Raw genomic sequence first — 57,007 nt, 5'->3', positions numbered from 1 at the left:
CCCTCGACCGAGGCGCCGACCCAATGGGCGAAATCGACCACGTTCCTGGTCACCGCGACATTGTAGGCGTAGTCCGCCGGCGTCTTGCCGTCCGCCTTGAGCGAACCGTCCATCATCACGGAGGAGAAGCCGAAACGAATGGCGCTGGCGCAAGTGGCTTCGCTGTTGCCGTGGTCCTGGTGCATCACGATGGGAATGTCGGGATACATGACGACCAGGGCCTCGATCATCTTCGCGAGCATGATGTCGTTGGCGTAGGAGCGGGCGCCGCGGCTCGCCTGAATGATGACCGGCGCATCGACCGAGGAGGCGGCCTCCAGCACCGCGAGCCCCTGCTCCATATTGTTGATGTTGAAAGCGGGCACGCCGTAGTCGTGCTCGGCGGCGTGATCAAGCAGTTGTCGCAAGGTGACGAGCGCCATCTTATCCAATCCTCTCCCGTTCGGCCTGTTGTTAAAGTAGCGCGGCGGCGGCCTGCGCCACAGTCTGCGGCGTTATATTGAAATGCTCATAAAGCGCTTCGGCGGGTCCGCTCGCGCCAAAATCGCTCATCCCGACAAAAACTCCATTTTCGCCCAGCCAGCGGTCCCAGCCGAAACGCACGGCGGCCTCCACGCCGACCCGCGGCGCCGAGCCCAGCACTTGCGCGCGATATTCCGCGGGCTGGGCCGCGAAAAGCTCGAAGCTCGGCATCGACACGACCGCGGCGCGCTTTCCGAGCACGTCCAGCAATCTGGCGGCTTCCAGAGCGATCGCCACCTCGGAGCCGGTGGCGAGCAAAGTGACGTCGCGCCCGCCCGACGGCTCGATCAGGACATAGGCGCCCCGCGCGGAGAGATTTTCGTTCACCGGGCGATCCAGCGTCGGCAGATTCTGGCGAGAAAGGCTGAGCGCGGAAGGCGTCTCTTTGGCGGCGAGCGCCAGTTCCCAGCATTCCGCGGTTTCGATCGCGTCGGCGGGACGGAAGACGTTGAGATTGGGCAGAGCCCGCAGGCTGGCGAGATGCTCGACGGGCTGATGGGTCGGACCGTCCTCGCCGAGACCGATGGAGTCGTGGGTGAGCACATAGATCACCCTCAGCTTCATCAGCGCCGAAAGCCGGATCGCGCCGCGAGCGTAATCCGAGAAGACCAGAAACGTGCCGCCATAGGGCGCAAAGCCGCCATGCAGGGCGATGCCGTTCATCGCCGCCGCCATGCCGAATTCGCGCACGCCGTAATGGATGTAGCGGCCCGAGAAGCTCTCGGGCCCGACCGAGCCCATGCCTTTGGTTATGGTGTAATTGGAATGAGTCAGATCGGCCGAACCGCCGATGGTGGCGCCGGTCGCGCCGTTGATGACGCCGAGCGCCATCTCGGAGGATTTGCGCGTCGCCAGCTTCGGCTTGTCGCGCGCGAGCTCCTCCCGGAAGGTCGCGAGAGGCCCGGCGACATCCGCGGCGACGTCGCCTTTCAGGAATTCCTCGAACTCTCCGCGCCTGCCCGACGCCTCCAGGCGCCGCCTCCAGTCCGCATGCGCCGGAGCCCCGCGCCGGCCGGCCGTGCGCCAGCCTTCCAGGAGCGGGGCGGGGATTTCGAACGGGTGATGGCCCCAGCCCAGCGCCTCGCGCGAGGCCGCGACTTCGGCCGGACCCAGCGGCGCGCCATGCGCGCTCTCCTTGCCCTGCTTGTTGGGCGCGCCGAAGCCGATGATGGTCTTGCAGGCGATCATCGAGGGTCGCGGGTCGGCCTTCGCCGCGGCGATGGCCTGCGTGATCTGGGCGAAATCATGCCCGTCGACCTTCTGGACATGCCAGCCCGACGCCGCAAAGCGCGCGGCCTGATCGGTGGAGGTCGAAAGGCTGGTCGGCCCGTCGATCGAGATTTCGTTGTCGTCCCAGAGCAGGATCAGCTTGCCGAGCCGCAGATGTCCGGCGAGATCGATGGCCTCGTGACTCACGCCCTCCATCAGGCAGCCGTCCCCGGCGAGGACGTAAGTGAAGTGATCGATGAGATCGTCGCCGAAGCGCGCGGCCTGAAGGCGCTCCGCCATGGCCATGCCCACCGCCATCGCCAGGCCCTGCCCCAACGGGCCCGTGGTCGTTTCGATGCCCGGCGCATGGCCGTATTCGGGATGCCCGGCGGTCTTGGAGCCGAGCTGGCGGAAGTTCTTCAGATCCTCGATGTCGAGGCCGGGATAGCCGACGAGATAGCCGAGAGCGTAAATCAGCATCGAGCCGTGCCCGGCCGAAAGGACGAAACGGTCCCGGTCGGGCCAATGCGGATCAGCGGCGTCGAACTTCAGGAATGACCGAAACAGAACGCTGGCCACATCCGCCATGCCCATCGGCATGCCGGGGTGGCCGGATTTGGATTTCTCCACCGCGTCCATCGCCAAGGCGCGAATGGCGTTGGCGTCTTCCCGGCTGGTTTCGAGGGGCTGATTGGACATGGTGCTTCCTTAGCTCAAGCTCTTGCGGCGCTTTACGAGATCGAGGATCCTCGGCGTCAGAATGAGCTGCATTGCGAGGTCCAGCTTGTTTCCTGGAATGACGATGGAATTGGCGCGGGACATCCAGCTGCCGGCGATCATCGTCACGAGATAGGGAAAGTCCACGCCCCGAGGATCGCGAAATCGGATCACGACGATCGACTCGTCGGGCGTGGGTATGGAACGCGCGACGAAAGGATTGGAGGTGTCGACCGTCGGCGCGCGCTGGAAATTTATGTCGGTTTCGGAGAACTGCGGGCAGATGTAATGCACGTAATCGTGCATGCGCCTCAGAATCGTCTCGGTGACCGCCTCGGTGGTGTAGCCGCGCGACTGCCGATCGCGCAGCAGCTTCTGGGTCCACTCCAGATTGATGACCGGCACGACCCCGATCTTGAGATCGGCGTAGCGGGCGACATTCACGTCGTCGGTCACCACTGCGCCGTGAAGTCCTTCATAGAAGAGCAGATCGGTGTTGGGCGGCAGTTCCTGCCAGGGCGTGAAAGAGCCCGGAGGGGCCCCGAAGATCGCCGCCTCGTTCTCGTCGTGAACATAGTGACGAAAGCGGCCGGCGCCGGATTCGCCATACTCCCGGAACATTTCTTCGAGATCGGAGAGAAGATTGGCCTCGGGGCCGAAATGGCTGAAATGGTGATTGCCTCCGGCGTGGGCGTCCTGCATCACCCGCTTCATCTCGTCCCGGTCGAAGCGATGGAACGAGTCCCCCTCGACATAGGCCACCTCGACGCGCTCGCGGCGAAAAATCTGCTCGAACGTCTGCTTCACCGAGCTCGTGCCCGCTCCCGAGGAACCGGTTATCGATATTATTGGGTGCTTGGCTGACATGGCGGGTTGATCGCAAAGCTGGGGTGGGTTGGCTAAAGGCCTCGTGCGTCGCTCGGAAGGCAGGCTCGGGATCGGGGCCCCTGGAGCATGCCGTTTCAACCGGATGCGCCGCAACCTCCAACGCTCTGCCGCACGAACCAGGGAGAGCGCCGAAGCCGCCGCGCCGACCGCCCGAAGGCGGCGCGGATTTCTTGCACGCCGCGCCCTCGGCGCGCAAGGCCCGTCTAGCGCGCTTTCCGCAGGTTCGAGCGCCGCTTCACCCGAATCTGTTGTTCTTTGGAAAGCCGCGAGGCGGCAACCGGCCGGCTTCGGCCCTGTGGCCCAGCCATTCCGCCAGCTCGGCCTCGGGCACGGTGTGGGTGCGCCCGGAAGAATCGGTCCACTGCAGTCCGCCGGCCAGCTTGAACGTCTTGGCGTCGGCGACGCCGCCGTCCTTGTAGCGCTGCATCCGCACGCCCTTGCCGCGGGCCATGCGAGGCGCCTCCTCCAGCGGGAAAATCAACAGCTTGCGATTCTCGCCGATGATCGCCACATGATCTCCCTCCGCGGGGGCGACGATCTTCAGCCGGGCGGGAGCGTCGATATTGAGGGCCGCGCGCCCCTTTCGGGTCGTGGCGATGAGATCGTCCTCGCCTACGACGAAGCCTCGACCGTCATCGCCCACGAGCAGCAGCGACGAGCCCGGCGCATGCGGCATGACGCGGACAATGTCGGCGTCCTCGTCGATATCGGCGAGCAGCCGTATCGGTTCGCCATGCCCGCGACCGCCCGGAAGCTTGGCGGCGTCGAGCGTGAAAACCTTGCCGTTGGAGGCGAAAGCCAGAATCTTCGAGGTGGTCTGGGCGAAGAAGGCCGCGAGCAGTCCGTCGTCGCCCTTGTAGGCCAGGCTCGACACATCGGCGACATGCCCCTTCAGCGAGCGAATCCACCCCTTTTGCGAGACGACGATGGTTACGGGTTCGCGCTCGATCATGGCTTCGATCAGATCCACATCCGCCGGAGCGGGCGCATCCTCGAAGGTCGTGCGCCGGCGACCCAGCGGGGTTTGCGGCCCGAAGGTCTTTTTGAGCTCGCGTATCTGTCCGGTGATGGCGCGCCACTGCTTCGACTCGTCGCCCAGGAGCCCTTCGACCTCGGCGCGCTCCTCGAGCAACTCGGCGCGCTCCTTGCGCAACTCCATTTCTTCGAGCTTGCGCAGGGCGCGCAGGCGCGTATCGAGAATGTAGTCGGCCTGGAGATCGCTGAGCGCGAAGGTGGATTTCAACACGCCTTTGGCGTCGTCTTCCTCGCGAATGATCCTGATCACCTCGTCGAGATTGAGGAAGACGACGATCATGCCTTCGAGCTGCTCCAGCCGCCGCATGATCGCGGCCAGCCGGTGACGCGACCTGCGAAGCAGCACCTCGCGGCGATGGTCGAGCCATTGCCGCAGAGCCTCGTCCAGCGAGACCACCCGCGGCGTCACGCCGTCGACGAGAACGTTCATGTTGACCGAGAAGCGCGTCTCCAGCTCCGAAAGCTTGAAGACCGTCTCCATCATCAGGGCCGGATCGACGTTTCTGGCGCGCGGCTCCAGCACGATGCGGATGTCTTCAGCGGATTCGTCGCGGATGTCTGCGACCAGAGGGAGCTTGCGCTCCATGACGAGGTCCGCCAGCCGCTCGATCAGGCGCGATTTCTGCACCCCGTAGGGGATCTCGGTCACGACCGCGACCCAGCCGCTGCGCGGCAGCTCTTCCTTCGTCCAGCGGGCGCGCAGCCGGAATGAGCCCCGGCCGGTGCGGTAGGTCTCGACGATGTCTTCGCGCTTGTCGACGACGATCCCGCCGGTGGGGAAGTCGGGCCCCTGAACGAATGTGAGCAATTGCTCCGCCGTCGCGTGGCGATGGGCGATCAGATAGAGCGCGGCGTCGCAAAGCTCGGCGAGGTTGTGAGGCGGCACGGAAGTCGCCATGCCGACCGCAATTCCCTGCGAGCCGTTGGCCAGAAGATTAGGGAGCGCCGCCGGGATGACGACAGGCTCTTTTTCCTCACCGGAATAATTGGGCTTGAAGTCGATCGCGTCGTCGTCGATCCCCTCCAGCAGGAGCCGGGCGACAGCGGTCATTCGCGCTTCGGTGTAGCGATAGGCCGCGGCGGAGTCGCCGTCGACATTGCCGAAATTCCCCTGACCGTCGACCAGCGGATAGCGCGAGGAAAATTCCTGGGCCAGGCGGACCAGCGCGTCGTAGATCGCCTGATCCCCGTGAGGATGAAACGAGCCCATGACGTCGCCGACGATTTTCGCGCATTTCTTGAAAGGCGCGGCGGGATCGAGCCGCAGGACGTGCATGCCGTAGAGAATGCGCCGATGCACCGGCTTCAGGCCGTCGCGCGCATCCGGCAGGGCGCGATCGGTTATGGTCGAAAGCGCATAACGCAGGTAGCGCTCCTCGAGCGCCTTGCGCAGTTCGATAGGCGCGACGGCCGTGTCTTCTCCGGAGCCGCCGCCCCGGGATTGAGCGCCCTTTTGCGCCATTTCGCCAACCTCCCTCGCGAAGAGTTCCACGCCCCGCCCGAACCGGCGGGCGCGGAGTCTTTCCTAACAGGGAAAGACTCCAGGCTTTTGTTTCGGCGCGTTTCCCACCGGACGGTGTCGCCCGGCCGTCGAGAAATCACGCCAGTCGAAAAGTCGGAGCGAACGCCCGTCGAAAAATCCGCCGATTTTTCCCCAACCGGTTCCCAAACCGTCCGATTGCAGGAAATCCCGTCTTGAACAAGGAAGGATCAGGGGCTTTTCGCCGGACTGATTCGTTTTCCCGTTCATTCGCCAGTTGTATGGAGCGGAGCGCTCGACGCGCAAGCCGGATATCGTCGCGCCCACATGCGCGCGGCGGCGGCGTTGGGCCGAAAGAACCCCTTGCGCTCGACGGCGGCCCGAAAGTTCTTCCATCGGGATGGCCGGCGCTGGGACGCCCTCCGACCGGAGGGGATCGTCCGGCCGATCGGAAATCGCTCCTGATCACAGAGTTGGGCCGCATTCTTATCGCAAGAGCATGGCTGCGGCTGCGAAAATGCGCTCTAAGCGAGCGGCTCGGCGGCGTTTTTAATTTTTTAGCGAATTTTCGGCTATTTTTCGCTTGTTAACCCCTCGCCGAGTCGCCTAAAAGCCACCGCGCCGCACTACAGCCGCGTATTTAGCGTCGCCCCCAAAAAAATAGAGTCGCAAGACATGAAATTCGGGTTCCCCGCTCTTGTGTTTGTTGTCGCCATAGTCGCCTGCACCGACTTGGCGAGCGCGCTCGACGCCTCGCTCGTCTCCGCGGAATCCCCGACTACCTCCCGCCAGGACGCCAGCCAGATCTCCAACGCGCCGCGCAATGTGGCCGCCAGCGCGTCATGCCGGGAAGTGGATGTGGCTCTGGACGAGGGATACGAGATCAGCAGCCACGAAACCCGCTATCAGTGCGACGAGCGCGTTCCCTGAGCAGAGCGGCTTCTCGCTTCAGCTGCCGACGGTCGCCGATATGATGAAGCGCCCCGACCGTCCCCGTGACGGCGGGGCGCTCGCATTTTGAGAGGTTGAACCGCTGAGGCGAGAGAAGAGGCGAAGTCGGCTAAGCGCTTTGATCTGCTGCGCGGTAGGCGGCGTCGATCCTGGCGGGCGATGATAGGGCTGAGACGGAAACCCGCCGCGCCGAGAGGTAAGAACTCTCTGCCGCCGGCGCGGCGTTTCAGCGCCTGGCGCCTCATGGCGTCTTCGGCTCGCGTCTAAAACCCGCTTATTGTTTAGATGGTGGGCGCGACAGGGATTGAACCTGTGACCCCTTCGATGTCAACGAAGTGCTCTCCCGCTGAGCTACGCGCCCGGGCGCCTTGGCGGCTGCCGGTGTGAAGGGGCGTATAAAGGCTCGCTGCACATTGCGCAAGCGTTTTTAACAAAATCATCTCCTGCCGAAGACAAAAAATCGGCAGGGCGACGCCACGCCGGCGCCATTGTTAAAGAGAAGCTCAAATGACGTCATCTGCATGATAAAAAACCTTCATTCGGCCGCTCGGCTTGGCCTTGCAGGACAAAATAATTCTGTCACACTGCAACGGCTGGACGCTTTCGTCCGGTCTGGCGCGCTTTCCGTTCCCGGGCCTGCGTGCGAGAGAGGAGAGGATCGCGCCTGATTTGTAAGCCGGAGCGCACTCACGCCGCACAGCCTTTCGGCTTCCGTGGCGATGCGTTCGAAGCAGGGAGGTTCCCGATGTCCTTACAAAGCCATATCGTCGAGCTTGAGCGCCGTCATGAGGCGCTGGAAAAGGAAATCACTCAGGAACAACTTCACCGGTCTATGGACGAGCAAAAGATTCACGAGCTGAAACGCAAAAAGCTTCTCATCAAAGACGAGATTTCCAAACTCAAACAGACCGAGACGCTGCATTGACCCAAAACCCGGCGCCGGCGCGCTTACCGCCCGAGCGTTAGAAAATCGAGCCGAGAAAGTCGCAACGCATTCTTGTCGCAAAAAGTGTCGAGCTTTCGACATTGCGCTTTGTCGGCGGCCAGCCAGGGCGGGGAGAGATCTCCGCCTTTTGGCTTCTTTGAAGAGCGCCTTCCACAAATACCCGGCAGGGTTTTGCATTGCTCGCCCGCCGGCTCCCGGCGCTTCTCCCGAGGATCGGACCATCTGTCCGATCTGAAGCCGACCGCCCCCCTTGCCCTCGCTCGACTGGCGCGCGAAATGCTTCTGCGGACGGAGAGCGTGTCGCAGAGGCCGATCGGCCGCCGCAACAAGATCCGTCCCCGTTTTTCCAGCTCCGGCGCGATTTCCTCGCCAGGCCGTCTTCGGCCGAGCAGGCGGCGCCGGGCTCGTTCAGGCTCCCGCTTCATGCCCGTATCCCGGCTCTATCGTCCCGAAACTCTTCACGGCTCCCTCGGCGAGAGCTTTTTCGACGAGGTCGAGCCCGCGGCGTTTCCCCGGCACGTTCTGCGCTTCCGGGACCAGCGCTGGGCGCAGCGGATCGGTCTCGAAACCCTGGACGACGAGGAGTGGATCGCCCATTTCGGCAAATTCGAGCCCCTGCCGGATTCATTCGCGAGGCCGCTTGCGCTCCGCTACCACGGACACCAGTTCCGGACCTACAATCCGGACCTCGGCGATGGGCGAGGCTTTCTTTTCGCCCAGGTCAGGGATCACGAAGACGGCCGACTGCTCGATCTCGGCACGAAGGGCAGCGGCCAGACGCCCTGGTCGAGGCGCGGCGACGGACGCCTGACCCTGAAAGGCGGGGTCCGGGAGATTCTGGCGACGCAGATGCTCGAAGCCATGGGCGTCGATACGTCCAAAAGCCTCAGCCTGATAGAAACCGGCGAGCAGCTGATCCGGGGCGACGAGCCTTCGCCCACCAGGTCGAGCGTCCTGGTGCGGCTCTCCCACTCCCATATCCGGATCGGGACCTTCCAGCGGCTCGCCTACCTCGAAGACAAGGCGGCGATCGAACGTCTGCTGGACCATTCCATCGCCCATTATTTCCCCGAGATCGCCGGCGAGACGCCCGGGCGGCGCGCCGCGTCCTTTCTCGAAAAGGTGACGGAACGGGTAGCCCGCCTCGCCGCGAGCTATATGGCCGCGGGCTTCGTCCATGGCGTGCTCAATTCCGACAACATCAACATAACCGGCGAAAGCTTCGATTATGGGCCCTGGCGCTTCGCCCCGACCTGGGACACCCGCTTCACCGCGGCCTATTTCGACGAATCGGGGCTCTATGCTTTCGGGCGCCAGGCCGGCGCCATAGGCTGGAATCTGGCCCGGCTGGCCGAATGCCTCCTGCCCATGACCGGACTCGCCGCAGCGCAATCGGCCATAGACGCCTATCCGGACCTGTCGCGGCGGGCCTTTCACGAAATGCTGCTGCGCCGGCTGGGGCTCGTCTCGCAAGGCCCCGATCGCGATGCGAATCTGGCCTCCGCTTTCGTCAAATTCCTCATCGCCTCGCAGGCCCCCCTGGAGCAGGCGGTGTTCGATTGGCGCGGCGGACTCGCGAGTTCCTCGCGTGCGCGGCGGAGCCCGGCGGCGCCTCATTATGAGACAACCGACTTCCAGCCTGTGCGCGAGGCGCTGGACGGTTTCGAGCCATGCGCCACGGCCCGTCTCGACCATCCCTATTTTTCGCGGGAACGGCCCTGCTCCATGCTCATCGACGAAGTCGAGACGATATGGACCGCCATATCCGAGCGGGACGATTGGGGGCTCTTCTACTCGAAACTCGGGCAGATCTCGGAAATGCGCGCGGCCTGCAAGGCGGAATGAAGTTCGGGCTTGCTGGCGCGGCATGTCGAACGAGATAATATTATTTACGATTCTGGCGGATTGACGCACATTCGCTCGCATTCGGGCGACGGCGCGGGCGGCGATTGATGAACGATAATCGAAACGAAGCGGAACGAGCTGCAATGCGCGCGGAAGTTGAGCGCCTGCGGCTGGAACACCATGATTTACAGGCGGCTATCGACGCCCTTCTCGCCCTCGGCGGCGTGGATCAGCTTCAAATCCAGAGGCTGAAAAAGCGCAAGCTTCTGCTGCGCGACCGCCTGCAGCGCATCGAAGACGAGATAACGCCCGATATCATCGCATGAAGCTTCCAGAACCGGGCGAAAGAAGCTTTACACCTGAAAACGTCCGAATTCGGGATGGCATGGCGATTGAAGCGTTAGCGGCGGGACGTCGCCGCCGGCTCGTTTTGAGACAGGCAAGCGGGCGTCCGGCCACAGATAAGGACGCTTCAATGCCGCGGATGTTCGTCTCGCTCAACGAATCCTTCGCCTCGTCGCAGGCCTCCGCGACCGGCCGTCGCAAGGTCCGCGGCATCGCCAACGCCGCCGCGCTGCTCGAACAAAACGACGGCGGGCCCGACAAACGGATTTCCCTCTGGTCGATCGGATTGACGGGCTTTTTGATCGCCCTGGCAGGCGGTTGTCTGGTGACGGCCCTGGGGACGGCGATCCACTTCCCGCACTAGCGCTCCATGGGAATAAGCTACGCAAATTCAATGAATTAGAGAGATTCTGCGGTCGTCTTTCCCATAATGTGCGCCGGACCGCGTTGCGCAAGGGCCGACCGGCGTCGGCGGATTTTAGCGTGAGCCGGGTCGAGTGGCGGCTTGCATGACGAAGCCTCTTCGGCTATGGCGCAAGCCTTCATCTTCCAGCCTGCCGGAAACGCCGTGTCCAAGTCCGCAACTCCAGTCGCCGTCATCATGGGGTCGCAATCCGACTGGGCCACGATGCGACATTGCGCCGAGACGCTCGACGCACTGGGCATTGGACATCAGGCGCGCATCGTTTCTGCGCACCGCACTCCAGACCGGCTGGTCGCCTTCGCCAAAAACGCCGAGAGCGAGGGCTTCGAGATCATCATCGCCGGAGCGGGCGGCGCCGCGCATCTGCCCGGCATGACAGCCGCCATGACGCCCCTGCCCGTGCTGGGCGTCCCCGTGGAATCCGCGGCGCTGTCCGGGATGGACTCGCTTCTCTCCATAGTGCAGATGCCTGGCGGCGTCCCGGTCGGCACGCTGGCGATCGGGAAGGCGGGAGCCGTCAACGCCGCTCTCTTCGCAGCCGCCATTCTCGCGCGCAACGACGCCGGGATTGCAGAACGTCTTTTGGAGTATCGTTCGCGGCAGACCGACAATGTGGCGGCGACGCCAAGCAGTGATGGGTGAAGAATGCTCGAGCCAGGCGCGACCATAGGTATCCTGGGCGGCGGTCAGCTGGCGCGGATGCTGGCCATGGCGGGCGCCCGGCTGGGGCTCAAGAGCCACATCTTCTCCCCGGCGGCGAGCGAACCGGCGTTCGACGTCTGCGCAGCCCGCACCATCGCGGCCTATGAGGATCAGGACGCGCTCGGCAAATTCGCCGACAGCGTCGACGTCGTGACCTATGAATTCGAGAATGTCCCGGCGGCGACGGCCGATTTTCTCGCGGCGCGAAAACCGGTGAGGCCCAACCCCCGGGTTCTCGCGCTCACTCAGGACCGCCTGATCGAGAAACGCTTCGTCCAGAGCCTCGGGATAGAAACCGCCGAATTCGCGGATGTCGCCGACGCCGGCGCTCTGGCGCGCGCAGTCGCGAGGCTCGGGCGTCCGTCCATATTGAAGACCCGCCGGCTCGGCTACGACGGCAAGGGCCAGATCATGCTCCAGGGAGGCGCCGATCTCGCGGCCACCTTCCGCGCACTGGGCGGCGTTCCCTGCATTCTCGAGAGCTTCGTCCCCTTTGCGAAAGAAATCTCGATCGTGGCGGCCCGTTCTCTCGACGGCGAATTTCGCGCCTTCGACGTTTGCGAAAATGTGCACGAGCACCATATTCTCGCCACCACGACGGTTCCCGCCGGGCTTGCGCCGGAGACCGCGGCGCAGGCCGCCGATATCGCGCGCAAGATCGCCGAGGCGGCCGATTATGTCGGGATTCTGGCCGTGGAAATGTTCCTGATAGAGCAGCAATCGGCTCCCACAGAGCGGCTGGTCGTCAATGAAATCGCGCCGCGGGTTCATAATTCCGGGCACTGGACCATCGACGGGGCGTCGACCTCGCAGTTCGAGCAGCATATGCGGGCGATCGCCGGATGGCCGCTCGGCGAAACCCGGCGCCACGGGCGGGCTGTCATGAAGAACCTGATCGGCGAAGACGCCTCCAGGTGGCGCGAGATTTTGAGGGAAAAAGGCGCCTGCCTTCACCTATATGGAAAAACGGAGATCCGGCCGGGGCGCAAGATGGGCCATGTGACCTATGTCGTTCCGGAGACGAAATAGGTCGTTCGTCGGCGGCTCTCGATCGGGAGCAGGCGACGAGGCGCGCGGAACGCGCGAATGAAGGGAGTCGTCGGGAGTGAGCTTGTTCAAGCCGGCCGCTGGCATGGATGAATATATGGTTCTCCCGCGAGCCATCCTGTCTTTTGCGATAGGGGGCGGATTTCTGAGCGGCGTGATTCTGATGAGGCTCGGACTGCCGATCGTCGCGGTCCCCGTCTCTGTCCTCGCCTATATGCTGGCCGCGGCGGCCGCCAGCCTTTATTCCAACCCGCGGCCGGGCGCGCTCCTGCCCAGGCGCTCGAGATTGAGCGACGATCTGGAGCTGTATTTCTCCAGAATCTCCCGGCCGACGCGCTATTTGGTCGCTGTAGTCCTGAGCGCGCTGGGCATTGGGCTCAACCTGGCGCTCGACACGGATCCGCGCGAACACGCCTATATCTCCCTGGCTGCGCCGATTATCCTCAGCGCGTTGTTGTTCGGCTATGAAGCGGCGTCTTTCGCTTTGCTCCTGGCCTGTGCCGCCAGCCTCTATTTCTTCATCCCTCCCAGATTCCACTTCGGCTTCGACGATCCACGCGACGTCGGCCATTTATGCGAGTTCAGCGCCTTCGTTTTTCTCAGCTCATGGGTCCTGAAATCGATGTTCGAAGGCGCCGCCACGCCGATAAAGGCCAGTGCGGCGGCAAAACCCTCGCCGATCGCATATGAGGAAGACCAGTTCGAGCTGACGTCATTGAGCCGGCGCCTCGCCTCCAGCGAGAGAAAATGCGCCGAAGCTGAAGCTCGCTACGACGAACTCCGCCACAGGGTGAAAAACGAATATCAGGCTTTTTTATCCCTCGCCGCCCGCGAAGCCGAGATGAGCCAGAACCCGGAACAGTTCGATCGCTGGATTCTGAGGCTGCGCAACGCCGTAGAACTGCATAGGCTGCTCGATGACGAAGCGGATGAAACCGTGCCGATGGCGACCTATCTCGCGAGACTCTCGGAGTCCATGAGAAAGACCTTCGATGGGCGCTTAAAGGTCGAATCCCGAGTGGAGGCCGATATCGGCCTGGATCGGCGCCGAGCGCGGAGCCTCGGACTGATTTACATGGAGGCGGCGATCAACGCGCTGAAATACGCCTTTCCGGGGGACAGCGCGGGCGCGATGAGATTACGGTTGACGAGATCCGGACCCAATCTCCTGCTCACCATAGCCAATGACGGGGCCGACTTCGATCCAGCTTCCGCGCAGCCTGGATTCGGCTTCACGCTCATCAAGGAGACTGCCGCCAGTCTCGGCGGCGCGCTGGCCTGGGAAAGACCGCCTCAGGGCGGAGCCTGCCTGCGCGTGATATTCCCCTCCGGCGAACCGGCCCTCAACCGGGCGGAAGGCTGAAAAAAGGCAAGCGCGTCCGACGACGCTCTCGGACGATAAGCAACCGCCTCGCGATCGCTGCAGGGCCGGCGCAGCGGCTCACCCCTCGAACCCCTCTGCGTGGGCGCCTCAGAGAGTAAGGGGCCCGGTTCTATCGACAAGCGACTGCGAGCCGATCCGCTCCATGGAACTATCGCTGATTCCGGGACGCTTCCGCATCCTTTCAGGCGGCGCGCCTCTGCTGCTCCGATATATGGCGGGCCGGCTCCGGCTTCCCGAACAGCCATCCCTGACCACGGTCCGCGCCGAGCGATTGGATCGCCAATTTTTGCGCCTGCGTCTCGATCCCTTCGACAACGACGATCATGTCGATGCGTTTTGCGAGCGAGCAAACCGCTTCGACCACGGCGTAGGAGGTCGTGTTGAAGGTGATGTCTCTCGAGAGCGATTGATCAATCTTGACGATCGAGAGCGGGAGCCGGCTCAGGTTGGAGAGCGAAGAATAACCCGTGCCGAAATCGTCGAGAGAAAACTTGATGCCCAGGGCCTTCAACCGCTCGATCGTGCCCAAGGTGGACTCGAATTCGTCGATGAAAAGGCTTTCGGTGATTTCCAGCGTAAGCCGCCGCGGGTCGAGACCCGTGCTGGCGAGCGCGCTTTCGACGCATTGCATGAGGACGCCCGGATTGCGGAACTGCAAAACCGAGACATTGACGCATACACTGGTGTCGTCGCGCCAGGACGCGGCGTCCGCGCAGGCCTGGCGGATCGCGAAACAGCCGAGTTGTTCGATGCGGCCGGTCTGCTCCGCAATGGGAATGAAGGTGCTCGGCGACACATAGCCGCGGGTGGGGTGGCGCCAACGCATCAGGGCTTCGTAGGAGACCGCCTTGCCCGTGGCGAGATCGTATATCGGCTGGTAATGGAGCTCGAAAGCGCTTTCCGCCGCCGCCGCGGCGAGATCGGCCTCGAGGCTGACGCGCTCGTTCAGTTCCGCAGCCATGCTCTCGTCGTAGATCACCGTGCTTCCGCGACCGCTCGCCTTGGCGCGGTAGAGCGCGATGTCCGCGTGCCTGAGGACGGCTTCTGGCGTCGTGGCATGCAGGGGGGCGAAGGCGATGCCGATGCTGGCGCTGATCCGGACGGTGTTGTTGCCGAGGGAGAACGGCTCCTTGAGAGCCGACGTAATCTCCTGCGCGATGGATAGAGTGGCGTCAGGATGACTGACGAGGTGGATGGCGGCGAATTCGTCCCCGGCCAGCCTGCTGATGATCGCTTCGGTCTCCTTCTTGCGATGCAGCCGTTTGGAGACCTCGACCAGAAGTTCGTCGCCGATTTCATGCCCCAGAGTGTCGTTGACTCGCTTGAAGCCGTCGAGATCGACGTAGAAAACCGCAAAAGCGGGCCCACCGCCGGCGAGCGCGTCGAAAGCCCTCGACAAGCGCAGGCCGAACTCGTGCCTGTTCGGCAGGCCGGTGAGAATGTCGAAGCGCGCCAGCCTCTCGATCTTCGCCTCCACGGTCCTGCGCTCGGTGGCGTTCTCCGTCAACATAAGAACACCCCCTTCAAGAGCGGGGGTGAAGCTTACGACCAGATTCATGCCGGAATAGGTGACGAGTTCGATGTTCGAAGGTCGTCGCTCCTTCAGGCTTACCTGGCAGGCGTGGAACAGGGACAGGGCGTCGGCCCTGGAGATCAGGCGCGACTTGACGAGATGCCTCTCCGTGGCGGCGAAAGTCTTCTGAATGGACGGCTCTCGTAGCGAGAAGAGAGAATAGTGCTGCTCATTGGCGACCGCGAGATCGAGATTCTCGTCGAACATCGCCAGTCCGTGCGGCATGGTGTTGATGGCGGCGTCGAGGGTGAGGTTTTGAAGGTGAAGCTGGCTAGAAAGCCGATCGGCGGTTTTCTTGGCCTCAATCAGCGCGACGAGATTGCGGTGGACGCTCCATGCGACCACGCCGTTTCCCGCGATGAAAAGTATTCCCGATAACCCGACATAATTGTAATACCTGTCGCCAGACCCCATCAGCGCGAGGCAAAACGGCGCCATGATCGTCAGGATTTGAACCAGCACGAATTTGGGGCGGGCGGCGTTTCTCGCGACATAGGCGGAGGCCAGAGCGACGTTGTACGCCACGATCGTCAAATGCACCGACGCGCTGGCCGTCTCTGCGATCGCGAAATAGCCTGTTGCGCCGAGAGCGGCGCTCATGGCCGTAGCGCCCAGCACGAACTCCCTATCCCAGCAACGGGTGGTCGCCTCATCCTCGCCGGTGTGGTCCCTGCTATGATATCTGACCAGGGTGCAAAGCCGCAGGGCGCCGATCAGCAGCGAAACGAAAAACAGCAGCTCGAATAAATTGTCTCCACTCGCCTGCCAACAAAGATAAGGAAGCAAGCAACTGCAGACCAGCCCAAGAATCAGGGATGCGGGAGAAGCAAAGAGAAAAGCAACCAGGTTTCTATAGCTCGCTAAATCTTTAACAGACACGCCGGCCTCCCGATACGCGCTATGTAGATAGCCGCGCAACGAAAAAAGCCCAACGGTAAACCTAGCGGGTTCGGAATTCGCTGAATGCATTACTTGGCCACCGCCATGGGAACGGAAAGTCCGTCGCTCAACGGTATCGACAAAAAGTAAAGACGCCGTAACCGAATAAAATGCAACCCAACGAGGAACGCTCGCGCTTGCTAGAGCCTGTTCCCAAAAAGTGCGAAGCGGTTTTGGGAACAGGCTTCGTCTTTGGCGCTAGGCCCCCGCGAAGGTGTATTGCAATATGCGCTCCTGAGCCTGAGCCAGCCGCTGCATTCTCGATATCTGCATCGGATTGAGACGCATCATGCTGTCCGCCCACATCTGGGCCAGTGGCTTGAGTTCTTCCTCGAAATTGCCGGCCACACGGTGAAACGCCGTATAAAGCGAAAGCCTTGCGGAATGCATCGGCAATGTTTCCGCGGCGTAGGACCGCACCCAGTTTCTGCCTTCGCCTTCCGGCACGACGGCGTCCAGCGCGCCCATCCCTTCGAATTGTTCGGCCGTGAACTCTTTTGCCGAAGTCAGAATCCTCTTGGCGGTCCTCTGACCGACCCGCCGCGTCAGCACGCTCACCGCCGTGATCGGGAAATGGTTGAATTTCACCTCAGGGTAGCTGAACATGCTCTGGGACTCGGCCACCACCAGATTGCATGAGCACGGCGCGTCTATGCCGCCGCCGAAAGCCTTTCCCTGAACCACGGCCAGAGAGATAGCGGCCCCGCGCAGGCTGGAAGCGCTCCAGCAGACCGCCTCCACCGAGGCGCGGGCGTATTCGTGCAAGCCGGCGCGATCGCCCCGGGCCAGACAATCGAGGTAGAAATCGAGATCTCCGCCGAGCGTGAGAATCGGACCGTCGCCGCAAAGCACCACGAAACGCACCGGCGAGGACGCGTAATTTTCAGGCTTGCCCCATAGCGCCCAGATAGCCCTCTGAACGGAGTTCAGGCTATTCAGAAGATCCAGCGTGAAAACCGGTTTCGGCTGGGGACACAACGTCAGCCAGACGGTTTTTATCGCGGGCTCGTAGGAAACTTCGAGTTGAGGGAGCACGCCCGCTTCGCGCCTGATGGCTCCGATCACTTCCTCGGGGCTGAGTTCGCCGCTTTTAGGAGCGGCCAATGTGCCGGTTGAAATGGAAGACATATCGCACCTCTTCTTTGAATGAATAGGGCCATGGGTTCGAGAATAGCCATGCTTAAAATTTTGTAAACGCAAAACCTTCAACTTTTCACGAATTTACCGTGCGTTAACCACGACGCGCTCCGGCGGTCTCGCGCGTCTCCGACGTCACCGTACATTAATAAAAAGATATTTTGAGACCGCTACCCGTTGAAACCCCTGGTTTTTCTCCTGCGGGCGCGGGGCTCCGACCGGGGCTGCCCATGCATAAAAATCAGTTCCAACAGAAAGACGGTTGTTTCCATTAAGGTTAATGTCCGCAAAAACGCTGGCCCCACCCGGCTCGCTTGGAGCGCATTGCGACAGCCCCTCGGCCCCGCCTGCGCGAGTTCGCTCCAGGGTCTTTGAACCAGAAATCCGTCATCGCTTGCGCGCCCGCGGAACCCGCGCCGGGAGCCGCGGCGGGGGGAGCGTCGCATCTTCCCCCCGCGCGCCCGACTCAGCTTACGGTTTGAGGTCGGGCGGCGTGGCCTCCGCGACCAGCGACGCCAAAGCTTCGTCGAGCGGCATGGAAGTCTGAGCCTGCGAACCGAGCCGGCGCACCGAAACCGTCCGCTCTGCCGCCTCCTTCTTGCCGACCACCAGCAGCGCCGGAATCTTCGCCAGGGAATGCTCGCGCACCTTGTAGGTGATTTTTTCGTTGCGCAGATCCGGCTCCACATGCAGCCCGAGCTTGCGCGCCGCGGCGGCGATTTCGAGGGCGTAGTCGTCGGCGTCCTGGGTGATGGTGGCGACGACGATCTGCACCGGCGAGAGCCACAGCGGCAGATGACCGGCGTAATGCTCGATGAGAATGCCGGTGAAGCGCTCCAGCGAGCCGAAGATGGCGCGGTGAATCATCACCGGCGTTTTCTTCTCGCTGTCCGCGCCAATGTAGAAGGCGCCGAAACGGCCCGGCAGATTGAAGTCCACCTGCGTCGTGCCGCATTGCCATTCGCGGCCGATCGCGTCGCGCAGCGTATATTCGAATTTCGGCCCGTAGAACGCGCCTTCGCCAGGGTTGATTCCGGTCTTCACGCGACCGCCCGACGACGCTTCAATGTCGGCGAGCACTTTCGTCATGATCTCTTCGGCGCTGTCCCACAATTCATCCGCGCCGACGCGATGTTCGGGCCGCGTCGAGAGCTTCACCAGCACGTCCTCGAAGCCGAAGTCGCGATAGGTGGAGAGAATCAGCTCATTGATCTTCAGGCACTCTTCCGCCATCTGCTCCTGCGTGCAGAAGATATGCGCGTCGTCCTGGGTGAAAGCGCGCACGCGCATCAGGCCGTGCAGCGCGCCGGACGGCTCATAGCGATGCACAATGCCGAATTCCGAGAGGCGCAGCGGCAGATCTCGATAGGACTTCAAGCCATGCTTGAAGATCTGAATATGGCCAGGACAGTTCATCGGCTTGATCGCGTAAAGGCGATCTTCGTCGGTCTGATCGCGCGCCGGTTGCGAGACGAACATGTTCTCGCGGAACCATTGCCAATGACCGGAGGTCTCCCACAGCGTCTTGTCGAGCAGCTGCGGCGCATTGACCTCGTTATAGTCGAGCGACAGGCGCCGGCGCATGTAGGCGATGACCTTCTGAAACATCACCCAGCCTTTGGGATGCCAGAAGATCGCTCCCGGCCCCTCCTCCTGGAAATGGAACAGATCCATTTCGCGACCGAGGCGGCGATGATCGCGGCGCTCGGCCTCCTCGAGGCGGTGCAGATAGGCGTCGAGATCTTCCTGTTTGGCGAAAGCCGTGCCGTAGATTCGCGACAGCATCGGCCTGGTGTGGTCTCCGCGCCAATAGGCTCCGGCCACCTTCATCAGCTTGAAGGCTCCGCCGATCTTCGCGGTGGAGGGCATATGGGGCCCGCGGCAGAGATCGAGCCAGTGGCCCTGCTTATAGATGTTGAGCTTTTCGCCGGCGGGAATCGCATCGACCAGTTCGCCCTTGAAGGCTTCTCCCTTGGCGTGGAAATAGGCGGTCGCCTGCTCGCGGCTCCAGACTTCCTTAACGATGGGTTCGTCGCGCGCGACGATCTCGCGCATCTTCTTCTCGATTGCGGGAAGGTCCTCGGGCGTAAAAGGCGTATCCCGGTGGAAATCGTAGTAAAAACCGTTCTCGATCACGGGACCGATGGTGACTTGCGCGCCGGGAAAAAGTTCCTGCACCGCCTCGGCCAGCACATGGGCGGCGTCGTGTCGGATCAGCTCCAGGGCGCGAGGGTCTTCGCGGCCGACGAATTCGATTTTGGCGTCGCGGTCCAGCGGGCTGGCGAGATCGCTCAGCACGCCGTCGATGGTCATGGCGACGCTGCGCTTGGCGAGGGACGGCGAAATGCTCTTTGCGACATCGAGGCCGGAAACGCCCGGCTCGAACTGGCGTGCGGCTCCGTCGGGGAAGGTGACCGAGATCATCATGTGCTCCTTTTTGCGCTCAATCGCCGATGCGAGCCGGCGTAAGTCGCGTGCCGTCCACTGGTCGCGGACCGGCCAGTGAATAGGGAGCAGGATTCGGATTGGCAAGAAAAACCCGGGCGAAACGCCGGCGGAGCAGGCGCCGGCCGGCGCCGACGTCGGCTTCCGCTCCGCCGAAGGCGGGATAGCGGCTTCCTTCTCCCGCGCGCCCCGGCTAATGGAGCCTTCTGGTTGGGAGAAGTCTTTTGCACGCATCCAAGAAGCCTGTTCCGCCGCGCGCCTGGCAGCGCATGCTCTCCGGGAGGCGGCTCGATCTGCTCGATCCGTCGCCGCTCGACATCGAGATAGAGGACATCGCCCATGGCCTCGCCCGCGTCGCGCGCTGGAACGGCCAGACCCATGGCGATTTCATCTTTTCCGTGGCGCAGCATTGCCTGCTCGTGGAAAAAATCGCCGCATCCCTGGAACCCTCGCTTTCCCGGGAGGATCGCCTTTTCATGCTGCTTCACGACGCGCCTGAATATGTGATCGGGGATATGATCTCTCCGTTCAAGGCGGCGATCGGAGAGGCGTATAAACAGGTGGAAAACCGGATCCTTACGGCCATACTGCAGCGTTTTTCCCTTCCGGCGACGCCCTCGCGCCGCACCTTGCTGCTATGCAAAAAATCCGACCGCGCCGCCGCCTTTCTGGAGGCGACGAAGCTCGCCGGCTTTACAGAACCGGAAGCCAGGCGCATCTTTGGCGGCCCCGCGGGGTCGAACGACTTCGCCGAGCAGCTTTCCCCCCTTCCGATCGAGGCGGCGCAGGAGCGCTTTCTCGAACGGTTCAGGCGGCTGGAAGGCGGGAGCTAGCATCCGCCGGCCTCGAAGCGTCGGTCGCGCGAGCGAGGCTCGGATCAGCGGATGCGCCAGAAACGCGAATATGCGAGAAGGACTTTCCGATATCTGCGCGTTTTCGGTTCGCATGGTGTCTCCGGAGCGGCTGAACGCCGCGAGATCGGCGAACCGAAGGCGCTCTCCGGACGAAGGCCGGGGCGCGGTTTCGCGGGGCGTTTTTTAAGGTGAGCGACAAAATGAAGTCAGGCTGTCTCTATGTCTGCCCCTTGCGCAAGGTGGTGGATACGGTGAGAACGACCGGCGCCCGCTCGCTGGTGACGATTCTGACCGCAGGAGCCTCATCCCTGCGTCCGAGCGAAATCGAGCCCCCTCGCCATCTGCGCCTTTCCGTCTCCGACATAGAGACGCCGCTGGACGGCCATATTCTTCCGGGAGCGGAACATGTGGAGAGCCTTCTCGCTTTCCTGCGCAACTGGGACCGGGAACAGCCGCTGGTGATCCATTGCTACGCCGGCGTGAGCCGTTCTCCCGCCGCCGCCTTCGTCGGCGCCTGCGCCCTGGAGCCGAGCCGTTCCGAACTCGAAATAGCGCAGAGCCTGCGCCTCGCCTCGCCTACGGCCACCCCGAACCGTCGTTTCGTAGAACTGGCCGACAGGCTGCTCGGCAGACAGGGACGAATGGTGGAGGCGGTGGCGGCGATCGGCCGCGGCGCGGACTGCTTCGAGGGGACGCCTTTCGCCATGGAGCTCGGCTGAAGCGCATCGTCGCAGGCGCCCGTTGCGAGGCGAATGCGGGCTCCCTGCGCTCGATCCGTAAAAAACGCCTCGACTTTTCCGATCATTCGCGCTCGCCGGCGCCTTGCGATAGAAGAAGATCGCGCAGCGCGATTTCATGGATTTCAAGTGTCGTGAGCCTTGCTGAAAAAACCTCGACCTCCCGCGCGGCGCTGCCGCTGGCGATCGGCCTGACCGCCGCAATCGTCGCCGCCCACGACGACGATCCGCTCATTCTGACGGTTCCCGACTCTTCGGAGTCCCTGGCCGCCCTGCCGTCGGGCGAGTTCGACCCGCTGCGGCACAGGACGTTCGAAATCGCCCTGCGCGATTTCGTGGCCCAGCAGACCGGCGCGCCGATCGGATACGTCGAGCAGCTCTACACCTTCGGCGATCGGGGACGTCACGCCCGCTTCGGCGACCGGGACCCCCATATCGTTTCGGTGGGTTATCTGGCCTTGACGCGGCTCACCGATCAACAGGCGGCGCGGATCTGCGGCTACAGGCCCTGGTATTCGTTCTTCCCCTGGGAAGACCTCCGCCAGGGGCGGCCGGAAATAATCGAAACCACCATTTTGCCCGAGCTGCGCCGCTGGGCGGACGAAGCCCCGAACGAATTTTCATCTTCGGGCCTGACCCGCAGCGAGCGGCTCAATCTGCTGTTCAAGCCGCAGGGACGCGACTTCAACGAGGAGAACGTCCTGGAGCGCTACGAGCTTCTCTATGAAGCCGGCCTGGTCGAAGAAGCCCTGCGCGACGGGCGCGAGGCGGCGAGGCGCAGAGGCGCGCTGCCGCCCCTCGGCCTCGCGATGCGGCACGACCATCGCCGCATCATGGCGACCGCGATGGGACGGCTGCGCGCAAAAATGAAATACCGCCCGGTGATTTTCGAATTGATGCCCACGCTCTTCACCCTGACAGAGCTGCAGCGGACCGTAGAGGCGATTTCCGGCCGGCATCTGCATAAGCAAAACTTCCGGCGGCTGGTCGAAAGCTCGGCGATCGTGGAGCCGACAGGCGAGATGTCGCTCAAGACCGGCGGCCGCCCGGCGGCGCTGTTCCGCTTCAGGCGCGAAGTGCTTCAGGAACGCCCGGCCCCCGGGCTGCGGGTCGGCGTAGGCGGCTGATCCGTTAGGAATTATGGCGGCCATGGCCGCGCCGCCGCCTCAAAAATCCCTGTTTTCGCGTCTAGCCCTCTCACCGAATGATATCGGGCGCGAACTCCCGCTTTTAACAGATCGTTCACCCTGTCGTGGTGAATTTCTGGTGAAAGTCTCGTTGCGTAGAGGGTTTGAAGTCTTGGGCTATCTAACGCCGCCGCCATCGCCGCAGCCTGTCGTCGTCTATAAGGACGTCGGCGGCCTGGTAAGCGAATATGAAGCGCAGACCGAGCTTTACCGGCGCGAGAATCGCGAGGTTCGCCTGCACGAGTGCCGTTCCGCCTGCACGCTCGCGCTGAGCCTTCCCAATGTCTGCGTCTATCCCGACGCGCAGGTGAAATTCCATCAGGCCTACAACGCCATCACCCGCGAGGTCGACCTCGGCGTGTCCGATCGCTTGTTCGAAAGCTATCCTTCAGCCGTTCGCGGGCGCCTCGGCTATCTCACGCGCCAATATAAGGTCCTGCGCGGCACGGAGCTGATCGCGCTCGGCATGCGCAATTGCCTGCACGACGACAGCGGCGTGATGATCGCTTCCAGAAAAACCAATCGGCCTCCGCCGCCCGCCGCGGCCGATCCTCTCCATGATATCGCCGAGAATGTGAGAGTCGCGGTCGCGAGCGCGCTTAACCGGCCGGAGGACGCTCCCCCGGGGCCCACGCGCATCGTCGCCCCCGATCGTGCGCCGGTTCCCCCCGCTCTGGCCCGTCTTGCGGGCGACGCCGAAGCGCGCCGGGCCGTCGCCGCAAGGCCCGAGGCCGACGGCCTTCGCGTCGCCTATCTCGGGCAGGCCCGCGGCGGCCTCGCGCCGGAGTCTCGGGATCGCGAGACCGAGGTTCCCCTCCCGCCCCGGCGCCCCGACCTGGCCGAGATCGCAGCCGAAGCTGCGCCGGCCGCGGCGCGCGATCCGGAGGATTCGACCTCTCCCCAATTGATCAGGGGAGCCCAGCCGATTCTCGATTCGACCCGTTTCGCCCCGCGCGTGTTTTCGCTTCGGGCGGAAGCGGCGCGCAGAAACCTCGACTCCGACGGCGGTTGAACCCCCGCCGCCGGCGTTCTCCTGTCGAGAAGAGCCCGGCGACGATGTTTTGGGGGTTGACCGAACCGTCATAATTCCGCATAAGCGCGTTGCTCATGACCCTGCTTCGGCAGGGTCGTTCGTCTGGAGCCCAACCATCCAGACCAGTGGGGGAATGTCCCGAGCGGCAAAGGGGGGGGACTGTAAATCCCCTGGCTTAGCCTTCGTAGGTTCGAGTCCTACTTCCCCCACCACTCTCCACAAAATCTTTAGCTCCGGCCGCCGCGAACGCCGCTTTGCGCGTCATGCGCCCGGAGGCCTCGCATGCCGAGGAACGGCGACCCTCCCGGTTGCGCCGCCGATCGACGCCGGCTGGCGGCCCGGCGAAAAAAATGATAGATGCGCCGCCAGTTTTGCGAGACACATTGCACGCCCGACAAGAGCCCGACATGGGGAAGGAAGGCTAATTGAAAGCGACCCCCGAATTCTCCGGTCAGGGCTTCGAGTTCGTCCGAAGCCTCCTTTCTCGCGCGTCGGCGACGGGCTCCCGGAACGCGGGAAAGAGCAGAGGTCCGGATTCCGGAGAAACCGATTCCTCCGCGTCAGCTCCGCCGAGCCGGCGCTCGGTCGAGGATGCGCTGTTTTACTGCTTCCTGGCGATGCTGGCCTGGGCGCCCTTTTGGTTCGCCTCCAATCGGCCGGCCATCTGGGGCGTGAACGCGATCGGAATCGCCGCCTTGACCCTGGCTTACGAGGCGACGCTGCTTTGGAGCGGGAAGCGGCATCCCGTCTCGATCGGCCGCATCTGGCCCGCCGCGCTCATATTCGCCGCGGTCTGCTTGTGGTCATGGCTCCAGATGGCCCCCTCGATCCCCCGAGCCTATCAGCATCCGGTCTGGCAAATGGCCAGAGACCTCCTGAAGCGCGATTTTCCCGGCTCCATCAGCGTGAGCCGGGAGGACACCGTTTTGGCGCTTTTGCGCTTCGCCACTTACGGCCTGACGTTCTGGCTGGCGTTGCAGATGTGCCGATCCGCCGAAAGAGCGTGGCGCCTCGTCCAGGCGGTGGCGATCATCGGCGCCGTCTACGCAGCCTACGGCATCGTCGCCTTCTATATATTTCCGAAGACGATTCTCTGGTTCGAAAAGGAAGGCTACACGGATTCGCTGACTTCCACATTCGTCAATCGGAATTCCTACGCCACCTACGCCGGAATCGGCCTCGTCTGCTGTTTCAGCCTGATTTCCACCGTTTACCTGAGGGAGACGCAAAATCGCGCAGCCTCGCTCGGGCGGCGGATTGCCGGCTTTGTCGCCATCACCGCGGGGGATGGCGGATTATGGATTTCATGCGCCTTCGTCATTGGAGCGGCTCTCGTTCTGACCGGATCACGAGGGGGAGTCGCGGCGACCGTCGGGGGGATTCTCGCCTGCCTGTCGCTTGTGGCCGTACGCGGCCGCAAAAACGCGACGGCCGTCGGTTTCACCCTGTTGTTGAGCACGCTGGCCATAGGCGCGGCCTTTTTGAATTACGGCGACTTTCTGGCCGATCGATTGACGACCGAGGGTTTGGCGTCGGACGACCGCCTTGCGGCCTACGGCCTGACCTGGCGCTCGATTTCGGACGCACCGCTGTTGGGGTTCGGGGATGGGACCTTCCAGGACGTCTTCCCGATGTATCGGGACAGGTCGGTCGGCATCCTCGGGGTTTGGGACAAATGCCACAACAGCTACCTCGAAGCGCTTCAGGGGCTGGGCGTCCCGCTGGCGCTGGCCCTGTTCGGCGCCCTCCTTTATCTGTTCGGCAAGTGCGTACGCGCCGCCCTCACCCGAAAAGCCGCGGCCACGGCCCCGCTCGCCGCCAGCGCCGCCACGACGATCCTCGCCCTGCACGCCTTCGTCGACTTCAGCATCCAGATTCAGGCGATTGCGCTCACCTGGGCGGCGCTGATCGGGGCGGGCGTCGCGCAATCATGGAGCAGCCGGGAGCGAACCTCGCTTTAGGGCCCCTGGAAGGCTGCCGGCGCCGGCGCGCCGCAATTGATCCACAGCGTGACATGCGGCTGTGATGCAATTATTGGATATCGCTTGCTAACCTCTTGCGACCTGCACTACCAGAGAAGCGAGAGCGCGCCTTAAAGAGAGTTTTTTCGATGCACGGCAAGATTCCTTCCAAATTGACGCGAGCGATCGAGGGAGGCGCCGAAGACGATGCGATCGACCTGCGCCAGGTGCAGGACTTCCTGCACCGCCGCTGGAAACTGATCCTCGCCTGCGCCGCGTGCGTGATGGTTCTCGCCTTTCTGATCACGCTGACCATAGCGCCGCGCTACACCGCCATGGCGCAGGTGCTGCTGGAGCCGCGCAAGGAAAAGATCTTCGGCGGCGACAACATCCTGCCCGAGCTCAATCTGGAGACCGGCAACGTCGACAGCCAGCTTTCCGTGATCCAGTCGACCAATCTGCTGCGCCGGGTGGTGGAAAAGGAAAAGCTGACCCAGGACCCCGAATTCGGCCCCAGCGCGCACACCGGCCTGCTCGGCTTTCTGGCCGGGCTGCTGCGGTCCGACGAGGCGGACAAGAGCGGCTCCGGCGCGGGGAGCGGCATTCCGCCGGAGGTTCTGAACTCGATCAAGAAATTGAAGGACGCTCTCGAAGTCGCCCGCGTCAACCGCACCTATGTGCTGTCGATCTCGGTGACCTCGGAAGACCCCGCCAAGGCGGCGCGCCTCGCCAATGCGGTGGCGGACGCCTATGTGGTCGATCAGCTCGACGCGCGCTACGACGCCGCCAAACGCGCTTCGGTGTGGCTGGCCGAGCGCATGGAGGGGCTGCAGGACCAGCTGCGCCAATCGGAAGAGGCGGTGTCGCGATTCCGCAAGGAGCATAATCTCCAGGGCACCGGCGGCGAGAACAAGGTCACGATTTCCGAGCAGCAGCTTTCCGAGCTCAACGGCAAGCTGATTTCGGCGCGGGCCGACGCCGCCGAGAAGCGGGCCAAATACGAGCAGGCGGCGCAGGTCACCTCGCGCGGCGGCAATGTGCAGGCCATCCCCGACGTCGTGCATTCCTCGGTGATCTCGGAGCTGCGCCGGCAGCAGGCCGAAGTGGCGCGCAAGGAGGCCGATCTTCTCGCGCATTACGGCGACCAGCATCCGCTGCTGATCAACGCGCGGGCGGAGCGGCGCGACATCGACCGCTCGATCGCCGAGGAAATCAAGCGCATCCTGATCAATCTGAAGAACGATTACGACGTCGCCAAATCGCGCGAGGCCTCGCTGCAGAACAGCCTCGACCAGGTGACGGGCCTGACCGGGCAGGACAACGGCGTCGCGGTGCGGCTGCGCGAACTGGAGCGCATCAACGCCTCGAACAAGACGCTGTTCGAGAATTTCATGTCGCGCGCCAAGATCACCCAGGAGCAGTCGAGCTTCGAGGAGCGCGAAGCGCGGGTGATCTCCCCGGCGACCAAGCCGATCTCGCCCTCCTTCCCCAAGAAGGGCGTCGTGGAGGCGCTGGCGGGGCTGGTCGGCCTGCTGCTGGGAACCGGCGGCGCGATCGCGCTGGACATGCTCAACTCCGGCTTCTCGAGCTCGCGCGAGGTCGAGGACAAGCTGGGCTATCCGGTGCTGGGCGCTATTCCGCTGCTGGCCGAGAAGGACCGCCGGATCGACGGCAAGGTGGCCGACCCCGGGCAGTATCTGCTCGCCAAGCCGCTGTCGCGCTACGCCGAGGTGGTGCGGGCGATCCGCGTCGGCATCCAGATGGCGGACGTGGACCATCCGGCCAAGGCGATCCTGATCACCTCCTCGATCCCCAGCGAAGGCAAATCGACGCTGGCGCTGAGCCTGGCGCTGTCGGCCGGCAAGGCCGGGCAGCGGGTCCTGCTGATCGACGGCGACCTTCGCCATCCGTCGACGAGCAAATATTTCGGGCTGGAGGACAAGCCCGGGCTGGTGGATTTCCTGACCGCCGGCACGCCCTTCGAGCAGATCGCCTCGCAGCAGCTCGGCGTGACCGTCATTCCCGCCGGCATGAAATCGCAAAATCCGCCCGATCTCCTCGGCTCGGAGCGCATGAAGCGCTTCGTCGAGAAGCTGCGCGACGTGTACGATTACATCGTGATCGATTCTCCCCCGGTCGAACCGGTCATCGACGCCAAGGTGCTGACGCCGATCGTCGACAAGGTGGTGTTCGTGGTGCGCTGGCAGACCACCAAGCGCGAAACCGCCGCACACAACACCGATTATTTCGCCAGCGGCCATAAGCTCGCCGGCGTCGCCCTTACCGTCGTCGACGAAAGCCAGACCCCAAAATACGGAGCCTATGGACACTACAGCGGCTATTACTACAAAAAATACTACCACAATTGAGGTCGTGTATGCCGCCGCTGCGCTCCGCCCTGATAGCCGCCGGCGTTATGGCGGTTTCAACCGCCGTCCTGATCGAAGGATGGCGACTCGTCAGTTTCGGTTTCGACGACGCCGCGGCTTTCGCTCTTCTGCAACCTCGGAAGAACGTTTCCGACGCCAAGCGCCGCAAAGAGATTGTCGACGCCTTGACGCGGGTCGAGCGCTGGCGGTCTGAGCCGGGCGTATCCTCACGGGCTATGAAGACGCTTTTCCTACTCCAGAAGGCGCTTCAAAACCCGCCCGTAGAAGAAAAAAAGCTGATCGACTTTCTGACGGTCGAGCCGACCGCAGGGCAAGAGTGGCTGGAATTGGCGCGGCTGCGTTGGAATCGGGGCGCGGCGCTGGACGAAATCACCGAAGCCTTGCAGATGTCGAGCGTCACGCATCCGCGAGAACTCCAGACGATGCTTTATCGCACGCTAGATCAGATCGAACTGTGGGAGTTTCTGCCGCGCGACATGCAGCGAACGACGATGAACGATCTGGTCGATCTCGCGCGACGCGTGCTTTTGGATCAGGCCATATTGGTTAGGGAAGCATTTGCGGCCAAATCGCCTCGCGTTCAGGAAGCCATGAAGCAGGAGCTGCAAGCCCGCGGAGACGGCGGCCGGTTCTGGCTGCAAGCGCTCGACGCCCAGCACTGACTCTTCGCGGGACTACAGCGCGTTCGGTTTGAACAGAGCCGAACGCACTCCTAAAGTTATTTGTTGCGCATTGCGCTTTTCCAGAAGCCGCTTTGCATTTTTTGGGAACATGCTCCAAATCGCGAGTTTCCTGGCGCATGAGGTTCCCGATTAATCGCATTCTTCGGGTCGTCACACGGCTTCCGGCTGATCTGCGTTTTTCGCGTCGCCCCGGAGCCGAGCGCCTTAGAAATAGCGCTCGGGCACCTTGATGAGATCGCCGGGGTAGATTCCGACCGTGGGAGACTGGTTGTATTCGACGAATTCGGTCTGGCCCGCCCGCTGTATCATCACGCGGGAATGGCTCGCGCGATAAGTCGCCCCTCCAGCCACCGCGATCGCGCTCATGACGTTCAATCCGCTGCGGAACTGATATTCGCCCGGCTTTTCCACCTCGCCGAGAACATAGAACGGCCTGAATGTAGCGATGTCGACCGTAACTTTGGGATCTTTGAGGTAATTGCCGCTGCTCAACTTCTTGGAGAGCAACTGCTCCAGTTCGTGCTTCGTCAGTCCCGCCGCCTGGACCGTGCCGGCGAGCGGCAGCGACAGGCTTCCACCCGGGTCGATTTCATATTCGCCCGTCAGCTTGTCTTCGCCGAAAACTGTGACCTTCAGCTTATCGCCCGCCTGAACTTTCATGGCGTTCTGGGAAGGCATCGGCGGGTCGTTGGCGACGTCGGAACTAAAAGGGAGGCTGTCGCACGCCGCCTGAGTGAGCAACAAAAAGACGCACATGAGCGCCCGAACGGTTCTTCCGATATTCATACGCCTCTCGCGAATTTGAGAGAAACAGCTGTTCGGGGCCGAAATCGGCTTGCAAGAAGAACTGCCATTCCGGAACGGGCTTTGCAACCACTATTAACCATCGTCAACAAACATGATTAACGGCCGACACACTGTTCATATCCGCCCGACATATTGCTAATATAGCATGACCTTTTTGAGAAATCGCAAAACGGGCGGGAGACTGTGGGACGATACGTTGCGCCGAGTGGCTCGCTCCTGATTATCGCCGGGCTCGCATTATGCGCGTCGACGAACCTCTTCGCACAGACACGGGGCGACTACAGGTTCCGGTCGGAACAGAACTGCATGGGCGCCGGCAAATTCACCGCCGAGCAATGCGCAAACGCCGTGGCGAATTCCAAAGCGGAATTCGAAGAGAAAGCCCCGCGCTTTCCAACCCGCGAGGCTTGCGAAAAACTCTTTCCCGACGCGGGCTGCAGTTTGGGCTTCAAGGGCGCGGACGGATGGGCCGGAAAGAAATCGGGCATATATTTCTCGCCCCGCCAACAGGGCTTCGTCGTGACGTCCTCCGGCAGGGACCCCGTGACCACTCCCTTCACTGCGGGACCGCATATCAGTTTTTCGCCTCGCGCGATCGCGAGGAGAGACGCAGGCGTCAATTTCTCCATTGGCCAGAAAGCCCGCGAGTCCTGGCGCGCCGAACCCGCCGGTTCTCCGGCGAAAGGAACGTCGCAGGAGTTCGGCCTGTCGAACGCGCCTGCCGGCGACCGCGGCGCCGTGCCGCCGCCGCCGCCGGTCGATCCTGATTTCGATTGCGCGTCGTTTCTGGAACCCTCCAAGGACGGCCAAAAAGGCGTCGGCTGCTATCCCGCGCCCGCGCGAAAAAAGTGAAATGCGCTTTCAGCTCGTGATGAAACGGCGCTCGTCGCGCTCCAGCGCCACCGCCGTCAGGACATCGGTGGCGTAAGCGCCCGTGTCAACATTGATGCGATTCGGCAGCGACTCCGGGGCATCGACGGGCGTATGGCCGTGAACGACGATCTTCTCGAAGGAACCCCGATAAAGATTGAATTCGTCGCGGATCCAGAGGAGATCGTATTCCTGCTGCAGCGTCAGAGGCACGCCCGGCTTCACTCCCGCGTGACAGAAAAAATAGTCTCCTGCGCTCCAGGACAGCGCGGCGCCGTGATAGAAATCGAGATGCGCCGAAGGCAGCGCCTCTCTGAATCGAGCCTGCGCCTCCGCGTAAGCTCTTCCCCGCATCGGCTCCCGGACGTCGACTCCATATGATCCGAGCGTTTCGAGTCCGCCGAATCTGCGCCACTCTTCCAGCACCGAGACGTCGTCGAGAAAGTTGAGCAGCGTAGCTTCGTGATTGCCGCGCAAGGCGTGATAGGGCGCAGGAAGCCCGCCATCCATGATCCAATCGATCACGCCGGCAGAATCGGGACCTCTGTCTACGTAATCGCCCAAAAGAACGATTGTCGCATTCTCACAGGGATTGGCGGCCATATCCTCGCGCAGCCGGTTCGAAAGGCGCGTCAGCAGATCCAATCGACCGTGGATGTCTCCTATCGCGTAGATGCGGGTTCCTGCAGGCGCCGAGGCGCCGCCAGCTTCCTTGCGGGAAGCAGCTCTGTGCTTGAAGAATGAGATCATGATGGAAGGCTGCCATGACCCCGGCTCACATTGCAAATAAATAATATCCGCATATATCGCAGACCGATCCGACCTTGGCCCTTGCATCATCGGCGGATTCTTCTACAGTCCGGGGAATGCCTTCATATTGCAAGGATTTAGACTTGCGCGCGACCTCGGAATGCCACCTAGAGGCGAGTCAGGCCCGTGAGCTTGGCGTGACGTCTACCGCTATTGCAAAGTCGAGGAGAATTTCGCCGCAGAGCTGCGTAGCGGCAATGGCGATTGCCGCTACTCTCGCGATGGCGCTGGGAGCGAACGGCGCCGGCGTCGTCGCCGAATTTTTCAACGGCGCGGCCCGGCCCTTACAGGATCTGGGAACGGAAGCCCTCCTGCTGGGCGTCTTCTCCAACTTGATCTGGGCGCATCTGCTCGGCGTTTATCGGACGGACGCCATATTGGATCGCCGACGAGCGTTCAGGCGCCTTCCGCTGACGACCTTTGCAACTTTTGCGTTCATGCTGGTTATCGTTGTCGCGACCAAATCGGCCGAAAAATATTCGCGGCTCTGGTTCTTCACCTGGGCCGTTCTCGCCTTCCTGCTCAAATTCGAATTCCGGACCGTTTTCTTCAAGCTCATCGAGCGCGCGCTCGAGCGCGGCGCCTGTGTGAGCCGCGCATTGTCCATCGGCATGTTCGCGCCTCCAATCGCTTCCCGGGAAATCGAGTCCCAAACCGCCAAGCAGGTTCGCGTCCTTCACAGCCTCGAGTTTGCGTCCTTCGCCGATCTTGGAGCGGTCGCCGAAATGGTTGCGCAGCTGGAAATCGACCACGTCTACGTCTCGGCTCCCTGGGCCGATATACCTCTGGTCTTGAGCAGACTGGATGTGCTGCGCCATCTCTCGACTCGGGTCTTCGTCGTCCCCGACGATGGCGCCGTCGATCGCTCGATCCGCAGGATCTGCCAACTCGGGAGCCGCCCCGCTTTCTGTGCGATCGAGGAATCGATCCATGGCTGGGGCCTGTGGCTGAAGCGCATGGAGGACATAATCCTGGCGGGGCTCGGCCTGCTCGCTTTGTCGCCGCTGTTCGCGCTCGTCGCCCTGGCGATACGCATCGAAAGTCGGGGACCGGTCTTTTTCAAGCAGATACGCACGGGCTTCAACGGCCGCCCGTTCGAGCTATGGAAGTTCCGCTCGATGTACACCGAGATGACGGACCATCATGCGGAAAAGCAGACCAGCCGAAACGACCCGCGCGTCACCCGCGTGGGCCGGATATTGCGCCGGTACAGCATCGACGAATTGCCGCAGCTGATAAACGTTCTCCAGGGCTCCATGTCGCTGATCGGCCCTCGTCCCCATGCGCTCGCCACAAAGGCGGAAGGCAGGAACCTCGAGGATCTGGTCGATTACTACGCCGTCCGTCACCGCGTGAAGCCGGGATTGACCGGCTGGGCGCAAATTCACGGATTGCGTGGAGAATTGGATAGCGTCCTGAAGCTGCAGAGGCGTGTCGACTACGACATCCAATACATCGAAAACTGGACCCTCTGGCTCGACATCAAAATCATCTTCAAGACGGTTCGACTCGTTTTTCGGGACAGCAGCGCCTATTGAGACCCCTCATTTCATGGCCGCGCCCATTCCGAACAGGAAGAAGAACAGAGCAAGCGCGCTCCACCCGGCGAAAAAATAGAGTCCGGCGGCGACGCAGATTGCGATGGCCCCCACCGCCGCCGCAGCAAGGACGACGGCGTCACGCCTGACCCTGGCGCCGAGGCGGCCGTAACCTGCCTGCGCCGCCGGCCTTCGATGACGAAAATCCCGCTCCGCGACAGGCATCGCAGCCTCCTCATCCTTCCGATCTATCATTTTTCCAAAATATCCTTGCGTGCGCCGGCAACGTCCGGCGACGCTTCGAATGTGAGTCTATTTGTATACGCCGAATCCCTAAGTTTGTTTCTATATATTGTCCGGATTGGCGCCATTTCTTGGCTACAAATACGTTAACGCCAGAGCGGAAGGGTCTGGATATCCGAGAATTTTTGCGGTGCGCCGCAACAAAATAGCCAGCCGCCCCGATGACTTGGAGCGCATTTGCGCCAAATTTGACCGGCTTTTGCGTAAAAGACGCGCTCCAAACGGGATGATGACTTCCCCGGCGAAGAAATTGCCTTGCGCCGCCGTGGCGGGGAGCGCCGCGACCCTTCGTTCGAGGGGATGGCGCGCTGCGGCGAGAGGACGCGAACTGCGGGATCGCATCGCTCCGGAAAGGCTCGGGAGGGAAACTAGCGGGCGGGAGCGTCGGCCCCGTCGGCCCCGGCATCGTCCGAGAACGCCGGCCGAGCCGTCGGCTCGATATCCTTCAGCGCGCCCGGTCTGGAGGCGTGAGCCGCGGCGCGAACGCCCCCGACCGACGCTCCCATCATCGAGGAACCCGATGCTGGCGCCGCAGAATCGCCGATCGTGGGACTTGCGGCTGTCATGGCGTGAAAATTCGAGGGCTCGAGCCGGGCGGGCACAAATTCCGCGCGCGGCCCCGGAGTGGATTTGCCTATCGTCGTCTTGCCGGCGGGGGACTTTGCGCCCGAGCTTGTCCCTTTCGCGGCAGTCGGCGGGGCGAAGGCCAGAGGGTCGTCGTCGGATGCGGGGGAGCGCGGTTTGGCGGCATGAGCGGAAGAGCCGGTCGAGTCCATCAGATTGGACAGCGCCCCGTCTTCCCTAGCCTTGTCGCCCGCCCTCAAATTCTTGGGGCGGGGCTGCGGCAGAGGGGCCGGCGCCAGGGCTACGGGCTGGGGAGTGGGTTGCTCTTGAGAAGCGTTGGCGTCCGACTTCCCCGCGGAAGCGAACTCCGTCGGCCTGACCGGCGGCAGCGGCGCGTTCGAACCCGCGGCCAGATTATGGGGCCTTCGCGGCGGAAGCGGCGCGTCGATGTCGCTCGCGGCGGCGTCGGGCTCCGCTCCGGCCGTGGAGGCGGCGCCGGGCGAAACGGCCGAGTTCGGGGAGTTCGCCTCCGGCTCGATCGCCGCCAGCCGCTTATCGGACGGCATCGCCTCCTGCGGATCGGCTTTTTCAAGCGACGCCGGACGCTGGGGAGGCAATGGCGCGCGCTCGAGCTTCTCCCTCTCGGCTGCTTCCGCTTTCGCTGCGGCGGCTTCGGCCTTCGCCGCCGCTGCCGCGGCGGCTTTTGCAGCGGCGGCATCCGCCTTGGCCGCAGCGGCGGCGCCGTCGTCGGGAGCCGCTGTCATCACGGTTTCGCCGCGAGGCAGATTGGCCTCGGCCTTGGCCAGAACTTCTCGCCCGCGGCGCGGGGTTTCGAGCGGAGCTTCGCCGCCTCCCTCCTCGTCGGATTCGGCGGCGGCGCGAGCCGACCTCGAATTGCGCGGCGCAAGCGCGGCCCATTGCTTGCGGGGAGCAGGCGCCGGGGTCGTCACGTCTTCGGCCTCGTCCTCGCCGCCGCCGAACAAAAACGCCAGGAACCCGAAGGGCGATCTGCGCGGCTCCATTACGACGGCGCCGTTGTTCCGAGCCTCGATCTCGGCCTTAGCTTCTTCGTAGCGCGCCAGCGGCTGACCATTGGACGGGATATGGACCGTCTTGCCGTCGGGGAACAGTTCGACGAGTTGCTCATAGGTCATGCGCGGCCAGGCGCGAACATTTCCGACGTCGAGATGGACGAAAGGCGTCCCGGCAGTGGGATAATAGCCTACCCCGCCCCGCTGCATGCGCATGCCGACCTCGCGAATTCGCGACATCGGCATCCCGGGCAAGGTCGTGTCCATCGCCTTGCCCAGCATATGTTGGGAATATTTGGCGACGGCGCGGGAACGCGCGCGCAGCATCGCATTGGTCTGGGGCGAGCGATAGGCGGAAACGACCTTGACCACTTCGCCGCCGGCTCCTGCGGAGCGATAGGCCTCCCACACCACGTCGAAGAGACGCGGATCCATGTTGGTGGGCTCGTCCCGGCGCCAGTCGCGCAGGAACCAGTTCAACTGCTGCAGGACATTGCGGTCGTATTGGCCGTTGACGAGATAGGTCGCGGAAATCGATTCCTGCGTATGTACATAAAAAAGATTCAAGGTTCGCGTATCGCCGTTCGCGATGGCGCTTTCCGTGAAAGAGGGAGTCGCGATTCCCGCGACGATGGTTAACGCCGCCAGAAGCGAAGAGGCGGCCACAGACGATTGTTTTGGTTTGCGGACAATGGCGTCTGGGGACAATCTCTCTTGCTCACTAAGTCGGCGCCGCGTCGTCGGCGCAATGTTAACCTCCCGCATAGCCGAGCCCGAGCTGGCTATGCGCCGGTTGACCCCTCCCGGAACAATGCGTCCCGAGGGCAAGGCGATTTGGGTGGAACGGGCTCGAATGCGAGCGTGACCGCGGCTTCAGCCGCCGAATTTCCCTCTCCCCCCAACACGCACGCACGCTAAGTCAACATCACGGCGAAAAATAGCCTAAAAACGCCGCCCGCGCAAAAGCCTCGCTTTTCAGCGGCTTGGGCGGAGCCGGAAGGAAGCTTGCGCGTCTTTCACGGCGGGGCGTGCAAGATGGCGAGGGGGAGACTGGCCGCGGCGTTTTGCCGCCGGGGCGGCGGGCGAGCCTGCCCATGGAGACCACGGACCAAAGGCGATGGGCGAGGAAATCAAAAACATCGGCTTCGACGCGAAGGACTTTCGCCGCTTCGCCGAAAGGCTTGCGCTCGAAACGCGCATGGCGCGAGAACTGTTCGAAAGCCGTCGCTTCTCCAATCGAGGTCTGGAACTGGGCTTCGAAATCGAAGCCTGGATCGTGGACCACAGCTACTCTCCCGCGCCGATCAACGAAGCCCTTCTTCAGGCGGTGGACAATCCGCAGGTCGGCCCCGAACTGTCGCGGTTCAATGTGGAGCTCAACCCCCCGCCCCTGCCTCTGGAAGCGGACGCCTTCTCTCGCGCCGAACAGATTCTTTGCGCGCTATGGACGCGATGCAACGACGTCGCGCACGGCCTCGACGCCAATATGGTGATGATCGGCACGCTCCCGACCATTCGCGACTCCGACATGACGCTCGAAAACATTTCGAAGCTGAACCGATATTACGCGCTCAACAACGAGGTGCTGCGACGACGCCGCGGCCGCCCGTTGCGCGTCGACATCGAAGGCGCGGATCATCTCGTGTCGGAACATTGCGACGTCATGCTCGAAGCGGCGGCGACCTCGTTCCAGATCCATCTGAAAATCCCGGCCGAGCGCGCCCATCTTTATTACAACGCCTCCATCGCCGCTTCCGGACCGATCATCGCAGCGAGCGGCAATGCGCCGTTCCTGTTCGGCAAGTCTCTCTGGTGCGAGACGCGGATTCCCTTGTTCGAGCAGGCCGTCGACATCCCGGAAAAAACACGCAGGGTGAGCATGGGCTCGGGTTACGTCGCCCGCTCCTGCATCGAACTCTTCGAAGAGAACCTCGCCGACTACCCGGTGCTGCTGCCCATATTCTTCGAGGAAAGCCCGGCGGCCCTGCGTCATCTGCGCCTTCACAACGGCACGATATGGCGCTGGAACCGCGCGCTGATCGGCTTCGACGAAGACGGAACGCCGCATTTGCGCATCGAGCATCGCATACTGCCGGCCGGGCCTTCGATCTCCGACATGGTCGCGAACACCGCGCTCTATTGCGGCCTCGTCCATGATCTGACGCGATCGGGAGAGGCGAACACGCTCGCCTTTGAACAGGCGCAGTCCAACTTCTACGCCGCCGCGCGGTTCGGCCTCGGCGCGGAATTGATCTGGCCCGGCGGCGAGACCATCGAGGCGCGGGAATTGCTGCTGCGACATATTCTCCCTTCCGCGCGCCGCGGTCTCGAAGACCTCGGCGTAGCGGCGGGCTCCTATCTCGATATAGTTGAAGCGCGCGTGCAAGGAGGCCAGACTGGCGCCGTATGGCAGCGGCGGGGCCTCGCACTGCGCGAGGGCGACGCTTTCAGACTGATGGCGGCCTATTGCGAGCGACAGCGCAGCGGCGCGCCGGCGCATCAATGGGAACCGTGAGGAGCGCTTGTGAACGACTCGCACTTCGCCTTGTTCGACAAGCTGCCCGCGGGCTTTCTCGACTGCCCCGCGGATCGGCTGATCGAGATTCTTCCGGGCCCCAGTCTGATCGACCTGCCGGGACGCGATCCTCGCCCCCTTTTCCTGTCCGTTCTTCTTCACGGCAATGAAGACAGCGGGCTCATCGCCGTTCAAGAGGTCCTGCGCCGTTGCGGCAAGCGGGAATTGCATCGCGCGCTGCTTTTGTTCGTCGGCAATGTCGGGGCCGCCGCGGCTCATGTGAGAACGCTGCCGGAACAGATGGATTTCAACCGCATCTGGCCCGGGACCCTCGAGCCTCACGCGCCTCTATCCCTCATGGCCGGCGCGGTCTTCGATTACGCCGCCCGCAAAAAACCTTTCGCGAGCGTCGACATCCACAACAACACCGGCTTCAATCCGCACTACAGCTGCGTCACGCGGCTCGAGCCGGAGTTTATTTCGCTGGCGCAATTATTTTCCCGCACCGTGGTGCATTTTCAGCGGCCGCTCGGCGTGCAGGCGGGGGCCATGGCGCGGCTTTGCCCCGCGATAACGGTCGAATGCGGCAAGGCGGGCGCCGGCGTGGGCGCGGATCATGCGGCGAGCCTCATCGAAGCTGTCCTCGCCATGTCCCGCTTTCCCGAGCACGGCCCCTCGGCGCAGGATGTGGATCTGCTGCGAACCTGCGCGATCGTGAAACTGCCTGCGCAAGCCAGTTTCTCCTTTGACGGCTCGGCGGCGGATTTCCGTTTCCGCAGCGATCTCGACCATCTCAATTTCCGGCCGTTGCGCCGGGGCGATATCCTCGGAGAATGCGGAGAGTCGTTTCGGCTCGAAACGCTTCCCGGCGACGGCGATCACCCCGCCGAAGAATATTTCGACTACGCCGATGGCCGGATACGTCTGACCCGGCCGGCGATCCCCGCGATGCTGACGCTCGATCCGCGCGCCATCAGGCTCGATTGCCTGTGCTATTTCATGCATCGGATCGGTTAGGACGGAAGGCGCATCGAAAATGCGCTCTAGCAAGACAGAAAGTGTTTGGAGAGCTTCAGGCCCTGGCCTTGATAGTTCGAGCTTCCCGCTTCGCCGTAGAGTTCGCCGGGCAATTCCGCCATCGGCTCATAGACCAGCCGGCCGATGAACTGGCCGTCGTCGAGAATGAACGGAACCTCCCGGCTGCGCACCTCCAGCACGGCGCGGCTGCTCGGCCGTCCGTCCGCTCCGGCGCCGAAGCCGGGATCGAAGAAGCCGGCGTAATGGACGCGAAACTCGCCGATGGCGGCGTCCATCGGCGCCATTTCAGCCGCAAGATCGGGTGGTATCGACAATCGCTCGCGCGAAGCGAGAATGTAGAAATCGCCCGGATCGAGGATCAGCCGCTTGTCGGGCCGCGCCGGCAAGGGGTCCCAGAAATCCTCCATGCGGTAGGCGCCGACGCGGTCGACGTCGATAACGTCGGCGTGTTTTTGCGCACGATACCCAACCACGCCCTTGGGGCTCAGCGGCTCGGAGAGATCGACGCGCAGGACCACCCCGTCGCGAAGATTGAGCGGTCCGTCGACGAGCGCGTTTTTCGCGTGGCGCGCTTCGAGCGCGGCATCGCCCAAAGCGAAGCTGGTCAGCTGCGGCTCGCCCGTCGGATGCCGGCGGAACCGAAGCTGGTTCAGCCGCGAACCGGCGCGCAAGCGCACCGAGAAACTGCGCGGCGACACTTCGGCGTAGAGAGGGCCCCGATAACCCTGCTCGACGAGATCGAACCTGTCGCCGTGGTCTGCGATGAGGCGGGTGAAGATGTCGAGCCTGCCGGTGGAGCTTTTGGGATTGGCCGCGCCTGAAAGATCGCCGGGCAGCACGAGGCTCTCCATCAGGGGCACGACATAGACGCAACCGCGTTCCAGCACAGCGCCGTTGCCCGTCAGGCAAATCTCGTCCGAAGCGAGGGCCTCCAGCATGGTTCCGACCTGACGGTCTTTCCCGGGAAGGAAGCTCGCCCGCACGCGGTAGGCTTTTTCCCCGAGCCGCAGATCGAGGCTCGCGGGCTGGATCTGCGTGGGATGGAGCGGAGAGGAGGATCGTATCGCCCCGGCTTCGAACAAACTGCCGATGCCCCGCCCGGGCAGGACGCCGAAGCCTCCGCTCGCGGCCGTCGAATCGCCCCGCCCTCTGTCGATCATTCCCTGAACCCTCGGCTTGCGAACCGGGTTGCGGTCCCGGCCCGATCCTTTACTGCGCGCATGATTCCACGGGAGCCCGGCGCGCGCCACTGCGGCGGAGGCGCAAGCGTGCGGCCCAAAGCGCCGCTGCCGCCTGCAGCCGAGCCCATAAAGGCGCCGGCCGCCACAGCATGACGCCGTTGATTTCGAGACACTGCTCGAAGAAAGAAGCGTTCGGCGCCGCTTCCTGCATCGAGCCGTCGTTTTCCAGCGCGAAGACGGCGGACGGCTGGCCCGGCATCGCAATCACGAGGTCGTCGTCGACATGGAGCCGATGCGACACATAATGCAAAAGAATGAGGTTGGCGACGGTCTGCTGCATCAGCGAGGCCGAACATTTCCTATAGGCCTTCGCCGCATTCCCCACTACGTAGATCCCGGCCCGGCCGGAAGAACGCAGCATCAGCCCCGCCAACCGCCCACGTCCGGGCCAGCGGCTCGAGCCCGAGCGCTCGATCTTTAGAAAGCGGCCGGAGAAGACCTTGCTCTCATGCGCCTCCGTGCTGACCGGACCGAGCGCTGCGGCGGCTTCCGCGCCGACATAGGAGAAGGCGCAGGGGCGTCGCGGGGCCGCCAGAGGAACGGGAATTTCTTCTTCCCCCACCAGGGACAGAAGCCGTTCGGCGACCTTGCGGGACACCGGCTGCGTCAGGTGATAGGCGTCCTGGTAACAGCCGGCGTCCGGACGACCGCCGAGAATTTCGTTCAAGGTCAGGCAGGGGCGCATCGCCCGCGCCTTCGCGACACGGGAATAGCTGCGCAGGACACGGGGCGACGACGAAAAAAAGCCGGCGCGCGCGTCCCGCGGCTGCAAAGCCAGGAACAGCAATCGAATTTGGCGCTCCGCGCAATATTGGGCCACCTCGTCGAGCGTATCTCGCAACATGGCGGCCGAAAGGCCGCAATCGCCGAGCATGATGGCGTCGTTGAGAGCATATTCAAAAATGATCAGATCGGGCTGTCCCGAGAGGTCCCGATCCAGATGGAGCAGCCGCAACAATCCAAACAGCGATCCCACGGCGCCCAGAAAGCGGTTTTTCACCCTGTGGTCCTGGGCGAGCTCCATGAATTGGGCGGCCCAGCCATCGCGAAGACCCGCGTTTGAGCCCGCCAGCAGCAAGATATCCAATCGCCCGCCCCCTTCCGCGGCCAAGTCCCCTCGAATTTCGCCCTACATTCTCCGCTTTGGCCCGCGGCGCAAGCGGCGCCGCCCAAACTCCTTGAGCTTTCTGGCGGTTGACAGGCGCTTTGCTTCGGCCTTTATTGGGCTCGTGGTTATTTGAGCCGGCCGGCTTGCCGCCACATTAAACAAGGCGCTAAAAGGCCGGGTCTCCCCGAGAACCCCGCTTTTTGCGCCGTCTTTTGCGGCAGACTCGCGCTCGCGCCGCTTCGAGGAGAACCCATGTCAGCCCCCAGCGACCCCAAGAGCCGCTCCCTGAAACCAGCCACCCTGCTCGTCCACGGCGGCTCGTTGCGTTCTCCGTTCGGGGAAATGTCGGAAGCGCTGTTCCTGACGCAAAGCTTCGCCTATCCCACGATGCAGGCCGCCGAAGCCCGTTTCAAGGGCGACGATCCGGGCTTCATCTACTCGCGCTTTTCAAACCCGACAGTGGCCATGTTCGAGCAGCGCATGTGTCTGCTGGAAGGCGCAGAAGCGGCTCGCGCCACCGCGAGCGGCATGGCCGCGGTCACAGCGGCTCTGCTGTCCCAGGTCAAATGCGGGGATCATGTCGTCGCGGCGCGCGCTCTTTTCGGCTCATGCCTCTATGTCGTGGAGGAACTGCTGCCGCGCTTCGGCGTTTCGGCGACCCTCGTGGACGGCGCCGACCTGGCGCAGTGGAAAGCCGCTATCCGCAAGGAAACCAAAGTCTTATTTCTCGAAACGCCGACCAACCCCGGCCTCGAGGTCTATGATCTCAAGGCGCTGGCCGATCTTGCTCATGAAGCCGGCGCGCGCCTCGTCGTGGACAATGTCTTCGCGACGCCCCTGCTTCAAAAGCCGCTCGAGCTCGGCGCCGACATAGTGGTCTACTCGGCGACCAAACATATCGACGGCCAGGGAAGGTGCCTCGGCGGCGTGATACTGGGATCGCAGGCCCTCATCGAGGAAAATCTGCATAATTTCCTGCGGCAGACCGGCCCCGCCATGTCGCCTTTCAACGCCTGGGTGATGTTGAAAGGGCTCGAGACCCTGCAGCTGCGGGTCGCCCAGCAGACCTCGACGGCCGCGAGAATCGCGGACTTCCTCGCCTCCCAAAGCGGGATTGCTCGGGTGCTCTATCCGTTCCGGGACGACCACCCCCAGGCGGCTCTCGCGCGCCGCCAGATGACCGGCGGAGGCACTTTGGTCACATTCGAGGTCGTCGGCGGCAAGGAGGCGGCCTTCGCATTCGCCAATGCGCTGGGCGTCGTGAAAATCTCCAACAATCTCGGCGACGCCAAAAGCCTGATCACCCATCCGGCGACGACGACCCATCAGCGACTGACGCCGGAAGCGCGCGCCGCCCTGGGAATTTCGGAGGGCCTGCTTCGTCTTTCGGTCGGCCTCGAAGACCCCGACGACCTCATCGACGACATGGAGAGGGGATTGAGCGCAGCGCGCGCTCGCGCCTGATCGCCGGGCGTTCCGCACGGCGTTTAGGCATGTTCCCGACAACCCCGAGGCGGTTTTGCATAAGAACACGCTCTGCCAGTGACCTTTGGAGCGCGTTCCGCTCTGTCTGAACCGAACGCGCTCCAGGCCTGAGAAGTGTCGGCATGGCGCAGTCCGCCACCAATCAGGGCGAAAGCTCGTCGCCCTGATTGGGCGCCATGCCGACTTTGCTGGGCTCATCGCCCGGCGTTCGCATTCTTGGAAGTCGAATCATCCGCGCCGGAGCGCCAAAAGCTGACAGGCTTTTGCGATGAGAATGCGCTCCAGCTTCAAATCCGGCGCAATTTCTCGCAGCTCGAACGATTCGAGCGGCGAATGCGCCGAGGCGGGGCGCGGCCTCCGGCAAGGCGCCGCGCCGAGCGTATGTTCGGATGAGTTTTCAGCCCCTGCTGAAGCCGAAGCGCCCAAAGCGAGCCCGACGCTCGAGATCGATCAGCCTCGCTCCCTGAGCGGTCGTTTCCCCGCCCGAAGGGAGCATCGCCTTCCGAGGCGGATTTTCGACGCAGAGAGCGAAATCGCCGCGATTGGAGCAGGCGGCTTCGAGAGGACAAGGCGTTTCAAGCGGCCGCGGGCAATCGGCCCGCCCGGTTTCGAGGTTTGAAATAGACATGGAAAGTTCCCCTGATCCTGTAAAGGACGTGAAAAAGTCGCTGCGCCCCGACGCTCGCCACCTGAACAAACAAAGATGGCTCGGCAGAGGCGCTAACATGGCGATGTGTCAGAGGAATAGCGGCGGCGCCCTGCATCGGTTGGCCGCGCCGCGGCGCAAAGGCGACGAAAAACTGTCGGAAGCGAAGGTGAGGCGCGACACGACGGGGGGAAACGCGACGCCGACGCCGTCGTCCTGAACGGCGACGAGGGCGGCCCCTCCGTAAGAGAGGCAGCAAAGGACGCAGACATAGTGGCCGTGGCCGGAATTCTCCGGATGCGATCCCCTGGGGTCCTGGGATTGCAGCCCATCCTTTGCGCAGAGTTGAAAAGCGCTTTCGGCTGTTTCAGCTCCGCCCAGGGAGCCGTGGTCGGCCCATGCGGGAAGGCTCGCCTGAGCGATCAGGGCCAGCAGGAAAAGCAAACGAAGCAGCCACTGACGTTGCGCAGCCTGCAACGGACGCGAGGCCGAGGGACGCCCGGCGCCGAGGCGCCTGGATCCTGCCTGAAAATCCGTCGAAGACACAGTGCTCGTCACGCTTTTCGCCCGTCGCCCGGACAGACCCTTGTCTGCTTGCCGTCACAATCCTGCGGCATGGATGTTGCTGCGTCAAGAAACGAGCTTCACTTTCCACCCACGCGCTCTACACTGCGGACCATGTACATCGCAATCACACACGACATTCAGGTGACGGCGCTCCCCGATTTTCTGATGGAGCGCTCGGACCCCGCGCAGGACCGGTATTTCTGGGCCTATACGATTGAAATCGCAAACCTCGGCCGAAATCGCGTGCAGCTCGTGTCCCGCCACTGGATCATAATCGACGCCAACGGCAGACGCGAGGAGGTCAGCGGTCCCGGAGTGGTGGGGGAGCAGCCGGTGCTCGAACCCGGCGAAACCTTCCGTTACGCATCCGGCTGTCCGCTGAACACGCCGTCCGGCATCATGCAGGGCAGTTACCGGATGGTGACGGCGGAAGGGGAATCCTTCGACATCGAGGTGCCGACTTTTTCGCTCGACAGTCCGCTGTCGAACCCCACGCTCAACTGAATAATCCATGAGCAGATTGGAAAAAGCGATCGATCTGACGGCGCGGCTGGTCGGATTCGACACGGAAAGCTCGTTGTCGAACCTGCCTTTGATAAACGCCGTCGAAGAATACCTGCGTGAGCAGGGCGTTCAATATGTTCGCGCGCCCAACGCGAGCGGCGACAAAGCCTCGCTTTTCATCACGATCGGCCCCAATGTCGCCGGCGGCGTCGTTTTGTCCGGCCACACCGACGTGGTTCCGGTCGCCGGCCAGGAATGGAGCGGCGATCCTTTCACGCTTCGCCGGGAAGGCTCGCGTCTCATCGGGCGCGGAGCGGTCGACATGAAAGGCTTCGACGCCGTCTGTCTCGCCATGCTGCCTGAGTTCAAATCGGCGGGATTGAAGCGGCCGATCCACATTCTTCTCAGCTACGACGAGGAGACCACCTGCGTCGGACCGCTGGATCTGATCGCCCGCTTCGGGGTCGATCTGCCCGAGCCCGCCGCCGTCATCGTGGGCGAGCCGACCTCGATGCAGGTCGCGGATGCGCATAAATCGGTCGTCACCCAGACGACGCGGGTGCGCGGTTTCGAGATACATTCCGCCAATCTGCATAAAGGGCTGAGCGCGGTTCACACCGCCTGTAGGCTGGTCGCCGAACTCGATCGCATCGCCGAAGGTCTGATGGCCGAGGGCGACCCTACCGGGCGTTTCGATCCGCCCTACTCCAGCATCCATGTCGGCCTCATATCGGGAGGGACCGCCCGCAACATCGTGGCGCGCGACTGCCAGTTTCACTGGGAATTTCGAGGATTGCCGGGCGTCGCTCCATCGCTCGCCCGCGAACGCCTCGAACTCTATGCGCGCGATCTCGCCGCACGGACCTTCCAGAACTTCCCCCAGGCGGCGATCGAAACGACCACCGAGACGGAAGTGCCGGGGCTCGCGCCGCAGCCGGGCTCCGCCGCCGAACAGCTGGCTCTGCGTCTCGCCCGAGCCAACCACACCATCGCGGTGCCCTACGCCTCCGAAGCCGGGCAATTCCAGCAGGCCGGGGTTCCGACCGTCCTGTGCGGGCCGGGGCGCATCGACGAAGCGCACCAGCCCGACGAATATATTGAAATCGATCAGCTTTCACACTGCGTCGAATTCATGCGCGGCCTCGCGCGCGAACTTTCCGCCTGAGCGCATCGAAAAACGCAGCGCGTTCGACTCTGATTGAACCGAACGCGCCGAGCCTGTCAGCACGCCCATACCCAGCGGCCGTACCACCACTGCCAGCAGCCGCCGCCGCCACCGCCATAGTAACCGGGCCCCCAGACGCCTACGGCGGGGTAGCCATAGCCGCCCCAACCGCGGCGGTAGTAGCCGCCGCGCCAGCCGTAGCCGCCGCCATGCCAACCACCCCCGTGCCAGCCGCCGCCGCCGTGCCAGCCTCCACCGCCGCCGTGCCAGCCGCCACCGCCGCCGTGCCAGCCGCCGCCGCCACCGTGCCAGCCGCCGCCGCCACCGTGCCAGCCGCCGCCGCCGCCATGCCAGCCGCCGCCGCGATACGCTTCCGCCGGGGTCGACACCGCCACAGCGCCCGCCAGGACGGCGGCCATCGTTGTCATTGAAAGTTTTTGCAACATAACAGGCACTCCACTTTCGCGCCGGCGATTCGAACGCAGCGACCAAATTGCCGCCTCTTCATGGCGGAATCTGGCCTTCGTCCGTCCCTCCGGCGCCGCCGGGGATCATCGGGCCGCCATTGTTAAATATCCCTAGGCATTCAACGCGTCGGACGGGGGATTGGTTGCCTGCCGCGCTGCAGTTTGCGCCGATGGTTAAGCAATCGCGCGCGGCGCGCCGGGCGGAGGGAGCCGGAAGCGGCGGCGGCCTGTAAACTCCGCCGCTTCGCGCCGCCATTGCTTTCGTAAAGTGAGCGGCTATAGTCCGCGGCCATTCGTCCCACCGCCGCCCGCGGCGGGCAGCCCGCGCCCCAATCGTGGCGTTTCTAAAAAGAGATCGTGGAAATGAAACTGATCCCGGAAGCCATGGCGCAAACCGAACAAACTCCGGCTCCGGCGGCCCCGGCCCCGAAGACGACGACCTCCACGGGAGCGCAACAGCCCGGCGGCGCCGACGCCCCGCCCTCGCTGCCGGATCTTTTCGCCCAGATCGTGCCGGTGCTGGTCATCATCGGCATCGTTTACATCATCGTCATCCGGCCTCAGCAGCGTAAGCAGAAAGAACAATTGAGCCAGCTCAAGAACATCCGCCGCGGCGACACCGTAGTGACGACCAGCGGCTTCATCGGCAAGGTGACGAAGATCGTTGACGACAACGAGTTCGAAATCGAGCTCGCTCCCAATTTCCGCAGCCGCATGCTCCGCTCCGCGATCACGGAAATCCGCACCAAAGGGGAGCCCGTGAGGGACGCCTCGCCCAGCAAGAGCTGATGAGCGCAAGCCGGCCAGATTGACCGCCATTCCAACGTCAAGAGCAAGCAATGCTGCGTTTCGCCACCTGGAAAATCGTCGCGATCCTGGGAATGACCTTCGCGGCCATTCTGGTCGTCGCGCCCAGTCTCCTGTCTCCTTCCAGCTATGAGGCCTTGGCGTCGAAATTGCCCGATTGGGCGAGGCCTCCCACCATCGTGCTCGGCCTCGATCTCCAAGGCGGCTCCAATGTGATGCTGGAGGTGGACAAGCCGTCCGTGCTCCATACGCTGGCGATGAATCTGCGCGACGACGCCCGGCGCATCCTCCGGGAGGAGAAAGTGGCGATAACGGGCGGCATCGGGCAACAGGCCCGCGGCGTCCAGTTCCGCGTTCCGGACGCCGCCGACCGCGCCAAAATCATGCCCAAGCTGAAAGCCCTGGCCCAGAGCTACTCCAACCGGCTCGGCGCCGGAGCGCCGCCGCTCGACATCGAGGATTCGGGAGACGGCCTCATTCGGGTGACCGTGACCGACACCGGCCTGACCGAAAAGGTGCGGCGTGCGGTGGACCAGTCGATCGAGGTCATTCGCCGCCGCATCGACCAGCTCGGCACGAGAGAGCCCAGCATCCAGCGCCAGGGCGACGACCGCATCGTCGTCCAGGTGCCGGGTCTCCAGGACCCCGAACAGTTGAAGACCATTCTGGGCCAGACCGCGAAGCTGGAATTCCGCCTCGTCTCCGAGCCGGGCGAAAATCCGGCGGACGTCGAGGAACTGGAACAGACCGAGCAGGCCGGCAAGATCGGCGTCGAAAAGCAGGTCATGGTCCAGGGCGAGGATCTCACCGACGCCCAGCCCGGCTTCGACCAGCGCGGCGGCGAGCCGGTGGTCAACTTCCGCTTCAATATCAAGGGCGCCCAGAAATTCGGCGAAGTGACGTCCAAGAACGTCGGCCGCCTGTTCGCCATCGTGCTCGACAACAAGGTCATTTCGGCGCCGCGCATCCTGACGCCGATCACCGGCGGATCCGGGCAGATATCCGGCCATTTCACGGTGGAGCAGGCCAATAACCTGTCGATCCTGCTGCGCGCGGGAGCGCTGCCCGCGAAGCTGAACATCGTCGAGGAACGCACCGTGGGCCCGGGCCTCGGCCAGGACTCGATCGACGCCGGCAAGAGAGCCGCCTATGTCGGCGCGGGCCTGGTGGTGGTCTATATGCTCATCACCTACGGCGTGTTCGGCGTTTTCGCCAATCTCGCGCTTTTCGTCCATATCGCGATCATCTTCGCGGGCCTCATCCTCCTCGGCTCGACCCTCACCCTGCCGGGCATCGCCGGAATCGTGCTCACCATCGGCATGGCGGTGGACTCCAACGTGCTGATCTACGAGCGCATTCGCGAGGAGCAGCACGCCGGGCGCTCGATCCTGGCTTCGCTGGACGCGGGCTTCAACCGGGCCTTCGCGACCATCGTCGACTCCAATGTGACGATGTTCGTGGCCGCGGCCATTCTCTACTTCCTCGGCTCGGGTCCGGTGCGCGGCTTCGCCGTGTCGCTCGCGCTCGGCATTCTCACCACCATCGTCACAGCAGTCACCATGACGCGCATGATGATCGCCGTCTGGTATCACCGCGCCCGTCCTACCCGCTTGCCGATTTAAGGGGCCAAAGACACATGAAACTCCTGCGCCTCGCCCCTGAGAACACTAAATTCCCGTTCATGCGGTTTCGCCGCGTGAGCTATCCGATGTCGGCCGCGCTCTCGATCATGGCGGTCCTGCTGTTCGTTTTCGTGCATATGAACTTCGGCATCGACTTCGCTGGCGGCACGGTGATCGAGCTGCGGGCCAAGGGCGGTTCGGCCGAGGTCGGAACGCTTCGCGCCATCGCCGAAAAGCTGAGCCTCGGCGACGTCGAGGTTCAGGCCTTCGGCAGTCAGGCCGACGCCACGCTTCGCTTCGGCCTGCAGCCGGGCGGCGACGTGGCTCAGCAGGCGGCGGTCGAACGGGTGCGAAACGCCGTCGAGAACGATTACGACGTTCGGCGGGTCGAGGTCGTGGGTCCCCGCGTTTCGGGCGAGCTGGTCCAGTCCGGAACCCTCGGCGTCGTTCTCTCGATCATCGCGGTCCTCGGCTATCTCTGGTTCCGCTTCGAGTGGCAGTTCGCGATCAGCGCCGTCATCGCGACGATGCACGATCTGCTCCTCACGGTCGGCTTTTTTGCTCTCACCCAGCTCGAATTCAACACCACCTCCATCGCCGCCATCCTGACCATCGTGGGCTATTCGCTGAACGAAACCGTCGTCGTGCTGGACCGCATCCGGGAGATGATGCGCAAATACAAGAAAATGAGCACCGCGCAGATCATCGACATGTCGATCAACGCGGTGCTGCCCCGCACGATCATGACCGCGACCACAGTGTTTCTCGCGCTGCTGTCGCTGGCCATTTTCGGCGGCCAGGTGATTCGCTCGTTCTCCTTCGCGATGATCTGGGGAATCGTGGTGGCGACCTATTCCTCGGTCTTCATCTGCTCGCCCATGCTGATCTACCTCGGCCTGCGCAACGAGGACGGCGAGCGGGCCGGCGCATCCGCGGAAGAGGAGGCGGAAAAGATCGAAAAGCCGAAGAAGGCGGCGGCTCCTGCGCCGGCAAAGCCCGGGCCCGCCAGGGCTTCCGGCAAGAAAACGAAACCCTCGACCGCCTGACCCTGCAGATGGCGAGCGAGCAAGGATACGTCCCGGGGCGACACAGGATCGACGAATACGGCGGCGGCGGATTCCGCTTCGCCGATATGTCGCACCGCGGCTCGATTCTCGCCACCCCGTCCGGCGTCCGGGCGAGCGCCATCACGCAGGCGGCGGAGATCGACGCCGCCGTCATCGATCTGGCGATCGCCGATCCGTCCGGCCCCCCGGATCTGCTGATCATCGGCAGCGGCGCCGAGTTGCGGCCGCTGCCCGGCGCTCTCAGGGCCAGGCTGCGGGCCGCGGGCGTCGGCTGCGAGACGATGGCCACCGGAGCCGCCGTGCGCACGTTCAACATGCTGCTCGACGAAGGCAGACGTGTAGCGGCCTTGCTGATAGCGGTGTGACGTGACCCTTTCAGTCGGCGCGGCGCGCGCATCCGAACTTTCTGCGCATTACGCCCTCTGCGAAACGACGCTACGGGAGAAAGACCGGGATTCCTGGCTCGCCGCTCTGTTTGCTCCCTCCGACCGTCGCAGGCATCTCCACGCCATTCGCGCCTTCGTGGTGGAAATTGCCGAAGCGCGAGAAAAAGTGACCCAGCCCCTTCTGGGCGAAATGCGCTTGCGCTGGTGGGCGGATACGATCGAACAGGCTTCCGGGGCCAATGCGCATCCCGTGGCCGACGCGCTCGCCGACACGATCTCGCAAAATCGGCTCGAGCCGGGCGAGTTCCTGGCCTTTCTCGACGCCCGGGTGGCCGACTTCTACGACGACCGGACCGTGTCCGTGGCGGCGCTGCTGGATTACTGCGGCAAGGCCGACGCCCTCCCCTTGCGCTGGTGCGCCCTGTGCCTCGGCGAAGCCCTCGGCTCCGATGCGGGCACTGCTCTCGAGGACGCCGGCGCAGCCTTGGGAATCACGAGGGTCCTGTGGGACTTGCCGCGGCAGGGCGGCGCAAGGGCCCTGCTCCCCGCCGATCTCCTACATCGGCACGGCGTTCCGGCGGAGGATGTCGAGGCGGGGCGCGATTCGCGGCGACTGCGCGCCGCTTTGGCCGAGTTGCGGGCGCTCGCCCGCGAAAAGCTCGACTCGGCGAGGATCGCGGCGCCGAAGCTCGACGAGGCCGCGCGAGGGGCGCTGCTGTTCGCTGCTGCAGCTCCCTTGTATCTGGACCGCATGGAGAGGTCCGACTATCAGCCCTTTCAGCCGCTTCCCGCGCCATCCCCCTGGCGCAGGCAATGGCGCCTGTGGCGCGCCGCGCGGATGGGGTTTTAGGGCGTTTTCGGCGAATTTCGCCGGCCTTTGCGATCGGAATGCGCTCCAACGGTTTGACCTTGCGTGATTTCCGTGTTTTCGAACGTTCGAGCGCCCTCCGACCGGACCGAATCATCCGCTCGAACGCGCCCACAAGGCGCAGGGACCGGATCAGCTTGCTCGGAGCGTAAAATGACGCAGCGGATCGAGGACGATTTCGGCGAGGCGGCGCGCCACCTGCGGGTGGACACGCTGGTGATGCTCCGATGGATTGCGATCATCGGCCAGAGCATCGCAATGCTCGACGTCTATTATTATCTGAAGTTCGACTTCCCGATCGGCCTTTGCTTCGTCGCCATAGCCACATCCGCGACGCTCAATATCGCACTGCGCGCCGGCACTCCCCGCAGCTTCCGCCTGGACGACACCGAAGCGGCCGCCCTGCTCGCCTTCGACATTCTCCAGCTCGCCGCGCTGCTCTACCTGACCGGGGGCGTCGTAAACAGCTTCGCGATGCTGTTCCTCGCGCCGGTCATGATTTCCGCGGTCTCCCTGCCCCGCAAATTGACGCTGTTGCTCGGCATATTGATGATCGCGGCGGCCACTTTCCTCACCGTGGACTACGAGCCCCTGCCGTGGCGAAACGGCGAAACGCTGCAGTTTCCGCTGCTGTACCGGATGGGCGTATGGGCCGCCCTGGTGCTGAGCGCCGCCTTCATCGGCATTTACGCCGCCCGCGTATCCGACGAGGCGCGCCAGCTCGCGGGGGCTCTCTCGGCGACGGAGCTCGTGCTCGCCCGGGAGCAACATCTCACCCAGCTCGACGGCCTGGCCGCCGCCGCCGCGCATGAGCTCGGCACCCCGCTGGCCACGATCACGCTGATCATCAACGAGATGCAGAAATCCGCCCCGGCGGCGGCGCCGGCGATGCAGGAGGATCTGGCGCTGCTGGCGCAGGAGGCGCGCCGCTGCCGCGAGATATTGAAAAAACTCGCTTCGCTCGGCACCGATGAGGCGCATGTCCTCAATATGCAGGTGATCGATACGCTGATCGAGGAGGTCGTGGAGCCGCAGCGCGATCAGGGCGTGCAGATAAGCGTCGTCAAGGACGGCCCTGCGCCCAGCCCCATTTGCGCCCGCAACCCCGGCCTGCTCTATGGTCTCGGCAATCTGGTCGAGAACGCGGTCGATTTCGCCAAGACCACGGTCAAGATCGCGGCGCGCTGGACGCCCAACCTCGTCATCATCACTATCGAGGACGACGGCCCCGGCTTTGCGCCCGCCATACTCGACCGCCTCGGCGACCCTTATCTCAGCGGCCATTCCAGCGGTCGGCGGCTCAAGGGCGACCCGGGAAACGGCCTCGGCCTCGGCCTCGGGCTGTTCATCGCCAAAACCCTGCTGGAGCGCTCGGGCGCCACGGTCGAGGCAGGCAATATCGAATCTCCGCGAACCGGAGCCCGCATAACCATAAGCTGGCCCAGGGGCGCCTTCGAACGTGGAGCCAGCGTCTTGACCTAGCGGGGGCGGCGGGCCCAAAACCGCTTTTGGCGCGCGCAGTCGTCCGGGCTCCAGCTCGAGGACATTGCCCAAGAGATCAAAGCCGTTAGAATGTTGCTACCTGTCAAGGGGGAGATTGACGCAGATGACCCACGACAAATACGGCGCTGACCGCGAAAACGCGGCGGTTACGGATGACGACGGTCCTTTTGCGGAACTGGAGCCCTCCGAATTGACCTTGCTCATCGTCGACGACGACAGGCCGTTTCTCAACCGGCTCGGGCGCGCCATGGAAGCGCGCGGCTTCGCCGTGACCACCGCCGAATCGGTCGCGGAGGGCCTCGCCGCGCTGGAAAAATCCGCGCCCGCCTTCGCGGTGATCGACATGCGGCTCGGAGACGGCAACGGCCTCGACGTCATCTCGCAGTTGAAGGCGAAGCGCCCCGACGCCAGGGGCGTGATTCTCACCGGCTACGCCAATATCGCCACAGCGGTCACGGCCGTGAAGCTCGGGGCCTTCGATTATCTCGCCAAGCCCGCCGACGCCGACGAAATCTACCACACGCTGATGGCCACCCAGAGCGACCGGCCGGACACCGGCGACGTCACCATGTCGGCCGACCGCGTGAGATGGGAACATATCCAGCGCGTGTTCGAAGCCTGCGATCGCAATGTCTCCGAAACCGCGAGGCGGCTGAACATGCACCGGCGCACGTTGCAGCGCATCCTGGCGAAACGCGCCCCGCGCTAAAAGCATTTCGAGGCCGGACGGCGGCGGCAGCGCGCCGCGCGAGACCCGCTCAAGGCTCCAAACGCCAGCTCAACTCCCGCGGATCGAAGCTCACCCGCGGCTCCGGCCCGGGCTCGAAGGAAGTCGCGAAGACGATGCGGCCTTGCTCGAGCGTCGTCGTCTCGGACGAAGTGATGACTCGAACCGGCGGCTCTTCCCAAATGCGAGTCATCGCCATCGTCTCGGGGTCGAGGCGCAGAATCGCCATCAGCGGACCGGCTTCGCTCTTGAGGCCGCTCGCAAAGATCCAGATCGCGCCCTCGGCCTCCATTGCGCAGAGCGCCCAGGCGGTCGGAAAATCCTCTAGCCGATAGGCGTAGATTTCGACCGCGCCGTCGGGGCATCGAATGATGATGTCGTTGTAGCTCCATTCGTCTAACGCTTCGGCGCCATAGGCCTTGAGCTGGCCGGCGATCGAGAAAACCGAACCATCGGCGCGGCGGACCACAGCCATTTCATCGCGCAAGGCGGTCCAGACTTTGTTTTCCCGCGGGCCGGCGACTTGGCAAGCCAGCACATAGGCGAGAATAGCTTCGTTGCGCTTGGCTTCGGCCTCCTTGTCCTCGCCCAGGGGATATTCAGGCGAGCCGAACTTTGGGCGCTCGACCTGCGGTTCCGGAGGAAGGAAGTCGCCAAAATGCAGCCGCGCCTGTTTTGGAGGCCAGTTGCGCCGCGCCATCTCCAGCCAGAACGGGTTTGTGACGCGCTCGGGATTGGCGCATCCGTAGCGCGGCGTTTTATGCAACAGATAGTCGGAGGACGAGACCGGAAACAGCGCCTCGTCGCCGATCGCGCGCTTGCGCCAGAGGCACGATTTGAGATCGAGCTCGAAGATCTCCTGGTTGGAGACCAACTTGCCGGAGGCGCCGAATATTTCGCCGCCCCACAGCACGACGCTGTCGCCTACAGGGTCGGCGTAATGGCGCGAGATCCACCCCGGCGCTGCCCCCGACGTCCTTACCTTGCGCATGGCGAAACTGGTCGTATCGAGGGCATAGACCTGCGTCTCGCCGATGCGCCGCAAGTCCTGATAGCTGAGCGAACCGACGACGATAATCTCTTCGCCGACCAGCGTCGCGCTGTGGAAATCAGTCGGCGGAAAATCCCACAGCTTGTAAAAGAAAAATTCGTGACGACCGTCCGGATGCCTCACGATGACGTCGTTGTAGATGCAAAAATCCGGGTCGTAATAATCCTCGTGCTCGCCGCCGGTGAACACGATGCGGCCGTCGGAGAGTTCCGTGCGGCTCATGCCGAAGCGTTGAAAGGTCCAGACCGGCGGGAATTCGGTCACGCGCCGCGCCGAGACGACCTCGCCCCCGCAGCCCCAGTTCGCGCGATCGTCCTTGAACTCTTCCTTGGCCGACCAGGCGCTCCAGTCCTTGGCGATGATCAGTTCGTAGAGCTCGCTCTCGATCCGCTCGGGATTGGCGCGCCCGTAACGCACGCGGCCCTCAGCGAGAAAATCTTCTTTCGTGACCATCGTCAATGAATCTCGCCTAAAAGCTTTGAATGCGCAGTCTAAGAAAGTCCTCTAAGCTTTTATTTTAACGCGCTTCCAACGCGGAACCGGCATCCTGCGGCTGGAAACGCTCCAGCCTGCGCATGGATGGCCTCAGGTCAAGGCGCTCGTTCTGGCGTGGTTAGCGCATAGTTGGCGCGAAGCCGCCTCACCGCGCGGCGAGCGCATTGCTCAGCCGATCCGCGGCCAGAGAGCCGAAGCGTATCAGCATCGACCGGCGGGTCGCCGCGGCGATCGCCCGCGCCGGCGATTCCCGCTCCATCATCGCCCCATGCGCGTCGGCGAGGATCAGGCCGGCCTCGCCGGGAAAATGTCCGGTCGGCAAGGCGAGCGGAATCGCGAAATAGAACCGGTCGCAAAAGCCGAGATAATGCGTCCATTTGTCGTCCGACCGAAAATCGGCCAGGGAGGATTTCACTTCGACGATGCGGAGGGAGCCGTCCCTGGCGAGAGCCACGAGATCCGCCCTGCGGCCGTTCGGCAAGGGGAACTCTTCGAGCACGGAGTAGCCCAGGGCGCGCAATAGCCTGTGAGCGCCGCGGGTGACGTCGCGGGTAAGATCCGGCCGGGCGCCGGGTTGGGCGGCGTGAGGCTGCGCGACGGACATGCGGCCAGTTCCCTTTTGGATTATGATCCGGCATCGCGACGCCGCTTACAAGCATATGCGGCGCCCTTTTTTGAGCGGTCGAAGTCGACCGGTTTCGACGAGGCCATCCGGCATGAAAAAAACCCTGACGGCGTTGCTGCTCGCCAGCGTGGCTTTCGCAGGCTCCGCCACCGCCGCCGAGCGCGTCGTGAACGTCTTCAATTGGAGCGATTACATCGACCCCAAGACGCTCGACGATTTCACCCGCGAGACCGGCGTCAAGGTCGTCTACGACACATATGATTCCAACGAAATTCTTGAGACACGCCTTCTCGCCGGCTCGACGGGCTATGATGTCGTCGTCCCTTCCGCGACCTTCCTGGCGCGGGAAATCGCCGCGGGCGTTCTGCAGCCTCTCGATAAAGCCAGGCTGCCCAACGCCAAAAATCTCTGGCCGGAGATTGCCGAGAAGTTGCTGCGCTACGATCCCGGCGCCCAATATGCCGTCGACTATATGTGGTACACGACAGGCGTCGCCTACAACACGGCCAAGATCAGGGAGCGCATCGGCGACAAGCCCATCACCAGCTGGGAACAGGTTCTAAAGCCAGAGAATTTGAAAAAATTCGCGGACTGCGGCGTCTATATGCTCGACAGCCCGGAAGATATTTTTTCAATCACTTTGAACTACCTCAAGCTCAATCCAAACTCCAAAAGCCCCGAGGACATCAAGCGCGCCGAGGAACATCTCGCGGGCCTGCGCCGCTACGTGAAAAAATTCCATTCCTCGGAATATATAAACGCGCTCGCCAATGGCGACATCTGCCTTGCGATCGGATGGTCGGGCGACAGTTTCCAGGCCCGCGCCCGCGCCCGGGAGGCGGAAAACGGCGTCGACATCGCTTATGTCATTCCCCAGGAAGGAACGCTGATAACGCTCGATACGCTGGCCATTCCCAAGGATGCGCCGCACAAGGAGGAAGCGCATCTCTTCATCGATTATCTGATGCGCCCGGAGGTCGCCGCGCGCAACACCGACTCCACTCGTTTCGCGAATGGCGTCGGCGCGTCGCGATCCCTGGTCGATCCTTCCATCGCCGGCAACAATGGGATCTATCCGGGCGAAACGATCATGAAACGGCTATTTGCGGTCACCGCGCCCGACATTGCGGCGCAACGGCCGTTCACGCGCGCCTGGACGAGAGTGAAGACCGGCCGCTGAGCCGCCGACAGGAGCCGCGCCAATCCCGCGAGGATCGGCGCGTCGCTGCGCGCAAACTCTCGGCCGCGAGCAGGGTCGAGTGGCGCCCTTTATTGCTCCGTCAGGATTCGCTTGAGCAAATCGATCACCTCGACCAGGGACTGATCCTTCGCGGCGAGCTCCTCGATCTTGCGAACCGCATGCAGCACCGTGGTGTGATCGCGCCCGCCGAAACGCCGCCCGATTTCCGGCAGGGATCGCAGCGTGAGCATCTTGGAAAGATACATCGCGATCTGCCGCGGCCGCACGACATTGGCGGTGCGGCGCGAAGAAAGGATGTCGGCGCGGGTGATGTTGTAATGGCTCGCCACCAGCTTTTGAATGTCGTCGATCTTGACCCGCTTCGGCTCCTGCGTCCGCACCAGGTCGCGTATCGCCGTCTCCGCAGTTGCGAGACATATGGGCGCGCCGTTCAAGGTCGAATGCGCCAACAGGCGATTGACGGCGCCTTCGAGATCGCGCCCGTTTGTGGCGATCGTTCGCGCGACATAGGCGACGACTTCCGGCGGCACGGAAAAATTGCCCTGGCTTTCTCTCGCCGCCTCGATTCGCGCTTCCAATATCTTGGTGCGCAGCGTTTCGTCGAGCGGACCGATGTCGACGCAAAGACCGCCCTTGAAGCGCGAGAGAACTCTTTCGTCGAGCGTTTCGAGTTCGGCGGGCGGCCGATCCGCCGCCACCACGACCTGCCGCCCCGCGTCGATCAGCGCGTTCAAGGTATGGCAGAATTCCTGCTGGATCGATTTGCCTTGGAGGAACTGGACGTCGTCGATGATGAGCATGTCGATCGAACGCAGGTTTTCCTTGAACGCGATCGCTGTCTGGGCGGTCAGCGAGGAAACGAAGCCGCTCATGAACTTTTCGGCGGTCAGATAGACGACGCGACGTTTGTTCTCCGACGCCGCATGCGCCATGGCCTGGAGCAGATGGGTCTTCCCGAGTCCGACCGCCGCGTGGGTGTAGAAGGGATTGAACAGCGGCGCGCAATCCGGGCCGCGAGATTCGACGACCCTGCACGCCGCCGCATAGGCGAGTTGGTTCGGCGGGCCGATGAGGAAGGTCGAAAACGTCAACCGGCGGTCCAGCGGAGAGCCGACGACGGTCTCCGCCTCCGACCGCGGCGCGGCTTTTGACGTCGGGCGACGCTGCGCCGAGGGCGGCGCGGAAACCGGCGGCGCTTTCTGCTCGAGAAACGAAGGCTGCGAAGTCTCGGCGGGCCGATCGGCTGCGGCGCCGGCATCGCGCAATTTCGCTTTCCTGCTTGGAGAGCGCAGCTCGATCGTCACGCGATCCATGGAGAATTCATGGGCGACCCGGGCCTTGATGCGATCCAGATAGTGGGTTTGCATCCAGCTGCGAAGAAACTTCGTCGGCACGGTGAGGTGTACGCTGTTGTTCTCGACTCGATCGAGCTCCAGCCGCGTAAACCACGAGCCATAGATCGCGTCTCCGAGTTCGGCGCGCAAACGCGTGCGCACCCGTTCCCAACGTTGCATATCTTCATCCGTGAAATCGGCGGCGGTCAGCATTTTGGAATTGGACAT

49 protein-coding genes, 2 tRNA genes and 1 riboswitch (1 of these 52 cut by a window edge) are annotated in these 57,007 nt (G+C 63.4%); of the genes, 31 read left to right on the top strand and 20 right to left on the bottom strand.

Translation table 11 applies throughout. The features are described from left to right. From fba to parC, 4 genes are all read right to left on the bottom strand, one after another. On the bottom strand, nt 1-422 hold the beginning of the coding sequence (gene fba / locus H2LOC_RS00255; protein ID WP_136494566.1) for a class II fructose-bisphosphate aldolase. The gene continues 649 nt to the left of window position 1, outside the view; 422 of the gene's 1,071 nt are visible here — the first part of the coding sequence; the start codon lies at nt 420-422; the stop codon falls past the left edge of the window. Between the two features lie 31 nt (nt 423-453). Then, nucleotides 454-2,430, bottom strand: coding sequence for a transketolase (tkt, locus tag H2LOC_RS00250; protein WP_136494565.1), 1,977 nt, complete (start codon nt 2,428-2,430; stop codon nt 454-456). Nucleotides 2,431-2,439: 9 nt separating this feature from the next. Continuing rightward, complete coding sequence (locus tag H2LOC_RS00245) at nt 2,440-3,315, bottom strand: phosphoribulokinase (protein WP_136494564.1); 876 nt, start codon at nt 3,313-3,315, stop codon at nt 2,440-2,442. A 256-nt stretch (nt 3,316-3,571) separates the two neighbouring features. Further along, entirely contained in the window at nt 3,572-5,833 is a 2,262-nt protein-coding gene (gene parC / locus H2LOC_RS00240) for a DNA topoisomerase IV subunit A (protein ID WP_136494563.1), read from the bottom strand. Nucleotides 5,834-6,526: 693 nt separating this feature from the next. On the opposite strand from parC, the gene H2LOC_RS00235 reads away from it, so the two are divergent. Next, nucleotides 6,527-6,781, top strand: a complete 255-nt coding sequence (locus H2LOC_RS00235; RefSeq protein WP_136494562.1) for a hypothetical protein — start codon at nt 6,527-6,529, stop codon at nt 6,779-6,781. A 307-nt stretch (nt 6,782-7,088) separates the two neighbouring features. Here H2LOC_RS00235 and H2LOC_RS00230 read toward each other — a convergent pair. Next, nucleotides 7,089-7,163: transfer RNA gene (locus tag H2LOC_RS00230), tRNA-Val, on the bottom strand. A 384-nt stretch (nt 7,164-7,547) separates the two neighbouring features. Here H2LOC_RS00230 and H2LOC_RS00225 point away from each other — a divergent pair. From H2LOC_RS00225 to H2LOC_RS00195, 7 genes are all read left to right on the top strand, one after another. Further along, a complete protein-coding gene (locus tag H2LOC_RS00225; protein ID WP_136494561.1) occupies nt 7,548-7,727 on the top strand; it encodes a YdcH family protein in 180 nt (59 codons plus the stop codon). Between the two features lie 444 nt (nt 7,728-8,171). Further along, on the top strand, nt 8,172-9,593 hold the full coding sequence (locus tag H2LOC_RS00220) for a protein adenylyltransferase SelO (protein WP_136494560.1): 1,422 nt from the start codon (nt 8,172-8,174) through the stop codon (nt 9,591-9,593). A gap of 107 nt (nt 9,594-9,700) precedes the next feature. Then, nucleotides 9,701-9,919: a YdcH family protein gene (locus H2LOC_RS00215; protein ID WP_136494559.1), complete on the top strand. Its 219-nt coding sequence runs from the start codon at nt 9,701-9,703 to the stop codon at nt 9,917-9,919. Beyond that, nucleotides 9,916-10,302 (top strand): hypothetical protein, encoded by a 387-nt coding sequence (locus tag H2LOC_RS00210; RefSeq protein ID WP_136494558.1) that lies wholly within the window; start codon nt 9,916-9,918, stop codon nt 10,300-10,302. Before H2LOC_RS00215 ends, H2LOC_RS00210 begins: the two co-directional genes overlap by 4 nt. 237 nt (nt 10,303-10,539) lie before the next feature. Continuing rightward, nucleotides 10,540-11,004, top strand: a complete 465-nt coding sequence (purE, locus tag H2LOC_RS00205) for a 5-(carboxyamino)imidazole ribonucleotide mutase (protein WP_136496922.1) — start codon at nt 10,540-10,542, stop codon at nt 11,002-11,004. Nucleotides 11,005-11,007: 3 nt separating this feature from the next. After that, entirely contained in the window at nt 11,008-12,093 is a 1,086-nt protein-coding gene (locus H2LOC_RS00200) for a 5-(carboxyamino)imidazole ribonucleotide synthase (RefSeq protein ID WP_136494557.1), read from the top strand. 76 nt (nt 12,094-12,169) lie between these two features. Continuing rightward, on the top strand, nt 12,170-13,474 hold the full coding sequence (locus tag H2LOC_RS00195) for a sensor histidine kinase (RefSeq protein ID WP_136494556.1): 1,305 nt from the start codon (nt 12,170-12,172) through the stop codon (nt 13,472-13,474). Nucleotides 13,475-13,676: 202 nt separating this feature from the next. On the opposite strand, the gene H2LOC_RS00190 is transcribed toward H2LOC_RS00195, so the two are convergent. The 3 genes from H2LOC_RS00190 to thrS all read right to left on the bottom strand — a co-directional run bounded on the left by H2LOC_RS00190 (nt 13,677) and on the right by thrS (nt 19,568). Continuing rightward, nucleotides 13,677-15,854: a putative bifunctional diguanylate cyclase/phosphodiesterase gene (locus tag H2LOC_RS00190; protein WP_162009668.1), complete on the bottom strand. Its 2,178-nt coding sequence runs from the start codon at nt 15,852-15,854 to the stop codon at nt 13,677-13,679. 351 nt (nt 15,855-16,205) lie between these two features. Beyond that, nucleotides 16,206-17,135: a crotonase/enoyl-CoA hydratase family protein gene (locus H2LOC_RS00185; RefSeq protein WP_136494554.1), complete on the bottom strand. Its 930-nt coding sequence runs from the start codon at nt 17,133-17,135 to the stop codon at nt 16,206-16,208. 480 nt (nt 17,136-17,615) lie between these two features. Next, complete coding sequence (thrS, locus tag H2LOC_RS00180; protein WP_136496921.1) at nt 17,616-19,568, bottom strand: threonine--tRNA ligase; 1,953 nt, start codon at nt 19,566-19,568, stop codon at nt 17,616-17,618. A gap of 290 nt (nt 19,569-19,858) precedes the next feature. Here thrS and H2LOC_RS00175 point away from each other — a divergent pair, with 290 nt between their 5' ends. The 8 genes from H2LOC_RS00175 (at nt 19,859) to H2LOC_RS00140 (ending at nt 28,413) form a co-directional block, all read left to right on the top strand. Further along, nucleotides 19,859-20,422 carry an HD domain-containing protein gene (locus tag H2LOC_RS00175; protein WP_136496920.1) on the top strand — a complete coding sequence of 188 codons (564 nt, stop codon included), beginning with the start codon at nt 19,859-19,861 and terminating at the stop codon, nt 20,420-20,422. 221 nt (nt 20,423-20,643) lie between these two features. Further along, nucleotides 20,644-21,162: a tyrosine phosphatase family protein gene (locus tag H2LOC_RS00170; RefSeq protein ID WP_136494553.1), complete on the top strand. Its 519-nt coding sequence runs from the start codon at nt 20,644-20,646 to the stop codon at nt 21,160-21,162. Between the two features lie 152 nt (nt 21,163-21,314). Further along, nucleotides 21,315-22,307: an NUDIX hydrolase gene (locus tag H2LOC_RS00165; RefSeq protein ID WP_136494552.1), complete on the top strand. Its 993-nt coding sequence runs from the start codon at nt 21,315-21,317 to the stop codon at nt 22,305-22,307. 172 nt (nt 22,308-22,479) lie between these two features. Then, a complete protein-coding gene (locus H2LOC_RS21645) occupies nt 22,480-23,379 on the top strand; it encodes a hypothetical protein (protein ID WP_246206918.1) in 900 nt (299 codons plus the stop codon). A gap of 148 nt (nt 23,380-23,527) precedes the next feature. Then, nucleotides 23,528-23,612 (top strand) — tRNA-Tyr (locus tag H2LOC_RS00155). Between the two features lie 213 nt (nt 23,613-23,825). Beyond that, nucleotides 23,826-25,361 carry an O-antigen ligase family protein gene (locus H2LOC_RS00150; protein ID WP_136494551.1) on the top strand — a complete coding sequence of 512 codons (1,536 nt, stop codon included), beginning with the start codon at nt 23,826-23,828 and terminating at the stop codon, nt 25,359-25,361. 149 nt (nt 25,362-25,510) lie between these two features. Continuing rightward, complete coding sequence (locus tag H2LOC_RS00145; RefSeq protein ID WP_136494550.1) at nt 25,511-27,730, top strand: GumC family protein; 2,220 nt, start codon at nt 25,511-25,513, stop codon at nt 27,728-27,730. Nucleotides 27,731-27,738: 8 nt separating this feature from the next. Continuing rightward, complete coding sequence (locus H2LOC_RS00140; protein WP_136494549.1) at nt 27,739-28,413, top strand: hypothetical protein; 675 nt, start codon at nt 27,739-27,741, stop codon at nt 28,411-28,413. A gap of 225 nt (nt 28,414-28,638) precedes the next feature. Here H2LOC_RS00140 and H2LOC_RS00135 read toward each other — a convergent pair whose 3' ends face one another. Beyond that, entirely contained in the window at nt 28,639-29,220 is a 582-nt protein-coding gene (locus H2LOC_RS00135) for a polysaccharide biosynthesis/export family protein (protein ID WP_136494548.1), read from the bottom strand. 204 nt (nt 29,221-29,424) lie between these two features. Here H2LOC_RS00135 and H2LOC_RS00130 point away from each other — a divergent pair, with 204 nt between their 5' ends. Beyond that, complete coding sequence (locus H2LOC_RS00130) at nt 29,425-30,093, top strand: DUF1190 domain-containing protein (protein ID WP_281350536.1); 669 nt, start codon at nt 29,425-29,427, stop codon at nt 30,091-30,093. A 9-nt stretch (nt 30,094-30,102) separates the two neighbouring features. On the opposite strand, the gene H2LOC_RS00125 is transcribed toward H2LOC_RS00130, so the two are convergent. Further along, the gene (locus tag H2LOC_RS00125) at nt 30,103-30,861 is read right to left on the bottom strand and encodes a metallophosphoesterase family protein (protein WP_136494546.1); all 759 of its coding nucleotides are present in this window, start codon (nt 30,859-30,861) and stop codon (nt 30,103-30,105) included. 257 nt (nt 30,862-31,118) lie between these two features. Here H2LOC_RS00125 and H2LOC_RS00120 point away from each other — a divergent pair, with 257 nt between their 5' ends. Then, complete coding sequence (locus H2LOC_RS00120) at nt 31,119-32,459, top strand: exopolysaccharide biosynthesis polyprenyl glycosylphosphotransferase (protein ID WP_154331523.1); 1,341 nt, start codon at nt 31,119-31,121, stop codon at nt 32,457-32,459. Nucleotides 32,460-32,465: 6 nt separating this feature from the next. On the opposite strand, the gene H2LOC_RS00115 is transcribed toward H2LOC_RS00120, so the two are convergent. Together H2LOC_RS00115 and H2LOC_RS00110 are read right to left on the bottom strand one after the other, a co-directional pair. After that, on the bottom strand, nt 32,466-32,714 hold the full coding sequence (locus H2LOC_RS00115) for a hypothetical protein (RefSeq protein WP_136494544.1): 249 nt from the start codon (nt 32,712-32,714) through the stop codon (nt 32,466-32,468). Nucleotides 32,715-33,130: 416 nt separating this feature from the next. Further along, on the bottom strand, nt 33,131-34,924 hold the full coding sequence (locus H2LOC_RS00110; RefSeq protein WP_246206917.1) for a peptidoglycan L,D-endopeptidase MepK: 1,794 nt from the start codon (nt 34,922-34,924) through the stop codon (nt 33,131-33,133). A gap of 550 nt (nt 34,925-35,474) precedes the next feature. Here H2LOC_RS00110 and H2LOC_RS00105 point away from each other — a divergent pair. Together H2LOC_RS00105 and H2LOC_RS00100 are read left to right on the top strand one after the other, a co-directional pair. Beyond that, nucleotides 35,475-36,872: a glutamate-cysteine ligase family protein gene (locus H2LOC_RS00105; RefSeq protein ID WP_136494543.1), complete on the top strand. Its 1,398-nt coding sequence runs from the start codon at nt 35,475-35,477 to the stop codon at nt 36,870-36,872. 9 nt (nt 36,873-36,881) lie between these two features. Further along, on the top strand, nt 36,882-37,889 hold the full coding sequence (locus H2LOC_RS00100) for a M14 family metallopeptidase (protein ID WP_136494542.1): 1,008 nt from the start codon (nt 36,882-36,884) through the stop codon (nt 37,887-37,889). 26 nt (nt 37,890-37,915) lie between these two features. Here H2LOC_RS00100 and H2LOC_RS00095 read toward each other — a convergent pair whose 3' ends face one another. Together H2LOC_RS00095 and H2LOC_RS00090 are read right to left on the bottom strand one after the other, a co-directional pair. After that, on the bottom strand, nt 37,916-39,070 hold the full coding sequence (locus H2LOC_RS00095; protein WP_136494541.1) for a 2'-deoxycytidine 5'-triphosphate deaminase: 1,155 nt from the start codon (nt 39,068-39,070) through the stop codon (nt 37,916-37,918). 49 nt (nt 39,071-39,119) lie between these two features. Further along, nucleotides 39,120-40,238, bottom strand: coding sequence for an SGNH/GDSL hydrolase family protein (locus H2LOC_RS00090; protein WP_136494540.1), 1,119 nt, complete (start codon nt 40,236-40,238; stop codon nt 39,120-39,122). Nucleotides 40,239-40,370: 132 nt separating this feature from the next. Beyond that, a riboswitch (SAM riboswitch) is annotated at nt 40,371-40,449 on the top strand. A 62-nt stretch (nt 40,450-40,511) separates the two neighbouring features. Here H2LOC_RS00090 and H2LOC_RS00085 point away from each other — a divergent pair. Next, complete coding sequence (locus H2LOC_RS00085) at nt 40,512-41,723, top strand: O-succinylhomoserine sulfhydrylase (RefSeq protein ID WP_136494539.1); 1,212 nt, start codon at nt 40,512-40,514, stop codon at nt 41,721-41,723. 418 nt (nt 41,724-42,141) lie between these two features. Here the strand turns inward: H2LOC_RS00085 and H2LOC_RS00080 are convergent, their stop codons facing one another. Beyond that, nucleotides 42,142-42,372: a hypothetical protein gene (locus H2LOC_RS00080; RefSeq protein WP_136494538.1), complete on the bottom strand. Its 231-nt coding sequence runs from the start codon at nt 42,370-42,372 to the stop codon at nt 42,142-42,144. 108 nt (nt 42,373-42,480) lie between these two features. Continuing rightward, a complete protein-coding gene (locus H2LOC_RS00075; protein WP_136494537.1) occupies nt 42,481-42,948 on the bottom strand; it encodes a DUF2946 family protein in 468 nt (155 codons plus the stop codon). A gap of 120 nt (nt 42,949-43,068) precedes the next feature. Here H2LOC_RS00075 and apaG point away from each other — a divergent pair, with 120 nt between their 5' ends. Both apaG and argE read left to right on the top strand, forming a co-directional pair. After that, nucleotides 43,069-43,461, top strand: coding sequence for a Co2+/Mg2+ efflux protein ApaG (gene apaG / locus H2LOC_RS00070; protein ID WP_136494536.1), 393 nt, complete (start codon nt 43,069-43,071; stop codon nt 43,459-43,461). 7 nt (nt 43,462-43,468) lie between these two features. After that, a complete protein-coding gene (gene argE, locus H2LOC_RS00065) occupies nt 43,469-44,626 on the top strand; it encodes an acetylornithine deacetylase (RefSeq protein WP_136494535.1) in 1,158 nt (385 codons plus the stop codon). Nucleotides 44,627-44,682: 56 nt separating this feature from the next. Here argE and H2LOC_RS00060 read toward each other — a convergent pair whose 3' ends face one another. Continuing rightward, nucleotides 44,683-45,072, bottom strand: a complete 390-nt coding sequence (locus H2LOC_RS00060) for a hypothetical protein (RefSeq protein ID WP_154331521.1) — start codon at nt 45,070-45,072, stop codon at nt 44,683-44,685. A gap of 384 nt (nt 45,073-45,456) precedes the next feature. Between H2LOC_RS00060 and yajC the strand changes: the two genes are divergently transcribed. The 7 genes from yajC (at nt 45,457) to H2LOC_RS00025 (ending at nt 52,055) form a co-directional block, all read left to right on the top strand. Beyond that, a complete protein-coding gene (gene yajC / locus H2LOC_RS00055) occupies nt 45,457-45,882 on the top strand; it encodes a preprotein translocase subunit YajC (RefSeq protein ID WP_136494534.1) in 426 nt (141 codons plus the stop codon). A gap of 50 nt (nt 45,883-45,932) precedes the next feature. Continuing rightward, entirely contained in the window at nt 45,933-47,522 is a 1,590-nt protein-coding gene (gene secD, locus H2LOC_RS00050; RefSeq protein ID WP_136494533.1) for a protein translocase subunit SecD, read from the top strand. A gap of 14 nt (nt 47,523-47,536) precedes the next feature. Then, nucleotides 47,537-48,568, top strand: coding sequence for a protein translocase subunit SecF (secF, locus tag H2LOC_RS00045; RefSeq protein ID WP_136494532.1), 1,032 nt, complete (start codon nt 47,537-47,539; stop codon nt 48,566-48,568). Between the two features lie 8 nt (nt 48,569-48,576). Beyond that, nucleotides 48,577-48,954, top strand: a complete 378-nt coding sequence (locus tag H2LOC_RS00040; RefSeq protein WP_136494531.1) for an Mth938-like domain-containing protein — start codon at nt 48,577-48,579, stop codon at nt 48,952-48,954. Between the two features lies 1 nt (nt 48,955). Next, complete coding sequence (locus H2LOC_RS00035) at nt 48,956-49,825, top strand: phytoene/squalene synthase family protein (protein ID WP_136494530.1); 870 nt, start codon at nt 48,956-48,958, stop codon at nt 49,823-49,825. Nucleotides 49,826-49,996: 171 nt separating this feature from the next. Continuing rightward, nucleotides 49,997-51,325, top strand: a complete 1,329-nt coding sequence (locus tag H2LOC_RS00030; RefSeq protein ID WP_136494529.1) for an ActS/PrrB/RegB family redox-sensitive histidine kinase — start codon at nt 49,997-49,999, stop codon at nt 51,323-51,325. A gap of 115 nt (nt 51,326-51,440) precedes the next feature. Then, a complete protein-coding gene (locus H2LOC_RS00025; protein WP_425487311.1) occupies nt 51,441-52,055 on the top strand; it encodes an ActR/PrrA/RegA family redox response regulator transcription factor in 615 nt (204 codons plus the stop codon). Nucleotides 52,056-52,104: 49 nt separating this feature from the next. Here H2LOC_RS00025 and H2LOC_RS00020 read toward each other — a convergent pair whose 3' ends face one another. Both H2LOC_RS00020 and H2LOC_RS00015 read right to left on the bottom strand, forming a co-directional pair. Continuing rightward, nucleotides 52,105-53,583, bottom strand: a complete 1,479-nt coding sequence (locus tag H2LOC_RS00020) for a hypothetical protein (protein WP_136494527.1) — start codon at nt 53,581-53,583, stop codon at nt 52,105-52,107. Between the two features lie 181 nt (nt 53,584-53,764). After that, nucleotides 53,765-54,223 carry an MmcB family DNA repair protein gene (locus tag H2LOC_RS00015; protein WP_136494526.1) on the bottom strand — a complete coding sequence of 153 codons (459 nt, stop codon included), beginning with the start codon at nt 54,221-54,223 and terminating at the stop codon, nt 53,765-53,767. Between the two features lie 112 nt (nt 54,224-54,335). Here H2LOC_RS00015 and H2LOC_RS00010 point away from each other — a divergent pair, with 112 nt between their 5' ends. Next, nucleotides 54,336-55,424, top strand: coding sequence for a polyamine ABC transporter substrate-binding protein (locus H2LOC_RS00010; RefSeq protein ID WP_136494525.1), 1,089 nt, complete (start codon nt 54,336-54,338; stop codon nt 55,422-55,424). An 89-nt stretch (nt 55,425-55,513) separates the two neighbouring features. On the opposite strand, the gene dnaA is transcribed toward H2LOC_RS00010, so the two are convergent. After that, a complete protein-coding gene (dnaA, locus tag H2LOC_RS00005; RefSeq protein WP_136494524.1) occupies nt 55,514-57,007 on the bottom strand; it encodes a chromosomal replication initiator protein DnaA in 1,494 nt (497 codons plus the stop codon).

The sequence above is a fragment of the Methylocystis heyeri genome, assembly GCF_004802635.2.
Classification (GTDB): domain Bacteria; phylum Pseudomonadota; class Alphaproteobacteria; order Rhizobiales; family Beijerinckiaceae; genus Methylocystis; species Methylocystis heyeri.
This window is presented reverse-complemented; position numbering and strand designations above follow the sequence as displayed.

What these genes read in the sequence shown, in the direction of transcription:
- purE (WP_136496922.1), top strand. Translation starts at nt 10,540, where the DNA reads ATGGGGTCGCAATCCGACTGGGCCACGATGCGACATTGCGCCGAGACG.
- argE (WP_136494535.1), top strand. Translation starts at nt 43,469, where the DNA reads ATGAGCAGATTGGAAAAAGCGATCGATCTGACGGCGCGGCTGGTCGGA.
- H2LOC_RS00140 (WP_136494549.1), top strand. Translation starts at nt 27,739, where the DNA reads ATGCCGCCGCTGCGCTCCGCCCTGATAGCCGCCGGCGTTATGGCGGTT.
- H2LOC_RS00145 (WP_136494550.1), top strand. Translation starts at nt 25,511, where the DNA reads ATGCACGGCAAGATTCCTTCCAAATTGACGCGAGCGATCGAGGGAGGC.
- H2LOC_RS00200 (WP_136494557.1), top strand. Translation starts at nt 11,008, where the DNA reads ATGCTCGAGCCAGGCGCGACCATAGGTATCCTGGGCGGCGGTCAGCTG.
- yajC (WP_136494534.1), top strand. Translation starts at nt 45,457, where the DNA reads ATGAAACTGATCCCGGAAGCCATGGCGCAAACCGAACAAACTCCGGCT.
- H2LOC_RS00095 (WP_136494541.1), bottom strand. Translation starts at nt 39,070, where the DNA reads ATGATCGACAGAGGGCGGGGCGATTCGACGGCCGCGAGCGGAGGCTTC.
- H2LOC_RS00220 (WP_136494560.1), top strand. Translation starts at nt 8,172, where the DNA reads ATGCCCGTATCCCGGCTCTATCGTCCCGAAACTCTTCACGGCTCCCTC.
- tkt (WP_136494565.1), bottom strand. Translation starts at nt 2,430, where the DNA reads ATGTCCAATCAGCCCCTCGAAACCAGCCGGGAAGACGCCAACGCCATT.
- parC (WP_136494563.1), bottom strand. Translation starts at nt 5,833, where the DNA reads ATGGCGCAAAAGGGCGCTCAATCCCGGGGCGGCGGCTCCGGAGAAGAC.
- H2LOC_RS00030 (WP_136494529.1), top strand. Translation starts at nt 49,997, where the DNA reads ATGACGCAGCGGATCGAGGACGATTTCGGCGAGGCGGCGCGCCACCTG.
- H2LOC_RS00015 (WP_136494526.1), bottom strand. Translation starts at nt 54,223, where the DNA reads ATGTCCGTCGCGCAGCCTCACGCCGCCCAACCCGGCGCCCGGCCGGAT.
- H2LOC_RS00185 (WP_136494554.1), bottom strand. Translation starts at nt 17,135, where the DNA reads ATGTCTTCCATTTCAACCGGCACATTGGCCGCTCCTAAAAGCGGCGAA.
- H2LOC_RS00120 (WP_154331523.1), top strand. Translation starts at nt 31,119, where the DNA reads ATGGCGATTGCCGCTACTCTCGCGATGGCGCTGGGAGCGAACGGCGCC.
- H2LOC_RS00105 (WP_136494543.1), top strand. Translation starts at nt 35,475, where the DNA reads ATGGGCGAGGAAATCAAAAACATCGGCTTCGACGCGAAGGACTTTCGC.
- dnaA (WP_136494524.1), bottom strand. Translation starts at nt 57,007, where the DNA reads ATGTCCAATTCCAAAATGCTGACCGCCGCCGATTTCACGGATGAAGAT.
- H2LOC_RS00135 (WP_136494548.1), bottom strand. Translation starts at nt 29,220, where the DNA reads ATGAATATCGGAAGAACCGTTCGGGCGCTCATGTGCGTCTTTTTGTTG.
- H2LOC_RS00040 (WP_136494531.1), top strand. Translation starts at nt 48,577, where the DNA reads ATGGCGAGCGAGCAAGGATACGTCCCGGGGCGACACAGGATCGACGAA.
- H2LOC_RS00225 (WP_136494561.1), top strand. Translation starts at nt 7,548, where the DNA reads ATGTCCTTACAAAGCCATATCGTCGAGCTTGAGCGCCGTCATGAGGCG.
- H2LOC_RS00060 (WP_154331521.1), bottom strand. Translation starts at nt 45,072, where the DNA reads ATGTTGCAAAAACTTTCAATGACAACGATGGCCGCCGTCCTGGCGGGC.
- H2LOC_RS00175 (WP_136496920.1), top strand. Translation starts at nt 19,859, where the DNA reads ATGCTCTCCGGGAGGCGGCTCGATCTGCTCGATCCGTCGCCGCTCGAC.
- H2LOC_RS00080 (WP_136494538.1), bottom strand. Translation starts at nt 42,372, where the DNA reads ATGTCTATTTCAAACCTCGAAACCGGGCGGGCCGATTGCCCGCGGCCG.
- H2LOC_RS00215 (WP_136494559.1), top strand. Translation starts at nt 9,701, where the DNA reads ATGAACGATAATCGAAACGAAGCGGAACGAGCTGCAATGCGCGCGGAA.
- H2LOC_RS00010 (WP_136494525.1), top strand. Translation starts at nt 54,336, where the DNA reads ATGAAAAAAACCCTGACGGCGTTGCTGCTCGCCAGCGTGGCTTTCGCA.
- H2LOC_RS00085 (WP_136494539.1), top strand. Translation starts at nt 40,512, where the DNA reads ATGTCAGCCCCCAGCGACCCCAAGAGCCGCTCCCTGAAACCAGCCACC.
- H2LOC_RS00125 (WP_136494546.1), bottom strand. Translation starts at nt 30,861, where the DNA reads ATGATCTCATTCTTCAAGCACAGAGCTGCTTCCCGCAAGGAAGCTGGC.
- H2LOC_RS00210 (WP_136494558.1), top strand. Translation starts at nt 9,916, where the DNA reads ATGAAGCTTCCAGAACCGGGCGAAAGAAGCTTTACACCTGAAAACGTC.
- secF (WP_136494532.1), top strand. Translation starts at nt 47,537, where the DNA reads ATGAAACTCCTGCGCCTCGCCCCTGAGAACACTAAATTCCCGTTCATG.
- thrS (WP_136496921.1), bottom strand. Translation starts at nt 19,568, where the DNA reads ATGATCTCGGTCACCTTCCCCGACGGAGCCGCACGCCAGTTCGAGCCG.
- H2LOC_RS00115 (WP_136494544.1), bottom strand. Translation starts at nt 32,714, where the DNA reads ATGATAGATCGGAAGGATGAGGAGGCTGCGATGCCTGTCGCGGAGCGG.
- H2LOC_RS00170 (WP_136494553.1), top strand. Translation starts at nt 20,644, where the DNA reads ATGAAGTCAGGCTGTCTCTATGTCTGCCCCTTGCGCAAGGTGGTGGAT.
- apaG (WP_136494536.1), top strand. Translation starts at nt 43,069, where the DNA reads ATGTACATCGCAATCACACACGACATTCAGGTGACGGCGCTCCCCGAT.
- H2LOC_RS00245 (WP_136494564.1), bottom strand. Translation starts at nt 3,315, where the DNA reads ATGTCAGCCAAGCACCCAATAATATCGATAACCGGTTCCTCGGGAGCG.
- secD (WP_136494533.1), top strand. Translation starts at nt 45,933, where the DNA reads ATGCTGCGTTTCGCCACCTGGAAAATCGTCGCGATCCTGGGAATGACC.
- H2LOC_RS00235 (WP_136494562.1), top strand. Translation starts at nt 6,527, where the DNA reads ATGAAATTCGGGTTCCCCGCTCTTGTGTTTGTTGTCGCCATAGTCGCC.